The sequence below is a fragment of the Pseudomonas acericola (SeqCode) genome, from assembly GCF_053456465.1.
Genome location: NZ_JBRFJB010000003.1, coordinates 827460 through 884102, shown reverse-complemented (window position 1 = coordinate 884102; position 56643 = coordinate 827460). Strand labels below are relative to the sequence as shown.

The 56643-nt window shown below is 62.6% G+C and carries 54 protein-coding genes and 2 pseudogenes (2 of these 56 running past the window's edge); 40 read left to right on the top strand and 16 right to left on the bottom strand.

All coding sequences use genetic code 11. The features are described 5' to 3' along the window. Window positions 1-812, bottom strand: partial view of a carboxynorspermidine decarboxylase gene (locus tag ACU688_RS16050; protein WP_257783592.1) — the 5' portion only. 286 nt of this gene lie to the left of the window's left edge; the window shows 812 of its 1098 coding nt (coding positions 1-812); its start codon is at window positions 810-812; the stop codon falls past the left edge of the window. 278 nt (window positions 813-1090) lie between these two features. Between ACU688_RS16050 and ACU688_RS16045 the strand changes: the two genes are divergently transcribed. The 7 genes from ACU688_RS16045 to ACU688_RS16015 are packed head-to-tail and all read left to right on the top strand — an operon-like array spanning window position 1091 to window position 7906. After that, the gene (locus ACU688_RS16045) at window positions 1091-2110 is read left to right on the top strand and encodes a LacI family DNA-binding transcriptional regulator (RefSeq protein ID WP_448185547.1); all 1020 of its coding nucleotides are present in this window, start codon (window positions 1091-1093) and stop codon (window positions 2108-2110) included. Then, window positions 2094-3098 (top strand): ABC transporter substrate-binding protein, encoded by a 1005-nt coding sequence (locus ACU688_RS16040; protein WP_448185546.1) that lies wholly within the window; start codon window positions 2094-2096, stop codon window positions 3096-3098. Before ACU688_RS16045 ends, ACU688_RS16040 begins: the two co-directional genes overlap by 17 nt. Continuing rightward, window positions 3099-3917 (top strand): ABC transporter permease, encoded by an 819-nt coding sequence (locus ACU688_RS16035; protein WP_448185545.1) that lies wholly within the window; start codon window positions 3099-3101, stop codon window positions 3915-3917. It abuts the gene before it with no gap. After that, window positions 3914-4708, top strand: a complete 795-nt coding sequence (locus tag ACU688_RS16030) for an ABC transporter permease (RefSeq protein ID WP_124528403.1) — start codon at window positions 3914-3916, stop codon at window positions 4706-4708. Before ACU688_RS16035 ends, ACU688_RS16030 begins: the two co-directional genes overlap by 4 nt. Then, a complete protein-coding gene (locus tag ACU688_RS16025) occupies window positions 4705-5736 on the top strand; it encodes an ABC transporter ATP-binding protein (protein ID WP_448185544.1) in 1032 nt (343 codons plus the stop codon). The genes ACU688_RS16030 and ACU688_RS16025 overlap by 4 nt, the downstream gene beginning before the upstream one ends. A gap of 9 nt (window positions 5737-5745) precedes the next feature. Further along, on the top strand, window positions 5746-6579 hold the full coding sequence (locus tag ACU688_RS16020; protein WP_448185595.1) for a phosphodiesterase: 834 nt from the start codon (window positions 5746-5748) through the stop codon (window positions 6577-6579). Between the two features lie 7 nt (window positions 6580-6586). Next, complete coding sequence (locus ACU688_RS16015; RefSeq protein WP_448185543.1) at window positions 6587-7906, top strand: OprD family porin; 1320 nt, start codon at window positions 6587-6589, stop codon at window positions 7904-7906. 243 nt (window positions 7907-8149) lie between these two features. On the opposite strand, the gene ACU688_RS16010 is transcribed toward ACU688_RS16015, so the two are convergent. Then, entirely contained in the window at window positions 8150-8524 is a 375-nt protein-coding gene (locus ACU688_RS16010) for a GFA family protein (RefSeq protein ID WP_448185542.1), read from the bottom strand. 166 nt (window positions 8525-8690) lie between these two features. On the opposite strand from ACU688_RS16010, the gene ACU688_RS16005 reads away from it, so the two are divergent. Continuing rightward, window positions 8691-9299 carry a LysE family translocator gene (locus ACU688_RS16005; RefSeq protein ID WP_448185541.1) on the top strand — a complete coding sequence of 203 codons (609 nt, stop codon included), beginning with the start codon at window positions 8691-8693 and terminating at the stop codon, window positions 9297-9299. A 97-nt stretch (window positions 9300-9396) separates the two neighbouring features. Then, on the top strand, window positions 9397-11685 hold the full coding sequence (gene metE, locus ACU688_RS16000; protein WP_448185540.1) for a 5-methyltetrahydropteroyltriglutamate--homocysteine S-methyltransferase: 2289 nt from the start codon (window positions 9397-9399) through the stop codon (window positions 11683-11685). 133 nt (window positions 11686-11818) lie between these two features. Here metE and ACU688_RS15995 read toward each other — a convergent pair whose 3' ends face one another. Further along, window positions 11819-12973, bottom strand: a complete 1155-nt coding sequence (locus ACU688_RS15995; protein WP_448185539.1) for an acetyltransferase domain-containing protein — start codon at window positions 12971-12973, stop codon at window positions 11819-11821. 205 nt (window positions 12974-13178) lie between these two features. Between ACU688_RS15995 and ACU688_RS15990 the strand changes: the two genes are divergently transcribed. Next, window positions 13179-13715: a DUF924 family protein gene (locus ACU688_RS15990; RefSeq protein ID WP_448185538.1), complete on the top strand. Its 537-nt coding sequence runs from the start codon at window positions 13179-13181 to the stop codon at window positions 13713-13715. Between the two features lies 1 nt (window position 13716). On the opposite strand, the gene ACU688_RS15985 is transcribed toward ACU688_RS15990, so the two are convergent. Then, window positions 13717-14433 (bottom strand): hypothetical protein, encoded by a 717-nt coding sequence (locus ACU688_RS15985; protein ID WP_448185537.1) that lies wholly within the window; start codon window positions 14431-14433, stop codon window positions 13717-13719. Between the two features lie 168 nt (window positions 14434-14601). On the opposite strand from ACU688_RS15985, the gene yfcF reads away from it, so the two are divergent. Beyond that, window positions 14602-15234: a glutathione transferase gene (gene yfcF / locus ACU688_RS15980; protein WP_448185536.1), complete on the top strand. Its 633-nt coding sequence runs from the start codon at window positions 14602-14604 to the stop codon at window positions 15232-15234. Between the two features lie 4 nt (window positions 15235-15238). Here yfcF and ACU688_RS15975 read toward each other — a convergent pair whose 3' ends face one another. Next, window positions 15239-15484, bottom strand: a complete 246-nt coding sequence (locus ACU688_RS15975; protein ID WP_448185535.1) for a hypothetical protein — start codon at window positions 15482-15484, stop codon at window positions 15239-15241. Between the two features lie 132 nt (window positions 15485-15616). Here ACU688_RS15975 and ACU688_RS15970 point away from each other — a divergent pair, with 132 nt between their 5' ends. Both ACU688_RS15970 and ACU688_RS15965 read left to right on the top strand, forming a co-directional pair. After that, on the top strand, window positions 15617-16261 hold the full coding sequence (locus ACU688_RS15970) for an ATPase (RefSeq protein WP_448185534.1): 645 nt from the start codon (window positions 15617-15619) through the stop codon (window positions 16259-16261). Window positions 16262-16294: 33 nt separating this feature from the next. Continuing rightward, the gene (locus ACU688_RS15965; protein ID WP_448185533.1) at window positions 16295-16636 is read left to right on the top strand and encodes a hypothetical protein; all 342 of its coding nucleotides are present in this window, start codon (window positions 16295-16297) and stop codon (window positions 16634-16636) included. A 153-nt stretch (window positions 16637-16789) separates the two neighbouring features. On the opposite strand, the gene ACU688_RS15960 is transcribed toward ACU688_RS15965, so the two are convergent. Together ACU688_RS15960 and ACU688_RS15955 are read right to left on the bottom strand one after the other, a co-directional pair. Continuing rightward, the gene (locus ACU688_RS15960) at window positions 16790-17536 is read right to left on the bottom strand and encodes a creatininase family protein (protein ID WP_448185532.1); all 747 of its coding nucleotides are present in this window, start codon (window positions 17534-17536) and stop codon (window positions 16790-16792) included. A gap of 30 nt (window positions 17537-17566) precedes the next feature. After that, on the bottom strand, window positions 17567-18280 hold the full coding sequence (locus ACU688_RS15955; RefSeq protein ID WP_448185531.1) for a murein L,D-transpeptidase catalytic domain family protein: 714 nt from the start codon (window positions 18278-18280) through the stop codon (window positions 17567-17569). Between the two features lie 39 nt (window positions 18281-18319). On the opposite strand from ACU688_RS15955, the gene ACU688_RS15950 reads away from it, so the two are divergent. Both ACU688_RS15950 and dapF read left to right on the top strand, forming a co-directional pair. Then, window positions 18320-19897 carry a L,D-transpeptidase family protein gene (locus ACU688_RS15950; protein ID WP_448185530.1) on the top strand — a complete coding sequence of 526 codons (1578 nt, stop codon included), beginning with the start codon at window positions 18320-18322 and terminating at the stop codon, window positions 19895-19897. A 38-nt stretch (window positions 19898-19935) separates the two neighbouring features. Continuing rightward, a complete protein-coding gene (dapF, locus tag ACU688_RS15945; protein WP_448185529.1) occupies window positions 19936-20742 on the top strand; it encodes a diaminopimelate epimerase in 807 nt (268 codons plus the stop codon). A 240-nt stretch (window positions 20743-20982) separates the two neighbouring features. Here dapF and ACU688_RS15940 read toward each other — a convergent pair whose 3' ends face one another. Together ACU688_RS15940 and ACU688_RS15935 are read right to left on the bottom strand one after the other, a co-directional pair. After that, window positions 20983-22131 carry a PAS domain-containing sensor histidine kinase gene (locus tag ACU688_RS15940; protein WP_448185528.1) on the bottom strand — a complete coding sequence of 383 codons (1149 nt, stop codon included), beginning with the start codon at window positions 22129-22131 and terminating at the stop codon, window positions 20983-20985. After that, the gene (locus ACU688_RS15935; RefSeq protein WP_448185527.1) at window positions 22121-22936 is read right to left on the bottom strand and encodes an alpha/beta fold hydrolase; all 816 of its coding nucleotides are present in this window, start codon (window positions 22934-22936) and stop codon (window positions 22121-22123) included. Before ACU688_RS15935 ends, ACU688_RS15940 begins: the two co-directional genes overlap by 11 nt. 127 nt (window positions 22937-23063) lie before the next feature. On the opposite strand from ACU688_RS15935, the gene ACU688_RS15930 reads away from it, so the two are divergent. From ACU688_RS15930 to ACU688_RS15920, 3 genes are all read left to right on the top strand, one after another. Further along, on the top strand, window positions 23064-24263 hold the full coding sequence (locus tag ACU688_RS15930) for a TPM domain-containing protein (RefSeq protein ID WP_448185526.1): 1200 nt from the start codon (window positions 23064-23066) through the stop codon (window positions 24261-24263). Between the two features lie 18 nt (window positions 24264-24281). Beyond that, window positions 24282-24803 (top strand): GNAT family N-acetyltransferase, encoded by a 522-nt coding sequence (locus ACU688_RS15925; RefSeq protein ID WP_448185525.1) that lies wholly within the window; start codon window positions 24282-24284, stop codon window positions 24801-24803. Between the two features lie 81 nt (window positions 24804-24884). Beyond that, window positions 24885-25865, top strand: a complete 981-nt coding sequence (locus ACU688_RS15920; protein ID WP_448185524.1) for an NAD-dependent epimerase/dehydratase family protein — start codon at window positions 24885-24887, stop codon at window positions 25863-25865. Here ACU688_RS15920 and ACU688_RS15915 read toward each other — a convergent pair. The 3 genes from ACU688_RS15915 to ACU688_RS15905 form a co-directional block, all read right to left on the bottom strand. Continuing rightward, a complete protein-coding gene (locus ACU688_RS15915) occupies window positions 25783-26211 on the bottom strand; it encodes a MerR family transcriptional regulator (protein WP_448185523.1) in 429 nt (142 codons plus the stop codon). The two genes, ACU688_RS15920 and ACU688_RS15915, sit on opposite strands and share 83 nt — an antisense overlap. Window positions 26212-26238: 27 nt before the next feature. After that, the gene (locus ACU688_RS15910) at window positions 26239-26730 is read right to left on the bottom strand and encodes a GNAT family N-acetyltransferase (protein ID WP_448185522.1); all 492 of its coding nucleotides are present in this window, start codon (window positions 26728-26730) and stop codon (window positions 26239-26241) included. A gap of 83 nt (window positions 26731-26813) precedes the next feature. Then, window positions 26814-27194, bottom strand: a complete 381-nt coding sequence (locus ACU688_RS15905) for a hypothetical protein (protein ID WP_448185521.1) — start codon at window positions 27192-27194, stop codon at window positions 26814-26816. 119 nt (window positions 27195-27313) lie between these two features. Here ACU688_RS15905 and ACU688_RS15900 point away from each other — a divergent pair, with 119 nt between their 5' ends. Both ACU688_RS15900 and ACU688_RS15895 read left to right on the top strand, forming a co-directional pair. After that, on the top strand, window positions 27314-27784 hold the full coding sequence (locus ACU688_RS15900) for a GNAT family N-acetyltransferase (protein ID WP_448185520.1): 471 nt from the start codon (window positions 27314-27316) through the stop codon (window positions 27782-27784). 467 nt (window positions 27785-28251) lie between these two features. Then, window positions 28252-28581, top strand: coding sequence for a DHCW motif cupin fold protein (locus ACU688_RS15895; protein WP_448185519.1), 330 nt, complete (start codon window positions 28252-28254; stop codon window positions 28579-28581). A gap of 3 nt (window positions 28582-28584) precedes the next feature. Here ACU688_RS15895 and ACU688_RS15890 read toward each other — a convergent pair whose 3' ends face one another. Continuing rightward, window positions 28585-29067: a copper chaperone PCu(A)C gene (locus ACU688_RS15890; protein WP_448185518.1), complete on the bottom strand. Its 483-nt coding sequence runs from the start codon at window positions 29065-29067 to the stop codon at window positions 28585-28587. Continuing rightward, a complete protein-coding gene (locus ACU688_RS15885; RefSeq protein WP_016976099.1) occupies window positions 29067-29675 on the bottom strand; it encodes an SCO family protein in 609 nt (202 codons plus the stop codon). Before ACU688_RS15885 ends, ACU688_RS15890 begins: the two co-directional genes overlap by 1 nt. 181 nt (window positions 29676-29856) lie before the next feature. Here ACU688_RS15885 and ACU688_RS15880 point away from each other — a divergent pair, with 181 nt between their 5' ends. The 10 genes from ACU688_RS15880 (at window position 29857) to ubiT (ending at window position 38903) form a co-directional block, all read left to right on the top strand. Beyond that, on the top strand, window positions 29857-30237 hold the full coding sequence (locus tag ACU688_RS15880) for a DUF2946 domain-containing protein (protein WP_448185517.1): 381 nt from the start codon (window positions 29857-29859) through the stop codon (window positions 30235-30237). Between the two features lie 62 nt (window positions 30238-30299). Further along, window positions 30300-30845, top strand: coding sequence for a putative natural product biosynthesis protein (locus ACU688_RS15875; protein ID WP_448185516.1), 546 nt, complete (start codon window positions 30300-30302; stop codon window positions 30843-30845). 162 nt (window positions 30846-31007) lie between these two features. After that, complete coding sequence (locus ACU688_RS15870) at window positions 31008-32324, top strand: OprD family porin (protein ID WP_448185515.1); 1317 nt, start codon at window positions 31008-31010, stop codon at window positions 32322-32324. 90 nt (window positions 32325-32414) lie between these two features. Continuing rightward, on the top strand, window positions 32415-32858 hold the full coding sequence (locus ACU688_RS15865) for a CopD family copper resistance protein (protein ID WP_448185514.1): 444 nt from the start codon (window positions 32415-32417) through the stop codon (window positions 32856-32858). Between the two features lie 40 nt (window positions 32859-32898). Continuing rightward, window positions 32899-34074, top strand: a complete 1176-nt coding sequence (locus ACU688_RS15860; RefSeq protein ID WP_448185513.1) for an NnrS family protein — start codon at window positions 32899-32901, stop codon at window positions 34072-34074. A 684-nt stretch (window positions 34075-34758) separates the two neighbouring features. Next, the gene (gene moaB, locus ACU688_RS15855; protein WP_124529835.1) at window positions 34759-35313 is read left to right on the top strand and encodes a molybdenum cofactor biosynthesis protein B; all 555 of its coding nucleotides are present in this window, start codon (window positions 34759-34761) and stop codon (window positions 35311-35313) included. After that, window positions 35310-36536, top strand: a complete 1227-nt coding sequence (locus ACU688_RS15850) for a molybdopterin molybdotransferase MoeA (RefSeq protein ID WP_448185512.1) — start codon at window positions 35310-35312, stop codon at window positions 36534-36536. The genes moaB and ACU688_RS15850 overlap by 4 nt, the downstream gene beginning before the upstream one ends. A 9-nt stretch (window positions 36537-36545) precedes the next feature. Continuing rightward, a complete protein-coding gene (gene ubiU / locus ACU688_RS15845) occupies window positions 36546-37541 on the top strand; it encodes a ubiquinone anaerobic biosynthesis protein UbiU (protein WP_448185511.1) in 996 nt (331 codons plus the stop codon). 10 nt (window positions 37542-37551) lie between these two features. Continuing rightward, window positions 37552-38442: a U32 family peptidase gene (locus tag ACU688_RS15840; RefSeq protein WP_448185510.1), complete on the top strand. Its 891-nt coding sequence runs from the start codon at window positions 37552-37554 to the stop codon at window positions 38440-38442. Then, complete coding sequence (ubiT, locus tag ACU688_RS15835; RefSeq protein WP_448185509.1) at window positions 38436-38903, top strand: ubiquinone anaerobic biosynthesis accessory factor UbiT; 468 nt, start codon at window positions 38436-38438, stop codon at window positions 38901-38903. The genes ACU688_RS15840 and ubiT overlap by 7 nt, the downstream gene beginning before the upstream one ends. A 764-nt stretch (window positions 38904-39667) precedes the next feature. On the opposite strand, the gene narL is transcribed toward ubiT, so the two are convergent. Both narL and ACU688_RS15825 read right to left on the bottom strand, forming a co-directional pair. After that, window positions 39668-40315, bottom strand: coding sequence for a two-component system response regulator NarL (gene narL, locus ACU688_RS15830; protein ID WP_448185508.1), 648 nt, complete (start codon window positions 40313-40315; stop codon window positions 39668-39670). Then, window positions 40312-42104 (bottom strand): annotated as a pseudogene (locus ACU688_RS15825) (HAMP domain-containing protein). The gene narL and the pseudogene ACU688_RS15825 overlap by 4 nt, the downstream one beginning before the upstream one ends. Before the next feature lie 310 nt (window positions 42105-42414). Here ACU688_RS15825 and ACU688_RS15820 point away from each other — a divergent pair. From ACU688_RS15820 to nrdD, 10 genes and pseudogenes are all read left to right on the top strand, one after another. Then, on the top strand, window positions 42415-43665 hold the full coding sequence (locus ACU688_RS15820) for an MFS transporter (RefSeq protein ID WP_448185507.1): 1251 nt from the start codon (window positions 42415-42417) through the stop codon (window positions 43663-43665). 2 nt (window positions 43666-43667) lie between these two features. Further along, window positions 43668-45065 (top strand): NarK family nitrate/nitrite MFS transporter, encoded by a 1398-nt coding sequence (locus tag ACU688_RS15815; protein ID WP_448185506.1) that lies wholly within the window; start codon window positions 43668-43670, stop codon window positions 45063-45065. A gap of 57 nt (window positions 45066-45122) precedes the next feature. Beyond that, a complete protein-coding gene (locus tag ACU688_RS15810; protein ID WP_448185505.1) occupies window positions 45123-48896 on the top strand; it encodes a nitrate reductase subunit alpha in 3774 nt (1257 codons plus the stop codon). A 1-nt stretch (window position 48897) separates the two neighbouring features. Beyond that, entirely contained in the window at window positions 48898-50436 is a 1539-nt protein-coding gene (gene narH / locus ACU688_RS15805; protein WP_017735786.1) for a nitrate reductase subunit beta, read from the top strand. 3 nt (window positions 50437-50439) lie between these two features. Then, entirely contained in the window at window positions 50440-51195 is a 756-nt protein-coding gene (narJ, locus tag ACU688_RS15800; protein WP_448185504.1) for a nitrate reductase molybdenum cofactor assembly chaperone, read from the top strand. Beyond that, window positions 51188-51868 (top strand): respiratory nitrate reductase subunit gamma, encoded by a 681-nt coding sequence (gene narI / locus ACU688_RS15795; RefSeq protein WP_448185503.1) that lies wholly within the window; start codon window positions 51188-51190, stop codon window positions 51866-51868. The genes narJ and narI overlap by 8 nt, the downstream gene beginning before the upstream one ends. Before the next feature lie 10 nt (window positions 51869-51878). Next, window positions 51879-52694 (top strand): peptidylprolyl isomerase, encoded by an 816-nt coding sequence (locus ACU688_RS15790; RefSeq protein WP_448185502.1) that lies wholly within the window; start codon window positions 51879-51881, stop codon window positions 52692-52694. Between the two features lies 1 nt (window position 52695). Further along, a complete protein-coding gene (gene moaA / locus ACU688_RS15785) occupies window positions 52696-53682 on the top strand; it encodes a GTP 3',8-cyclase MoaA (protein WP_448185501.1) in 987 nt (328 codons plus the stop codon). Between the two features lie 846 nt (window positions 53683-54528). Continuing rightward, window positions 54529-56546, top strand: a pseudogene (locus ACU688_RS15780) (ribonucleoside triphosphate reductase). A gap of 26 nt (window positions 56547-56572) precedes the next feature. Next, window positions 56573-56643, top strand: the beginning of a protein-coding gene (nrdD, locus tag ACU688_RS15775) for an anaerobic ribonucleoside-triphosphate reductase (RefSeq protein ID WP_448185500.1). The gene runs 85 nt beyond the window's last position; only the first 71 of its 156 coding nucleotides appear in the window; it begins with the start codon at window positions 56573-56575; the stop codon falls past the right edge of the window.

The following is a 56643-nucleotide window of genomic DNA, read 5'->3' as shown; positions in this document are numbered from 1 at the left end:
AGCAGGTCCAGCAGGTGGGCTTCGATGGAGCTGTCTACCACGGCGAGGTTCTTGCCGTTGTAGAGGGTGTCGAGCACGGTGACTTCCAGGGAGGCGCTGTTGGTGATCGCCGCTTCGCCGGGTTCCAGGTAGACCTGCACGCCGTACTGTTCGGAGAACGCTTTCAAGCGCGCGCAGAACGCGTCCACTGCATAGTCTTCACCGGTGAAGTGGATGCCGCCGCCGAGGCTGACCCACTCGACTTTATGCAGCAGCGCGCCGAAGCGTTCTTCGATGGTGCCGAGCATCTTGTCGAACAGGCTGAAGTCGCCGTTCTCGCAGTTGTTGTGGAACATGAAGCCGGAGATCTGATCAATGACGCCTTCGATCTTCACCGGGTCCCATTCGCCCAGGCGGCTGAATGGACGCGCCGGGTCGGCCAGCAGGTAATCGGAGCTGCTCACCTGCGGGTTCACACGCAGGCCACGGGTCTTGCCTTCGGAACGCTCGGCAAAACGCTGCAATTGGCTGATGGAGTTGAAGATGATCTTGTCGCAGTTCTCCAGCATCTCTTCGATTTCATCGTCGGCCCAGGCCACGCTGTAGGCGTGCGCTTCACCGGCGAACTTCTGGCGGCCCAGCTTCAGCTCGTACAGCGACGACGAGGTGGTGCCGTCCATGTATTGCTGCATCAGGTCGAACACCGACCAGGTGGCAAAGCACTTGAGCGCCAGCAGGGCCTTGGCGCCGGACTGTTCGCGCACGTAAGCAATCTTCTGCATGTTGACCAGAAGCTTCTGTTTATCGATGAGGTAGTACGGCGTTTTGATCATTTTTGAGAGCCTGCGGCGGTGCCTGCCAAAAAAGGACACGCATTGTGCCCGCACTTGGGGCGAATCGGAAGGTTAGTGGGCGGAATTTGCTGCGCCAGGTTTTCAACTCTACCCGCTGAGTATGACTATCCATAGGTACACCCCGGATCAATGTGGGAGCTGGCTTGGCGGGAGAGGGGGGATCTGCACTGCCATGAAAGCGTCATCTGTTCAGCACCGAACTGCCACATTCCCCCGCTACTGTCCTCGCCAATGAGATCGATCTCAAGCGAGTGACAATGACTGACCTGAAAGACGTTGCCCGACTGGCCGGTGTATCCCGAGCCACCGCCGCCCGGGCCTTTGCTTCGCCGGACCAGGTGCGCCCGACGACCCGCGAGCAGGTGTTCGCCGCCGCCCGTGAGTTGGGCTTTCGCCCCAATCTGCTGGGCCGTCAACTGCGCCTGCAAACCACCCAGCTGATCGGCGTGGTGGTGCCCAACCTGCTCAACCCGGTGTTCGCCGAGCAGTTCCAGGCCATGGAACGCGCCGCGCGTGCACGGGGCTACAGCCTGGTGCTGGCCACCACCGACTACAACAGCGAACGCGAAAGCATCGTGGTGGAAGAGCTGCTGCGCCAACGCGTCGATGGCTTGGTGCTGACGGTCACCGACGCCGAAAGCAACGCGGTGCTCAGCAGCCTGAACACCGAGCAAACGCCGTTCGTGCTGGCCTATCACCAACCGGGCAACCCCAACTACAGCGCCGTGTCGGTGGATAACCGCGCCGGCATGGCCTTGGCCACTCGTTATCTGCTGGACGCCGGCCACCGGCGCATCAGCATGGTCGCCGGGCCCGCGTTGCAATCGGATCGCGCTCGCCTGCGCTACGCCGGCTATTGCGATGCGATGCACGAGTACGGGCTTGACGCGCGCCCGGTGATCGAAATGCCGGCCCACACCCAGGCCGAATTCGCCGCCATCGCACCGGCTCTGCAAGGCCCCGACGCGCCCACCGCGCTGGTGTGTTCCAACGATTTCCTGGCCATCAGCCTGATCGCCGAGTTGCGCCGCAACGCCTGGAATGTCCCCGAGCAACTCTCGGTGATGGGCTTCGACGGCATCAGCCTCGGCACCCAGATGCACCCGACGCTGTGCAGCGTGGTGCAACCCATCGCGCTGCTCGCCAGCACGGTGATTGACCAACTGCTGGCGCAGATCGCCGGTAACGAACCGATTTCCCATTGCCTGCCTTGCCACATCCGGCCAGGCGAAAGTACTCAACCCCGTGAGGAGACCCCCGATGCGCGCATTCAGTAAAACCCTGGCCGCCGTGCTGCTGTGCGGTGCGGCCAGCCTGGCCCAGGCCGCCGAGACAGCGATTTGCTACAACTGCCCGCCGGACTGGGCCGACTGGGGCACCCAGCTCAAGGCCATCGCCGCCAGCACCGGCGTGCAGGTGCCGCTGGACAACAAGAACTCCGGCCAATCCTTGGCGCAACTGGTCGCCGAGAAGGCCGCGCCGGTGGCCGACGTCGTCTACTACGGCGTGACCTTCGGCCTGCAAGCGCAAAAAGCCGAGGTGGTCGGCACCTACAAGCCCAAGGGTTTCGAACAGATCCCTGCGGGCTTGAAAGACCCGGCCGGCCACTGGTTCGCGATCCACTCCGGGACCTTGGGCATCATGGTCAACGTCGATGCCCTCGGTGGCCTGCCGGTGCCGCAAAGCTGGGCCGACCTGCTCAAGCCTGAGTACAAAGGCATGGTCGGCTACCTCGACCCGTCCAGCGCCTTCGTTGGCTACGTCTCGGCCGTGGCGATCAACCGCGCCCTGGGCGGCGACCTGGACAACTTCGCCCCGGCCATCGACTACTTCCAGAAGCTGGCGAAAAACGCCCCCATCGTGCCCAAGCAAACCGCCTATGCGCGGGTGCTGTCCGGTGAGTTGCCGATCCTCGTGGACTACGACTTCAACGCCTACCGCGCACGCTACAAGGACAACGCCAACGTCGCCTTCGTGATCCCCAAGGAAGGCAGCATCAGCGTGCCCTATGTGATGAGCGCAGTGGCCAACGCGCCGCACCGCGCCAACGCGGAAAAAGTCCTCGACTTCGTCTTGTCGGACCAGGGCCAGGCACTGTGGGCCAAGGCTTACCTGCGCCCGGTGCGCCCGGTAGAGATGCCGGCCGAGGTCGCCGCGCAGTTCCTCCCCGAGAGTGACTACGCCCGTGCCGGTGTGGTGGATTACGAAAAAATGGCCGCTGTGCAGGAAGCGTTCGCCGCCCGTTACCTTAACGAGGTCAAGTAAGTGGCTGCATCGGCAAAACAGGCGGCCTGGGCGCTGGCCCCGGCCTTTGCGGTGCTGCTCGCGTTCTGGCTGCTGCCGCTGGCGCATCTGGTGCTGCTCGGTGCCGAGAGCCGCGACAGCAATGGCAGTGGCTACTGGCAAGTGCTCAGCAGCGCGCAGTATCTGGGCAGCCTCGCGCAAACCTGCGCGCTGGCGGTGTTTGTCACGCTCGCCGCGTTGTTGGTCGGGGGCATCAGCGGTGTGTTCCTCGCGCGCCAGCAGTTCTTCGGGCGCTCGGCGTTGGTGGCGCTGCTGACGTTTCCCCTGGCGTTTCCCGGTGTGGTGGTGGGCTTCCTGGTGATTCTTTTGGCGGGGCGCCAGGGCTTGTTCGCGTCACTGGGGCTGCAATTGGCCGGTGAACGTTGGATCTTCGCCTACTCGCTGGCGGGGCTGTTTATCGGCTACCTGTACTTCTCGATCCCCCGGGTGATCCTCACCGTGATGGCGGCCTGTGAAAGCCTCGATCGCAGCCTGGAAGAAGCCGCGCACTCCCTCGGTGCCGGGCATTGGCGCGTGGTGTGCGACGTGATCGTACCGGGCCTGGCGCCGGCGCTGGCCTCCTGCGGGGCGATCTGTTTTGCCACGTCCATGGGCGCCTTTGGCACGGCGTTCACCTTGGGCACGCGACTCAACGTCACCCCGGTGGCGATCTACAACGTGTTCACCAACTACGCCAACTTCGCCGTCGCCGCCGCACTGTCGGTGGTGCTCGGCGCGCTGACCTGGGCGGTGTTGCTGCTCACTCGGCGTTTGGTGAAAAACGCGGGGACCGTCCTGTGAAGCGCTCATCGTTGTTCGTGCTGCAACTGCTGTTCACCTTGCTAGTGTGCGCATTCATGTTGGTGCCGGTGCTCATGTCACTGCTGGCCGGGCTGACCCGCAACTTTTTCGTCGGCGTGTCCAGTGGCCTGACCTTCGACTGGTTGATTCAGGTGTGGCAGGCCTACTCGCCGACGGTGTGGCTGTCGCTGCAACTGGCCCTGGCCTGCGCGGTGTGCGTCTGCGTGATTGGCGTGCCGGCGGCTTACGCCCTGGTGCGCATGAACAATCGCTTCAGCCGCGCCTTTGAAGAGTTGATGGTGCTGCCGGTGGCCATGCCGGGCCTGGCCAGTGCGTTGGCGCTGTTGCTGACCTACGGCCAGTTCGGTGGCTTTCGCAGCAGCTGGTTGTTCATCCTCGTTGGCCATGTGCTGTTCACCTTGCCGTTCCTGGTGCGCCCGGTCATGGCGGTGATGCAACGCCAGCAACTGCCGGTGTTGGAAGAAGCAGCGGCCAGCCTCGGCGCGGGTCCGATCAAGCGGTTCTTTAGCGTGGTGGTACCCAACTGCCGCGCGGGGATTCTCGCCGGCGTGCTGATGGTGGTGACCCTGTCCCTGGGTGAATTCAACCTGACCTGGATGCTCCACACGCCAATGACCAAGACCTTGCCCGTGGGCCTGGCCGACAGCTACGCCTCGGCGCGCCTGGAAATCGCCAGCGCCTACACCCTTATCTTTTTGCTGATGATCGTGCCGCTGCTGATTGCGTTGCAGGCCATCAGTGCTCGTTTGTCCCGTGGAGAGCGTCGATGACCGCTATCACTATCCGCCTGCAAGGCTGCCGCAAGGCATTCGCCGACGGCACCGTGGCCGTGCATGATTTGAACCTCACCGTCGAAGGCGGCGAAACCCTGGCGATTCTCGGCCCGTCCGGTTGTGGCAAGACCACCACCTTGCGCCTGATTGCCGGCCTGGAACGCCCGGATGTGGGCCAGGTGTTTTTCGGCGATCAGGACGTGACCCGCCTGCCCATCGAGCGCCGCGATGTGGGCATGGTGTTCCAGAACTACGCGCTGTTTCCCAACCTGGATGTGGCGGGGAATATCGTTTACGGCTTGAAGATTCGCGGCGTGCCCGTGCAGGAGCGCAAGCAGCGCTGCGAGGAATTGTTGGAACTGGTGGGCTTGCAGGATCACGGCCGGCGCAGCATCCATGAATTGTCCGGTGGCCAGCGCCAACGCGTGGCACTGGCCCGCGCCCTGGCGCCGCGCCCCAAGGTGTTGCTGCTGGATGAACCGCTGGCCGCCCTTGATGCGCAACTGCGTGAACGCCTGCGCAGTGAGCTCAACGAGTTGCTGCGTGGGCTGGGCATCACCTCGGTGTTCGTCACCCACGACCAGGGCGAAGCCATGGCCCTCGGTGATCGCATCCTGGTGATGGAGCAAGGCCGGGTGGCGCAGTTGGCGAGCCCGCGCGACATCTACCAGAAACCGGCCAACGCCTTCGTCGCAGGCTTCGTCGGCAACCTCAATGCCTTCGCGGTGATCGCGCCGTCAGCCCATGGCTTGAAAGTCTGCGGCGGCGAGTTGCCGTGGCACGAAGCGAGCCTGCCCAACACCCTGTACTGCCGCCCGGAACACCTGCGGGTGATGGAGAGCGAAGGGCACCTGCACGGGCATCTCGTCGCGCAGTTTTTCCAGGGCGCGCAAAGCCGCCTGCTGGTGGATGTGGGCGGCCCGCAACCGCTGCTGGTGGACAGCAGCGACAACCAGCTTTACGCCGTCGGCGCGCCGATTGCCCTGGCGATTGCGCCGCACATGTTGTTCACCCTGAATGCTTGAGAATCTATGTTGAATCGTCCGTTCCTCGTTGCGCAGATCAGCGACCTGCACCTTAAAGCCGGCCAGCGCCTCACCTACGGTGTGGTCGACACCCTGGGCGCCTTGCGCCGTGCCGTCGACCATCTCAACGCCAGCCAACCACGCCCCGATATCGTGGTGATCAGCGGCGACCTGGTGGACTTCGGCCGCGCCGATGAATACGCCGTGCTCCACCCCGAACTCGCGCGCCTGCACATGCCGTGCTACCTGGTGCCGGGCAACCACGACACGCGCGGGCCGTTGCTCGACGCGTTCCGTGACCACCCCTACTTGCCGGCCTCGGCAGACGGCCCGCTGGATTGGGTGGTGAACGACCATCCACTGCGCCTGATCGGCCTGGATTCCACCATCCCCGGTGGCCACGGCGGGCAGTTGCTGGACAGCCAATTGCAATGGCTGGATGAGCAATTGGCGCTGCGGCCTGACGCGCCGACCTTGCTGATCCTGCATCACCCGCCGTTCATCAGTGGCATCGGCCATATGGACCGCGAGCCGTTCATCAACGCGGCTGCGCTGGAGCACGTGGTCGCCCGCCATCCGCAAGTCGAGCGCCTGCTGTGCGGGCATTTGCACCGGCCGATGCAGCGGCGTTTTGGCGGCAGCCTGAGTTGCGTGTGCCCCGGTACCTCGCACCAGATCGTCCTGGATTTACAAGAAGCGGCGCCCGCGCATTTCAATTTGGAGCCGGCGGGCTATCTGTTGCATCGCTGGCAGGCGCAGCAGGGTTTGATCAGCCACAACGGCGTGTTCGGGGACTACCCGGGGCCGTACCCGTTTTATGACGCCCATGGATTAATTGACTGAGGTTGTGATGAAAGCCACTTTGAATGTGTTAAGCGTATTGACCGGCGGCCTGGGCATTGCCCTGAGCCCCTTGGCTTCGGCGGATTTCTTGAGCGACAGCAAAGCCAACCTGAGCATGCGCAACTTCTACTTCAACAACGACAACCGTGACGGCACCGCCGCGCCGTCGAAGACTGAAGAGTGGGGCCAGGCCTTTATCCTCAACTACCAATCGGGCTTTACCGACGGCACCGTCGGCTTTGGCCTGGACGCGGTGGGCATGCTCGGCATTACCCTCGACAGCGGCGCCGGGCGCCACGTCGGCAGCTCGATGATCCCCAACGAAGACGGCAAGGCTACCGACAACTGGGCCCGTGGCGGCGCAACCGCCAAGGCGCGTTTTGCCAAGAGCGAATTGCGCTACGGCTACCTGCGCCCGAACTTGCCGATCCTCGTCAGCAACGACGGCCGCCTGTTGCCGCAATCCTTTGAAGGCGGGCAAATCACCAGCAAAGACATCGACAACCTGACCCTGATCGGCGGCCAGCTGCAACACACCACCGGCCGTGGCTCCAGCGACCGCAGCGGCCTGGCAGCGGCGGGCGGGACCCAGGAAAGCAACAAGTTCAACTACGCCGGTGCCGATTACCAGGTGAACAAGGACCTGCTGGTCCAGTACTACTACGCCAACCTTGAAGACTACTACCAGCAGCACTTTGCCGGGCTGATCCACGTATTGCCGCTGGGTGACTATGGCTCGTTGAAGACCGACCTGCGCTACTTCAAGACCACCTCCGACGGTAAAAACAGCACGGCCGCCGGGCGTGCCGAGGGTTACAAGCTCGGTGGCTATACCAAGAATGGCAACGGTGAAATCGACAACAACACCTGGAGCGCGGCGTTCATCTACTCCCTGGGCCCGCACGCGATTACCGCCGGTTACCAGCAGGTGTCGGACGACAGCAACTTCGCCCAGCTCAACCAGGGTGGCCTGGTGAACAAAGGGGAGGGCGGCTCCAGCCTGTACCTCTACACCGACCGTACCGTGCAGACCTTCATCCAGGCCGGTGAACGCACGGCCTTCGCCCAATACGCCTACGACTTCGCCGCACTCGGCGTGCCGGGGCTGAAGGCGTCGATGATGTACCTCAAGGGCGACAACATTCGTACTGCCAGTGGCAATGATGCCAGCGAGTGGGAGCGGGACATTTCCCTGGACTACGTGGTGCAGAGCGGCACGTTCAAGAACGTCGGGTTTGGCTGGCGTAATGGCGTATCACGCAGCGAAGTGGCGCGGGACCAGGATCAGAATCGGGTGTTTGTGAATTACTCGATCCCGTTGATGTAACCAGGTCGCCACAGGCGGTGTTGATCCTTGTGGGAGCTGGCTTGCCTGCGTTAGCGGTGGATCAGTCAAAGCAATATCGACTGGCAGTCCTTCATCGCAGGCAAGCCAGCTCCCACATTTTGAATTGTGTTCACCTGAAAAAAACCTGCAAATCCAATCCCCTGTGGGAGCTGTCGAGCTTTAGCGAGGCTGCGAAGGCGGCGGCACTGCTGGTAGAAATGTTGCCTGACCCACCGTTGATCTTCATTCAGCCCATGCGGCCTTCGACTCAATGCAGCTGTGCGCCTGTTTCAGCGGGACAAGCGGCGTGTCGAGCGTACCCAGCGCAATCGAAATCCACTCTGGATAAAGCCCCTTGGCATCCTGCCAGAACAGCGATGATCCGCACGCCAGGCAAAACTGGCGAGTGACACCCGGTGAGGATTCATAGCTTTTCAGCGCATCTGCAACAGCCCGGATGCTGACGGCTGAACGTGGCGCACTGGCGTAACTGGCAAACGCAGCGCCATGGCTTTTCTGGCATTTGCGGCAATGGCAGTGGGTGACGGCCTTGAGCGGTGCAGTGACTTGATACGTGACTGCGCCACAGAGGCAACTGCCTTGGGTAACGGCATCCATGTTGGTTTCGATCCTGAAAGAGTCAGGCAAACACTATACCCGTGGCGAGGGAGCTTGCTCCCGCCGGGATGCGCAGCATCCCCAAACAAGGCGTACCACAAACGTACAAGAATCCCCCCAACCCTCCTCAGTAGACTCGCCACACTTCTTCTACTGCAGGTTTTCCATGGACATCTTCCTCTACGCCTTCAGCGTCATGTACAGCCCCGGCCCGGTGAATTTCATGGGCCTCAACGCCGGGCTTACCGGACAATTCCGCCGCTCCACCGGGTTTTTCATCGGTGTGGGCTGCGCGATGCTGTTGTTGTTTGTGCTGTTTGGCTACACCGGCGAGGCGATCATTTCCCAGGCGGCGTTGCCGTACATCTCACTGATTGGCGGCGTGTACACCTTGTACCTCGCCTATCAGGTGTTTACTGCACGCACGGTGGTGGATGAAACCACTTCAATCGCGCCCATCAAAACCCTCACGTTCTGGAATGGCCTGGTGATCCAGTTGCTCAACCCCAAGGGCATCATGGCGGTGTTGCCGATCACCAGCGTGATGCTGCCAGCGGCGCATATCACCGGGGTGTCCATTGCCCTGGTTTCGGCGGTGCTGGCCTTTGGCGCGTTCGGTGCGCCGTGGCTTTACGCGTTGCTCGGGGCGCTGCTGGGGCGGCGGATCAATGGCACGTCGGCGTTTACGCTGTTCAACCGTTGCATGGGTGTGGCGCTGGCGGTGTGTGCGTATTTCATGTTTCACGCCTTCTATGTCCATTGGCTCTCAACATGAATGGATCTTGTGATGATCTAGAATAATATGAGTTTGTCTCACTATCGCTGTGTGCCGACAATAGCTGCCATACATAACGACATCGGAGTTGTAAGTCATGGCAGTCGCTCATTCCCTGGGATTTCCGCGCATTGGACGCGATCGTGAACTGAAAAAAGCGCAGGAAGCGTTTTGGAAGGGCGAGCTCGACGAAGCCGGCTTGCGGGCCGTTGGCCGTGACCTGCGCAAGACCCATTGGGACCTGCAAAAACAGGCCGGCATCGAGTTGCTGCCCGCCGGGGATTTTGCCTGGTACGACCAGGTGCTGACCCACTCGCTGATGTTTGGCGTGATCCCCGAGCGTTTCCGCCCGGCCGATGGCCAAGCCACCCTGCAAACGCTGTTCGGCATGGCCCGTGGCGTCAGCGACAGCTGCTGCGGCGGCGCCCACGCCCAGGAAATGACCAAGTGGTTCGACACCAACTATCACTACCTCGTGCCTGAATTCAGCGCCGACCAGCAGTTCCACCTCGGCTGGGACCAGCTGTTCGAAGAGGTGCAGGAAGCCCGCGAACTGGGGCACAACGTCAAGCCGGTGGTGATCGGCCCGCTGACCTACCTGTGGCTGGGCAAGGCCAAGGGCGCTGATTTCGACAAGCTCGACCTGCTCGATCGCCTGCTGCCGCTGTACGGGCAGATCTTCCAGCGCCTCGCCGACCTGGGCGTGGAGTGGGTGCAGATCGACGAGCCGATCCTCGTGCTGGACCTGCCGCAAGACTGGAAAAACGCGTTTGAGCGTGCCTACAACCTGATCCAGCGCGACCCGCTGAAAAAGCTCGTGGCCACTTATTTTGGTGGGCTGGAAGAGAACCTCGGCCTGGCCGCCAACCTGCCCGTCGATGGTTTGCATATCGACCTGGTGCGCGCCCCGGAACAGTATCCGACCATTCTCGACCGCCTGCCGGCTTACAAAGTGTTGTCCCTCGGCGTGGTCAACGGCCGTAACGTCTGGCGCTGCGACCTGGAAAAAGCCCTGGCTACCTTGCAGCACGCCCATGACAAGTTGGGTGACCGCCTGTGGGTTGCGCCGTCCTGCTCGTTGCTGCACAGCCCGGTCGACCTGGCCCGCGAAGACAAGCTGGATGCCGAGCTGAAAAGCTGGCTGGCGTTCGCCGTGCAGAAGTGCGCCGAAGTGGCGGTGCTGGCGCAAGCGGTCAACGAGCCGGAAGCCTCCAACGTGTTGGCCGCTTTGGCGCAAAGCCGTGCGGTGCAAGCTGCCCGTGCCGCTTCGCCGCGCATCCACAAACCTGCGGTGCAAGCCCGTGTCGCCGCGATCACGGCCAAGGACAGCCAGCGCCAGTCGCTGTTCGCCCAGCGCATCGAGAAACAGCGCGCCGGCCTCAACCTGCCGCTGTTCCCGACCACCACCATCGGTTCGTTCCCGCAAACCGCGTCGATTCGCCTGGCGCGCCAGTCGTACAAGGCTGGCAAGTTGAGTGAAGCCGAATACGTCGAAGCGATGCACAGCGAGATCAAGCACGCCGTCGAGGTGCAGGAAAACCTCGGCCTGGATGTGCTGGTACACGGTGAAGCTGAACGCAACGACATGGTCGAGTATTTCGCCGAGCAGTTGGACGGCTATGTGTTCACCCGCTTTGGCTGGGTCCAGAGCTACGGCTCGCGCTGCGTGAAACCGGCGCTGATCTTCGGCGACCTGAGCCGCCCGAAGGCCATGACGGTGGAGTGGATTCGCTACGCCCAAGGCCTCACCCACAAGGTGATGAAGGGCATGCTGACCGGCCCGGTGACCATGCTGATGTGGTCTTTCCCACGCGAAGATGTGAGCCGCGAAGAACAGGCGCGGCAACTGGCCCTGGCGATCCGCGACGAAGTAGTGGACCTGGAAGCCGCCGGGATCAAGATCGTGCAGATCGACGAAGCAGCGTTCCGCGAAGGCTTGCCGTTGCGCCAGGCGCAGTGGCAGGACTACCTGGAGTGGGCCACCGAAGTGTTCCGCCTGTGCGCCTCGGGCGTGCGCGATGAAACCCAGATCCACACGCACATGTGCTACAGCGAGTTCAACGATGTGATCGAAAGCATCGCGGCGATGGATGCCGACGTGATCACCATCGAGACCTCACGCTCGGACATGGAGTTGCTGGACGCGTTTGAAGCCTTCGCCTACCCGAACGAAATCGGCCCGGGGGTGTATGACATCCACTCGCCACGGGTGCCAGATGCGTCGGAAATGGCCAACCTGTTGCGCAAGGCAGCCAAGCGGATTCCAGCGGAGCGCTTGTGGGTGAACCCGGATTGCGGCTTGAAAACCCGTGGCTGGCCGGAGACGGAGGCGGCGCTGATTCATATGGTGACGGCGGCCCGTCAACTGCGTGCGGAACTGGCCTGACACCGCCTAAGCATGTGGGCACCGGCTTCTGTGGGAGCTGGCTTGCCTGCGATAGCATCACCTTGATCTTTCTGATAGACCGAGGTGCCCGCATCGCAGGCAAGCCAGCTCCCACAGAAGAGCAACCGAGTGTTTAGAGGTATTTAAGCCAGGCCAGGTCGCGGCGCCGTGCTTTAAGCCCTGCAAACCAACGCACGGGCGGATACAGCACCAACGGCAACAACAGCGCGACCAGCCAAATTGCGCCCATACTGTCTGCGCCAAAATAGCTGCCATGATTGAGGCCAAACAGCGCAACGCAAGCAACGTATAGAACCTTCAACACATACAGATGCAGCAGATAAAAGAACATCGGCGCCGCCCCAAACGTAGCCAACATGCCAATCCAGCGCTTTTGCCCCGCACGCTCAAACGCCAGCAACAGCAATAAGCCAATCCCCAGCGTCAACGCCAGGAACAACAGCGAAGGCGGATACTTGGTCACGTTGAAAAAGCTCATCAGCGTCTGCACACCACTGTCATAAGCCTGCCAAGGCTTCTCGCCGTAGCCATTGAGCGCACGCAACAGCACAAACCCAACCAACGCCCCCACGCCCGCCAGCGCCAAGTATCGCTGACGCAACGCCGGCTGCACGTCATTGGCAAACCACGGGCCCAGGCCGTAGCCCAAGGCAATCACGCCAATCCACGGCAACACCGGGTAGGTGATGCGCAGTCGCAGGTTGTCGCCTACCTCGATCCAACTGCGTTCATGCAGGATCGCCCAAGCATTTTGCAGCAGCGAACCTGGCGCGAAGTGCAGGCCGTCCAGCAGGTTGTGCCCGGCAATCAGCGTAATCGCCACGGCGATCAGCAGCGGGCGTGGCAGCCACACCAGTGCGGCAAGGGCGAGCATGCTTACGCCAATCGCCCAGATCACTTGCAGGTAGATAACGCTGGGGGGCAGTTGGAAGGTCCAGGCAAAGTTGACCAGGGTGAATTCCAGCACCACCAGGAACAAACCGCGCTTGAACAGGAACGCCGATACGTCGCGACGGCCTTGGTATTTCTGGCCGTAGAGCCATGCCGACAAGCCGGTGAGCAAGACAAACACCGGGGCGCACAGGTGGGCGAGGGTACGGCTGATAAACAGCGCAGGTTCGGTGCTGTCGATATTCATCGGGTCACTGACCTGGCGGTGCAGCAGGAAGGTTTCGCGCACGTGGTCCAACAGCATGAACAGGATCACCAGGCCGCGCAGGGCGTCGATGGAAAGCAGGCGTTGGCGTAGGGGGACAGCGTCGGGCATGGGTGAAGTCACAGGGCAGGGGAGAAGTGGGTTGTTATTCTATAACATTAAGCTGTGGGAGCGGGCTTGCCCGCGATAGCGGAGTGCCGGTCACAGGTATTTAGCCTGTTGCACCGCTATCGCAGGCAAGCCAGCTCCCACATTGAGCCGCGTCGTCTGGTTGGTTCTGCTAACGTCTGCCAAATCGCTTTCGCAGGAATTCACCATGACCACCCCACAATCCGTCATCGACTTCTGGCAAAACGCCGGCCCCCAGCGCTGGTTCGCCAAGGATGAGGCCTTCGACGCCACCTTCCGCGACACCTTCCACAGCGCCCACCTGCAAGCCGCCCGCCGCGAGCTGGAAAGCTGGCTGGACTCGGCAGAAGGCGCCCTGGCCCTGCTGATCCTGCTCGACCAATATCCGCGCAATGCCTTTCGCGGCACGGCCCATATGTTCGCCACCGACCCGTTGGCCCGCCTGTATGCCGGGCGCATGGTCGAGGCTGGGTGGGATCAGTTGATCAAGCCCGCCTTGCGTGCGTTCTGCTACCTGCCGTTCGAGCATTCGGAAGACCCGGCGGACCAGCAGCGTTCCCTGGCCCTCAACCAGACGCTGGACGCCAACACCTACCACTGGGCCAAGGAACACGCGGCGATTATCCAGCGCTTTGGGCGGTTTCCTCATCGCAACCAGGTGTTGGCTCGCGCCAGCACTGAGGAGGAGCAGGCTTTTTTGGACAAGGGCGGGTTTGCCGGATAGGTCACTGCGTGTTCTGGTATATCTCGAGACGTTCACGCGCATGCGGGCAGCCGTTGGTTGCCACGGCTTTTTCCAGATAGTCGATACGCACTGCCATGGCGGTTCTGCGATCTGCCTGGCTGGCGAGCAATTTGTACAGCTCCGCGCGAAAGTCCTTAGCGCTGCCCAGTTGCATGGCGGTGCCTGTAGGTGGCGCCCCACACGTCAGCCATACGGCCGGCTGCGGGTAATAGCGCGCATAGTCGTCGAACTTGGCGAGTGCACCTTGCAGCGCCGGTGTATACCGCGGGCCCTGGGTGTAGCTCAGGCAGGCATTTTGCAGATACAGCGCGGCAGGGGCGAAGCCTGCCTCCAGGCTTAACGCCGAGAGGTCGCACATCATTTTTTCTGCGCCGGGAGTCATATACGCCTGATAGAGCAACGCCAAGCGATATTGCGCGATGGGGTGGCCGGCGGTTGCGGAGTCACTCAACAACTGTTCAGTGACGCGAAATTGCTCGCCTAGCCGGGCCATCTTTTCGTTGAAGTCCGCCGGCTTTTGATTGAGGTGCACACGCCACATCAGATCAGCCAGCTGTGGATCGGTTGTCTTCAATAGTGCCACCGCCTGCTGGTATTGCGCTTCGCCAGGGGGTGACGCCGCTTCGCTGGCCAAGACCGGCGACGTTGCAGCAAACAGAGACAACGCTGCTACAAGAGATAAACGCAAGACGAACATCCTTTTCCGTTCGTGCGGGTTGCACGCGAGGGGGCGAGTCTACCTCGACAGCCCGTGGCATCACAGTTGGGGCCTCGCATTCCCGCCAGGAATGCCCCTATAAAAACCTACCATTGTCTTTCCCGCCGCAGATCTCGTAGCGTGAGATTTCACCCAAGGAGCCCTGCCATGCACCCACGTTCGCTGCGCCTGTACGTCGACAATCTGTTCACCAGCCCCTATGCAATGTCTGTGTTTGTGGCCCTGCGGGAAAAAGGCCTGGCTTTCGATACCGTGACCCTGGACCTGGACGCCGCGCAAAACCAGACGGCCGATTTTGCCAAGCTATCCTTGACCCAGCGCGTGCCGACCCTGGAGGAGGGCGATTTTGCACTGTCGGAATCGTCGGCGATCACTGAATACCTGGACGAGGCCTATCCCGAGCCAGCGCTTTACCCCGCCGACCCTAAACAGCGCGCGCGAGCGCGGCAGGTGCAGGCGTGGCTGCGCAGCGATTTGCTGCCGATTCGCCAGGAGCGTTCGACGCTGGTGGTGTTCTGCGGGCAGAAGATGCCGCCGTTATCGTCTGCGGGCCAAGCCGCTGCGCACAAGTTGATCAGTGCGGCGCAAGTGCTGCTGGCGGGTAACCCAGACTACCTGTTCGGCACCTGGTCGATTGCCGACGTGGACCTGGCCGTGATGCTCAATCGCCTGATCCTCAACGGCGACAGCGTGCCCGCCGAGTTGGTGGCGTATGCGCAACGCCAGTGGCAACGACCGTCGGTGCAGGCTTGGGTCAACCTGGCTCGGCCTGCGCTCTAGGGGGTTACAGCCATTCCTGGGCGACGCGGCGGTCCAGGTCTTCCCAGTCGGCCATGCCCAGCACGCGCGTGGTGTTCAAGCCGCGCAGGTAGCCGCGCAATTGCTGGGCACTGGCGCAACGCTGATCGGCGTCGGCCGTGTCGTCCTGCAATACGCTTTCATAATCGACCAGGTAATCGGCGACCCGCTCGCGAAACTCCGGTAAAACGGCCTCGCGGATGCGGTCGAAGGTTTTCTGGTGGGGCTTCATGGTCGGGTCCTTATCTATTTTTATGTAGGCACTATCGGTTCAGATAATAGTCACCATCACCGATTGCAAGTTCTGTTTTTTGCGCAAAAGCGCAAAATCGCCCCATCGAAACGCTGTTCAAGGAAATGCGCGATGAGGACGATTATCCAGCTGGCATTGATGGCCCTGATGCTGGGCACTGTGGCCGTAAACAACGCTGCCATTGCCGATGAACTGCGAACAGGCCATTTGCTACCCATCGACGCTAGCGTAGACTCCCTGCAGCACGCGCAATCGGTCGGTGTGTTGTTGAGCGATAGCACCCGCGACAACCTCAGTTATCTTGAACGCTACCACGACATGGCCTTGAACGGCGCCAAGGATGCCCTCGACGAGCGTATCCGCCAGGCGTTCGTCAACAGCTCCGATCCGGAACTGGCCATTGATTGGCTGATGGGCTCGCTGCAAGGTGCCTTTGTTTCAGTGACGGTGTACGACACGCTGGATGCCTTGGTGCAGGCGCACCCGGATGTGGTGGTGATGCTCGATACCCATAACCAACTGCTGACCCAGCGTAACGACCGGGTCGAGGCACGGTTTATTGCGCGGTTCTATAACGCGAACCTGCAATACATCGCCAAGGCCGAAGGCTCGGTGTACCAGCAAGTGCCGTCGGTGTGGGTGCATGACAAGGCGGCGCCCGAGATTGCCGCGCAGATCGAGCAACAGCGGGATGTACAGCAAGCGGCCTTGCGCCAGTTTGACGCATCGCTCAAGGCGTTGGTCCAAGCCGGTTGATGTGAATTTTTTGATTATTTTCCAGGAATTTTTATGCGCTCTTTTTTCGTCCCGGCCCTGGCCTTTGCTTCGTTGTGGCTGGCCGGTTGTGTGTCCGCTCCCAATGCTCCGACGCTGACCCTGCAAACCGCCAAGACGCCTGAAGGCTATACCCAATGCGTGCTGCCCAAGCTGGAAAAGCACGGCATCACCTCCACCGTCACGCAGAACTCGCGTCACGCCAAGGTGGTGTTGACCAGCAAGATTGCGGCAGATGATGTACTGGAGGCGTACAAGACCCAGGATGGCACCAAGGTGTTCCTGTATGAGCGCAAGCCGTTGGCTTCCGCGCTGACGCCGTCGCGGTTGGAGTTGGTGGCGCAGGAGTGCAAGTAACCCCAGGCAACACAAAGCGAATGTGGGGAGCTTGCTGTGGCGAGGGAGATTGCTCCCGTTCGACAGCGAAGCTGGAGCCCGCTTTTTTGGGGGCGCTTCGCACCCCAGCGGGAGCAAGCTCCCTCGCCACAGAAGCCCACCTCTATTTTTGATTTAAGGCTTGGCTTCGTGACTGAAATTGCTGACCGTCGCGATCAACCCCTTGGCCGCCAACGCCACCAACTCCCCCCCTTTCTCCACCGTCGCCAGCGCCGGGTCTGAACCCATGCGCCCGTCGGGGAAGCGTGCGCGGAAGTCCAGCGCTTCGCGGATAGGCCCGGTATTGGCAATCTGCGGCGAGTACTCGGCCGATTTGATCGACTCCGGGTAGGCCCACTGCGTCACCGCAATCTCCGACGGCGTGGCGTGGCTGCCGTGGCCCACCGGGAATTGTTTGTGGGCGAGGTCGTTGACGCCTTCCAGGTCCCACCAGTTCACCAGCTTCAAGGCAAACCCGGCCGGGCGACGGGCGAAGCTCGCTTCGGCGTACAGCTCGGAGAACGCCGCTTCAATCGTGGCGATGTTGCCGCCGTGGCCGTTCAGGAACAGGATCTTGTCGAAACCATGCCCGGCCAGCGAGCGCACCCAATCGCCAATCGCGGCAATAAAGGTGGAAGGGCGCAGCGAAATGGTGCCGGGGAAGCCCAGGTGATGTTGGGCCATGCCGATATTGAAGGTCGGGCCGATCAGGATGTCGGCGTTCTTCTGCGCCTCATGGGCGATAATCTCCGGGCACATCCAGTCGGTGCCCAGCAGGCCGGTCGGGCCGTGTTGTTCGTTGGAGCCGATGGGGATCACCACCGTACGGCTGCGCTCCAGGAACTGCCCGATTTCGATCCAGGTGGATTGGTGTAGAAGCATGCGTTGCTCTCTTTTATCGGTGGGGACAGGCTATCCGCCACGGATTGTACGACTACTCGCCACCTGTTGGGGTTTGCAGTTGAGGTACGTCGAGGACTTCAACCAATGCTGGTCCGGGTACCAGGAAAACATGAACTGCCCGTCCTTGAGTTTATCCACCACCTGGCGCGCCACCTGCGGGCGCACCGCTGGGCAACCCTGGCTGCGGCCGATACGGCCTTCGCGCTTGCTCCACAACGGGCTGACGTAGTCGGCGGCGTGGATCACGATGGCGCGGTCGCGGGCCTGGTCATTGAAACCCGGCTCCAGGCCGTCCATGCGCAACGAATAACCGTGGGTGCCCAGGTAACTCTCCTGGGTGCGGAACAAGCCCAGGCTGGACTGGTGGCTGCCCTCGCGATTGGAGAACTGGGTGGCGAAGTTTTCCCCGGACTTGGCGCCATGGGCCACCAGGTCGCGCAGCACCAGGGTCTTTTTATGCAGGTCGAAGATCCACAGCCGACGGGCGGTCGAAGGCTGGGAATAGTCAATGACGGCCAGGCGCTCGGAGCGTTCCTCGCCATTATTGACCGCACACTGCACAGCGTTCAGGGCGCTTTTCAATACAGTGGGATTGAGTTCTGGAGCCGAGCGCGCCAGGCTGCTATACAAGGTAGGAGGGTTGCCATTGGCGGCGAGGGCATTGCTGCCCAACGCGGCCAGGCTCACGGTGATCAAGCCGAGGCGGCACAAAAAAGTCAGCATCTACAGTACATCCCCCCGCTGTGGATTGGAGCAAAGCCATTGTTCAAAAAACACGCATGTTACTTGAGCATTTGCCTGCTCGTTGCACCATTGGTCGCGACAGCCGACGAGCTGCCGGTGGAACCTGTGCCAATTGTTTCCGCCAGTCCGCTGCAACAAGCGCTGGCGGCACTGCCGGCGGTGTGCCCCCATTTGGCGCCGCATATCGATGCCGCTAGCCAATCGCGACTGCAAGCGTTCTACCAGCAGCAGGGCGATGTCGCGCTGTGGTCTGCCGAGCGCCGGCAGGCATTGCAGGCCCAGCTGCTGCTGCTCGCCGATGACGGCCTGGACCCCACCCACTATAGCCTGCCTGTGCCGGACGCCACGGCCAACGTGCTGTGCAGCGATATCGACAGCAGTCGCCAGTACCTGCAAGCCCTGCAGGATCTGCACTACGGCCGCCTGCAACAATCGCGCTTCGAACCGCTGTGGCACTCCCAGCCACCGACCCGTGACCCGAACACCGAAGTGCTGGCTTTCGCCGCCACTGGCCTGCAAGACATGACCCAAGGGTTTGACCAGGCCCGCCCCAGTGCCGATTTGTACCGCAGCCTGCGCAACACCTATGCCACCGTGCGCCTGCAACCGTTGCCGCACTGGGACCCGATCGCCAGCGGCCCTTTGCTGCGCCCCGGCAAGGAGGACCCGCGCGTGCCGGACCTGGCGCGGCGTCTGGTCAGCGGCGGCTACCTGGCCAGTGCGCCGGGCGGCAAGCTCTATCGCGATGAGCTGGTCAAGGCGGTCAAGGCCTTCCAGCTCAGCCACTCCTTGCAAGCCGATGGCGTGATCGGCGCCGGCACGGTAACCGAGTTGAATATCAGCCCGGCGATCCGCCGCGAGCAACTGCGCATCAACCTCGAACGTTTCCGCTGGCTGGCCCAGGACTTGGAGCCCGAGGGCGTGCTGGTCAATGTCGCCGCCGCGCAACTGAGCGTGTACCAGAGCGGCATCCCGGTGTGGCAAACCCGCCTGCAAGTCGGCCGCGCCGAACGCCAGACGCCGCTGCTCAAGTCGCGCATCACCCGGCTGACCCTCAACCCCACCTGGACCATTCCGCCGACCATCATGCGCGAGGACAAACTCCCGGCGATCCGCCTCAACCCCGAATACCTGCGCCAGCAGAACCTGCAAGTGCTCGACCCCGAAGGCCGCCCGCTGGCGCCCGAGCAGATCGACTGGGCACGCCCCGGCAACATCCTCCTGCGCCAGGAAGCAGGCCCGCGCAACCCGTTGGGCAAGATCGTGATGCGTTTTCCCAACCCGTATTCGGTGTACCTGCACGATACCCCCAGCCAACCCCTGTTCAGCAAGGGCCCGCGTGCATTCAGCTCGGGCTGCGTGCGGGTCGAACAGCCGTTGATGCTGCGCGACTTGCTGGTGACCCCGGCCGAGCGTGCACGCACCGATGAACTGCTGGCCACCGGCGTGACCCATGAATTCCGGCTGGCCACGCCGGTGCCGGTGTTGCTGGGCTACTGGACCGTGGAGGTCGATCGCCAGGGTAGCTTGGTGTACGCGCCGGATATCTACTCGCGGGATTTGGCGCTGATGAAGGCGATGGGCGCCACTCTCTAGCTTTTTGCTTTCCTTACCGGCCAACCACAGGACAAACCATGCCCTTGCCGTTCGTAAAGATGCACGCCCACGGCGACGATTTCATCATCATCGACCGCCGTGGCCAGAACGATCCGATTACCGCGCAAGTCGCGCGCCGCCTGGGTAACCGCCATACCGGTATCGGCTTCAACCAACTCGCCGTGGTGCTCGATTGCGACGATGCAGCGGCGCGGATCAAATTCTGGAACCCCAACGGCACGCCACTGCAAACTTGCGGCAGTGCCACCCGTGGCGTGGCGGATCGCTTGATGCAGGAAGCCGGCAGCGACTCGATTGTGCTGCGCACCGACCGCGGCTTGCTGACCTGCGTGCGTGCGCCGGGGCGCCAGGTGTCAGTCAACATGGGCGAGCCGTCGCTGGACTGGGCCGCCGTGCCGCTGGCCGAGGCCATGGATACCCGCAGTTTGCCGCTCGCAGGTGAGCCTGCTGCGTGCAGCATGGGCAATCCGCATTGCACGTTTTTTGTCGATGACATAACGGCTATCGACGTGGCGGCCGTGGGCCCGGCGCTGGAGCTGCATCCGTTGTTTCCGGTCAAGACCAATGTGCATTTCGTGCAGGTGCTGGACCGTGGGCACATCCGGCTGCGTATCTGGGAGCGCGGCGGGGGTGTGCCGCTGGGGTCGGGGTCGTGTTGCTGCGGGGCGGTGGTCAATGGCATCCGCCGTGGCTTGCTGGATGCCAGGGTTGAGGTGCAGTGCGATGGCGGTACGGTGACGGTGGAGTGGGCGGGCGAGGGCGGAGTGGTGTTGACGGGGAGTGTGGAGCCGGTGATGCAGGGCAATGTGTTTGGTATCGGTTGAAGCTAGGTAGTTGAAGCTGTGGTGACTGGGCGGCCGCCATCGCAGGCAAGCCAGCTCCCAGAGGGGATTGGGTTTGCAGGCTGGGGCAGGTGTACAAAGCTCCCAGAGGGGATTGGGTTTGCAGGCTGGGGCAGGTGTACAAAGCTCCCAGAGGGGATTGGGCTTGCAGGTTGGGGCAGGTGTACACCGTTCAAAATGTGGGAGCTGGCTTGCCTGCGATAGCGGTGGCACAGGCGACCGCTAAACCTCGCCAGGCACAAAACGCACGCTGAACAACGTGCCATCCTGCACAGTGGACCTCACCGCCACATCGCCGCCATGCACCCTCGCCAACTCCCGCACGATGTACAGCCCCAGGCCCACGCTGCGCACGTCGCTGCCTTGTTCGGTGCCGCGGGTCATTGGCTCGAACAGCCCATCCAGCAGCGTCTCGGGAATCACCGCGCCGTGGTTGTGCACGCAGACCGTGCAACCACCATCGCTCAACTGCGACGTAATGGTGATGGGGCGTTGCAGGTCGCCATAGGCCACGCTGTTGGCCACCAGGTTGCCGATGATCTGTTGCACGCGGTCGGCGTCCAGGCTGGCGTCGCCACTGCCCACGGCGTGATGTTCCAAAGTGGCTTTGGGGAAGGCCACGCGCAATTCATCCACGGCCTGCTGGGTCACCGCGTGCAGGTCGAGTGGCGCCACCTTGATGCTGATGCCGTGGCCGACGCGGGCCTGGGTGAAGTCCAGCAGGTCGGCGATCATGCGTTGGGCGCGTTCGGAGGACTGGGCGATATGCCCCAGCAACTGGCGCTCCTTGGCGCTGCGTTCGCCTCGGCTGAGGAAGTCCGAGGCCATGCGGATCGCCGTGAGCGGGTTCTTCAAGTCATGGCTGACGATCGCCACCATCTGCTCGGCAAACAGCGCACGGCGCTGGGCGATGGCATAGGCCTCGCTCAATTCAGCCTGAGCGTGCTTGAGGGCGAGTTCGGTGGCGGTCTTTTCCTGCAACAGCGCTTCGGCCAGGTTGCGGGCGTTGAGCAGTTCGCGCTCGTACTTGTCGCGGTCGGTGGTGCCGAACAGGGCCAGGTCGTAGACCACGCCATCTGCCTGCTCGCGCTTGAGGCCATTGAGCAGCACGGTCACCTTGTGTCCGTCGCGGTGCAGCATGTCCAGCTTCACCTCGGTCACGCTGCCGCGCAGGCGCAGCATCGGTGCCAGGTGGGTTTGGTGGAAGATCCTTCCGCCCATGGTCAGCAGGTCCTGGAAGCGCCGGCCGCACAGTTCGGCGGCACTGAACCCCAGCCATTCACAGAACCGCGCGTTGGCTTGCAGGATCGTGCCGTCTTGCGCGGTGACGGCGAGGGCGCAGGCGGCGCTGTCGAACAGCTTAGCCGGCATGGGGGGCGGACCAAGGCGCAAGGAAGGTGTCCATTGCGGCGGCACAGGCTTGTGGTGCGCTCATGTGCGGGCAATGGCCGACGTTGTCGATCAGGCAATAGATGCTGTTGGGCAGCACGCGGTGCAGGTATTCACCGACGACAACCGGGGCGATCAGGTCGTCGCTGGATTGCAGGATCAGTACGGGTGTGGCCAGGCCTGCGACGTCCTGGCGGTTATCCGAGGTAAACGTCACACGCGCAAATTGCTTGGCGATCTCCGGTTCGGTGCGGCAGAAACTGTCGGCGAGTTCTTCGCTCAACGCCGGTTGCCCGGGCGCGCCCATGATCACCGGCGCCATGGCGCTGGACCAGCCGAGGTAGTTGCTGTCGAGGGTGTCGAGCAGGTCGTCGATATCGCTGCGCTTGAAGCCGCCGACGTAACCGTCGGCATCGATGTAACGCGGCGACGGGCCGATCATCACGTGGGCGGCGATGCGCCCGGGGGCCTGGCGGTCGGCGAGGGTGGCGATCATCGCGCTGACCGAATGGCTGACCAGAATCACCGGGCCTACCGCAAAGGCCTGGATGATCTCGTTCAAGTCGCGGGCGTATCCGTCCAGCGTGCTGTACTTGGCCTTGTCGAACGCATTGAGGTCCGACAGACCGGCGCCGACCAAGTCGTACATCACCACGCGAAAATGCGCGGAAAATAGCGGTGCCAGGTTGCTCCACATAGCCTGGTTGCAACCGAAACCGTGGGAGAACACCAAGGTCGAGGCGCCACTGCCCATCACGCTGACGTTGTTGCGGTGTCGTAGGTCCATGGGCTTCCCGGTTATGGCGTTTTGCTATGCATGGGCGGAGTTTAGATAGTCAACGGCGTGGGGTCACGCGTTATAGCGCGGATAGGGTAAAGTCGGCGCCTTCAGGAAGAAACTTCAGGTAACAAGTATGTGGGTGATTGTGCGGCAATCCGTTTTCAGCCTGCTGGCGCTGGTCTGCATTGGCCTGTCGGGCGCCGCCCAGGCTGACCCGTCGCCGATTGGCGTGGCCCTCGACCAGCGTGTGATCGACCTCACCAACACCCTGGACGCCGGCACCACCACCCGTCTGAAAGACCAGCTCGCCGCCCTCGAACAGCGCAAGGGCGCGCAGGTTGCCGTGCTGCTGGTGCCCAGCATCGGCGACGCCAGCCTCGAAGACTATGCCAACCAACTGTTCCGCGCCTGGAAGCTGGGGCGCAAGGACATCAACGACGGCATCCTGCTGTTGGTGGCCAAGGATGACCGCAAGGTGCGCATCGAAGTGGGCTACGGCCTGGAGGGCACCGTTACCGACTTGCTCAGCCATCGCATCATCGAAGAACACATCACCCCAGCGTTTCGCCAAGGCGACTACGCGGGCGGTGTGAGCCTGGCCGTCAACGACTTGATCGTGCTGGTGGACGGCGGTGATTTGCCAGAAGTGGCGGCGCCGGCGACCGGCCCTCGGGCGCTAGCGGTGTTGCTGGCGTTTGTGTTGGGCGCCCTCGGTGGCGTGCTGCTCGCCGCTGGCAAGCTGCATTGGCGTCGTGCGTTGCTTGGCGTTGTTGCGGTCACGGTGCTGCTGACGATTTTCAGCGGTGGCCAGGACTGGCCGTTGTCCCTGCTGCTCATGCCGCTGACGATGCTGATCGGCGGCGCCACCTTTGGTGCGTTGTGGCTGGCGCGCACGGTGTTCTACTGCGTGCTGGGGTTGCTGGCCTACATCCTCGGGCTGGTGGTGGTTGACCAGCACTATGCCGACGTCAACTTCATCCACTGGCTGGCGTATCCGCTGGCGGCGCTGGCAGTGCTGGGGTTGTACCTGATCCTGTTGGTGCTCATGAAAGACGCCTGGAAACACAGCCGCGCAGGTTTCGTCGCGCGGTTGCTGGCGGCCGTGGCGGTGTATGGCGCGGCGGTGTATGTGCTGGACATGGGACGCAACGGCTGGCTGTTCGCGTTCCCCATCGCCTCGTTTGCCGCGCTGTGTATCTTTGGCAAGGTCGGCATGGGGTCGGGTTCGGGTGGTGGGTCAAGCTCGGGTTCCAGCAGCTCCAGCAGTTCCAGCGGCAGCTCATCGGGCGGCGGTGGGTCGAGTGGTGGCGGTGGCGCTTCGGGGAGTTGGTAAACCATGTGCAGAGACATCATGATTCGTCCCGCAACGGCTGAGGACGCGCTGTGTATTGGCGTGCTGGGCATGCAGGTCTTTCTCGATACCTACGCCACCGAAGGCATCCGCAGTTCGATCGCCAATGAGGCGCTGCAAGCGTTCGCGCCGCAGGCCATCACGCGGCTGCTGGCTGAGCCTGGCATTGCGTTGCTGGTTGCCGAGTGCAACCAGCACCTCGTCGGCTTCGCCCAGGTCAAATTCGATACCCCTCACGCGATGATTGAGGCGGCGAACGTTGCCGAGTTGCAACGCCTGTATATCCAGGAGCGGTTCACCGGGCTGGGCATTGGCTACCGCCTGCTGCAAGCCGCCGAACAACGCGCTGCGCTGGAGGGCGCCTCGTTGCTGTGGGCGACCGTGTGGGACGGCAATGAGCGCGCGTTGGCGTTCTACCCTCGGCGCGGCTACGCGCTGTTGGGCGCGCCGACCTATACCTTCCAGGGCGAGACCCACGGCAATCGGCTGTTTGGCAAAGCCCTGGGCCTGACGCCCGCTTGACTCTGCCCCACGGGACAGACTTTATGCTTTTTTTCGCTGCGCATACCGCAGGGTTTTCTACGCGAAAAAAGGACGATAGACATGCTGTGTCTGGTGACGGGGGCCAATGGGCACCTGGGCAATACGCTGGTCAGGGAATTGCTCAGGCAAGGCCACACCGTGCGTGCCGGTGTGCGCGATATACATCAGCAGGCTGCGTTCGCGGGGCTCGCGTGTGAGGTGGTCTACGCCGAGCTGCTGGATGGTGCCGCACTGCTCAAGGCCCTCGATGGCGTGGAGGTGTTGTTTCAGGTGGCGGCGGTGTTCAAGCACTGGGCGAAGAACCCCGAGGCCGAGATCGTCCAGCCCAATGTGCAGGGCACGCGGTGTGTGTTGCAGGCCGCGAGCCGTGCGGGGGTGAAGCGCGTGGTGTACGTCAGCTCCGTGGCGGCAGTGGGGCATGACGGCAGTGCGCTGGATGAAAGCCATTGGTGCGAGGAATCTGAAAATGCCTACTACCGTTCGAAACTCCTCAGCGAACGGCTCGCTTGGCACACCGCGAATGCCTTGGGCTTGTGGATGGTCGCGGTATTGCCCTCGGCGATGATCGGCCCCAATGCCGCGCGCTTGACCGACACCCTGGGCTTTTTGCAGGCGGTGAAGGAGCGCAAGGTGCCGCTGGACCCAGGGTTTCACTTCAATTTTGTCGATGTGCGCGATGTCGCCAAAGGCATGCTGCTCGCCGCGCAGAAGGGCCGTGCAGGCCAGCGCTATATCCTCGCCAATGAGCGCTCGTCATCGCTGGCTGAACTGGCCGACGTATTGGGTGTGCGAGCACCGCCACGGGCGCCGCGCCGCTTGCTGCTGGCCATCGCCTGGCTGCAAGAGCGCTGGGCCCGGCTGACTGGCCAGCCTGCCCAACTGATGTGCAGCCAGGTGCGGCTGTTCCATGGCGTGCGTCAGGAATACAACATCGATAAAGCCAAGGCCGAGCTGGGCTTTAATCCGCGCCCGCCGCAACAGGCATTGCGCGAGGCGTTTGCGTATCTGGACAGGCGAGGGGGTCAGCCGTACGAGACGTGAACAGCTCATTCATCTGGCATTTGAGCCCGGCGAGGTGGACGTCCAACGCTTGCAACTCGCGGATTCTGGCTTGCACATCCAGGCGTTTGGCATCGACGGCAGCGTTGGCCAAGTCCAATGGAAAGGCACGTAGCGCATTTTTCGCGGCGATCAACGGGCCCATCTCGGCGAGCTTGAAACCCGCCATCTGTGCCTTGCGGATCAGCTGCACCATTTGCACATGGTGCGGGTTGTACACGCGGTAGCGGCCGCTGCGCTGGGGTTCGTTGATCAACCCCATTTGCTCGTATAGCCGGATAGCTTTAGGCGTGCAGCCGGTGAGTTGGGCGAGGCGTCCGATGAACATCGAGGTAGTCCTTTACCGGGTGGTAGATCAGAGGTCCATGACCATCTCATGCCACGCCATCCCGCCGTGATCCGAGGCTGACGGCTGCACGTAGCGATAGCCCATGCGTGTGTACAGCTCCACGTGGCGGTCTTTGCACATCAAGTGAATGGTCTGCTTGCCCATGTCGCGCATGCGCTGCACAAACGCGTTCATCAGCGTTGTGGAATACCCCTTGCCCTGGTGCGCCGGGTCAACCACCACCGACATGATCACCACATTCGGCGCCTCGGCCGAATGCCCCACCAGTTCCTTGAACGCCTCGTCCGACATCACCACTTCGTGGGCGCAGCCGCAGTTGATGAAGCCCACCACCTCGCCATCGGCTTCCAGGATCAGAAAACCTTCTGGGTACAGCCGGATGCGCGTGGCGATCTTTTCCAGGGTCGCGGCTTCGTCGCCTTCGTAGGCGCTGGTTTCGATGGCAAAGCAGCGGGCGGCGTCAGAGGGCAGGGCGTTGCGCAAGGTGAGGGTGGGCATGGGCGTTCCTGGGGACAAAGCGAAAGGCGACATCATAGATAAATATCGCCCCCAGCTCCATTGCAGTGCCCTTGAAGGGGGGCTTACTCCTCTGGCGCGTAGTTCCTGACGCCGGCCTTACGCAGTTGTTCCTGGAACTCTCGGTGAAAATCGCTGATCCTCATCTGCAACGCTGGGCTGTAGGTGCCATCTTTGTTGTTGGGTTTAAAGCTGAACTGGATCGTGTTGTACAGTCCATCGCCACCGCCGTAATCGTTGTAGTCGTACACGTCAGACTCTTGCTTGACCTCGATGTTTTTTGACCTGGCGAGGTCGTTGAAAATCTGCATCGTTTGAGGGTAGTCCTCAATTTTCACCGTGAATTGAATGCCTGTGTCGTGGCGGTTGGCGCCGATGCTCCGACTCGACGCTTCCGGTGCGGCCTGAAGCGTCTGCGGTGCGTAGGAAGATTGAATGCCTTGCATAGTAAATACCCTCGGTTTGACGTCCGTATTGGATGCTTCACGTTGTGGTGAGCACCCAGTAAGGGGTTCCCGCCGAAAGAGGGTCGTGTGTGTCCAACTGTTAAGCCATGGAGGCTGAAATGCTGCAAATAAAACCCGCAACCCCGGAGGACGCCCAGGCGGCGTTCGATATTCGCCTGTTGGCCATTCGCAGCCAGTGCATCGGTGCTTACACGCGTGAGCAGATGATGGCCTGGACACGTGGCACCGCCGCAGATGGTTACAGCGCGCTGATGGCCAAGCCGTTTTATTTGGGGTGGGTACAGGGCGAACCGGTCGTCACTGGAATGCTTGATCTCGACAACAATGAAGTCGGGGCGCTGTTTGTGCTGCCTGAGTTCACCGGGCGCGGGTATGCCAAGGCCATGCTCGATCACCTGGAAAACCTGGCGCGGCAACGGGCGATTGAAACGGTGGTGCTGGATGCGACGTTGAATGCCGCGAGTTTCTATCGGGCGTGTGGATACGTGGGGGATGAGCAGGCGGTTTACCATTCGCCGTCGGGATTGGTGCTGGCGTGTATCCCCATGACCAAGCGGTTGGTGTGTTGAGCGTACAGTTTATGGGCTGTCGAGCTTTAGCGAGGCTGCGAAGGCGGCGGCACTGCTGGCAGAGATGTTGCCTGACCCAGCGCTTTCGCAGGCAAGCCAGCTCCCACATTTTGAGCAGTGTTGATAGGGCAGGCAGTGCTCAGCTCACAGATCTCACTGACACCGCTACCCCCTGTGGGAGCTGTCGAGCTTTAGCGAGGCTGCGAAGGCGGCGGCACTGCTGGCAGAGATGTTGCCTGAGCCAGCGCTTTCGCAGGCAAGCCAGCTCCCACATTTTTACGGTGTTCACAGATCAAAATGTGTGGCGCTGGCTTGTGTGGGAGCTGGCTTGCCTGCGATGCAGGCGCCGCGGTCTGTCAGTTGAACCGCAGTAGTTCTGTATCCCCCAAAAGCCCAGGATCTGTGTCTATCGACCGAGCCTTGTGCTCGTTAGCCTTGCGTCACGTTAACTGACGACCGAGCTTCCCATGGACCTTACCGCCGTACCCTTTGGCACCACCGACTGGTCAACCATCGAGCCTGTTACCTATCCCGGCGAAACCGGCAGCGCTGTGTGGCGCACCTGCCATTTCGGCACCACCCGTGTGCGCAGGGTGGAGTACACCGCAGGCTACCTGGCGGATCACTGGTGCAAGCGCGGGCATGTTCTGCTGTGCCTGGAAGGCGAGCTGCACACGGAGTTGGAAGACGGCCGCCAGTTCACACTGACGGCCGGGATGAGTTATCAGGTAGGCAACGACATGGAGGCGCACCGTTCATTCACTGCCGGCGGGGCGAAGCTGTTTATCGTCGACTAACCCTTAGTGCATCTTGCTGTGGTCCATCTTGCTGTGGTCCATGCCATCCAGGCCACGGGCCGGGGCCTTGACTTCGATCGTCTGTTTCTCGCCCTTGGCGTTCTCGACGGTCAGGGTCAGCGGCACGTGGTCGCCTTCCTTGATCTGCCCGGTCAGGCCCATCAGCATCACGTGGTAACCGTTGGGGTCGAGGGTGACGGCCTTGCCGGCCGGCAGCGCCACCGAGTCCACTGGGCCCATGTGCATCACGTCGTCCTTCATGCTCATCTCATGGATCTGCACGTCCTTGGCCGCAGGCGAGGCCACGCTCAGCAGCTTGCTGTCGCTGTCGGCGGTGACGGTCATGAACGCGCCGCTCGATGGCTGGCCCGGTACGGTGGCGCGCACCCAGGCGTCGGTCACTTGCACCTGGGCGCTGGCGTGGGCGGCGAGGGTCAGCAGGGTGAGGCCGAATGTCAGGCGCTTGAGGTGTTGAACGGCAGTCATTAGCAGACCTCCATGACGGTGAGCAGGTCTTCTGCGCACTCTTTAGCGGTAAGGGATGCCTGCAGCCCCAGGCGCAGGTTGCCACGGGTGTCGAAGACAAAACTGGTGGCGGTGTGGGATAGGGTGTAGGTGTCGCCGGCGGGGATTTTTTCATAAAAGATCCCGAACTCCTTGGCGGCCACGGCGATTTCTTCCGGGGTGCCGTACAGCGCTTCGAAGCTGGGATCGAAGGCCTTGACGTACTTGTCGAGAATCTCGGGGGTGTCGCGCTCGGGGTCGAGGGTGATGAACACCACTTGCATGATCTCGCCGTCGCGGCCCATCAGCTTCTTGGCCTGGGCCGCGCGGGCCAGGGTGGTCGGGCACACGGCCGGGCACTGGGTGAAACCGAAGAACACCACCGGCATCAGGCCACGGAACGAGCTCAGGGTGACGGTCTCACCGTCGGTGTTCTTGAGCTTGAAGGTGCGGCCCATGATCTTGTCACTGAGGTCCTTGCCGTACTTGAAGTTCAGCTTGGGGCTGTAGTCACAGCCGCCCAGCAGGCTGCCCAGGCCCAACAGGCCCATGCCGGTCAGCACTTTGCGGCGGGTGAATAACGTACTCATCAACTGCGCATCCTGTGAAACGCCTGCATTGCTCTGGATCTACACATCAGGCTTTGAAAAGGAGTAAAGGAGGAGGGCGCCAAGTCTACCAACCCAGGCCCGCCCGCGTAATGTGCGACGTTCTGCCACAGGGGCGCGCCGTGCTTCATCTCGGTGCGCCTGTGGTGGTAGAGTCGCCGCCATGAAATTGCGCCCTCCCGACCGCTCGCTGATCGCCTGGACCCTGTACTTCTGCGTGCTGATGAACCTGTTCGTGTGCGGTTTGGGCCATGGGCAGATGATGGGCCTGGAGCTCAACGGCGTCGGCGGGCAGTTCTGTTCGGTGGAAGGCAACCAGCCGATTTCCGACAAAGGGTTGGGTAGCCCGGCTTCCAGCAACATCTCGAACTACTTTGCTTGCCCGGTGTGCAACGCGCTGACCGTCGCCCTGGTGTTTCTGATCGGTTTGGCCTGGCTGTTGGGCCTGGGGCAAACCCCGCGCCCGGGCCATGAACGGCGCAACAAGGCTCCGCCGCGCTATTCCTGGCCCTCGGCCAACCCCCGCGCTTCCCCCGCAATCTGACGTGTGCCTTGGGCCGCCTGTGAGCAGGCGGCGTTCTATCGTCACGACTGTGAGTGCGTTTCATGAACCCTCTATTGCCTGCCGGCACCAGCCGCCTGGTCAGCAAGGCGTCCCGGCGCCTGCGCCTGGAGCCGGCGCTGCCCGACTACCCGAGCAATTCCCGTTGCTTCGTGCACCTCGATGCACGCCTGTTGCCCCATTGGCACACCTTGTTCGACATCTGCCCAGCGCTGCTCAAACTCGACCCGCCCGAGGGCTTGAACCTGTTCCGCAGCTTCATGACCTGGGCCTATCGCCACCGGCCACCGTTGGACTGGACCTACCACGTCAACGTCTGCCGTTGGCTGCTGGGCTCGCCGTATCGCACGCAGATTGACGATGAGCCGATCGAAGCCTTCATGGCGGCTGCGGCGGCGTGCTGGATCAATGCCGACACCAGCCAGGCCAGTGGCGTGGTCCTGATTTGGCAAGGCACAACTGTGTTCGACTGGAAGGACGCGCCCCGCTCGGACGTCGAACACCAGGCCTTGCCAGGCACCGAATGGGACTTCGCCTGGTGCCCGCTCAACGCGCAGGGAGCGTTCAGCCGTTGGCATTCAATGCCCTGAGATTGTTACGCAACCGGTAAAAGTGAATGACGGTTTCCCCGGCTGTTTCCCGCGCGGCCGAGGCTATACCGTGCGCGCTCCCGTTAAATGCAGCACCACCCGACTGGTAAAGAACAGGGCTGGGCTGCGACGGGATCGCCTCATTTATTTTACGGAGCCTTCATGAATCACAAGACTTGCCTGGCCCTCGCCGTTTCCCTGGGGGCCGCGCAACACGTTGCTGCGTCCGGTTTTATCGACGACAGCAAAGCCAGCCTCGACCTGCGCAACTTCTACTACAACCAGGACACCCGCAACGCCCGGGCCGCGTCGGACAAGGAGTGGGGCCAGGCGTTCATGTTCAACTACCAGTCCGGCTTCACCGAAGGCCCCGTCGGTTTCGGCCTGGACTTGCAGCAAATGGTCGGCGTGCGCCTGGACGCCTCCGGCCGCGCCGGCAAGGCCGGTGCCGACAACACCCCCGGCAGCGTCTTCCCGCTGGACGACGGCAAGGCCGCCCACGACTTCAGCAAGACCGGCGTCACCGGCAAGATGCGCATCGCGCAGACCCAACTGAAAGTCGGCAACCTGCAACCCAAGCTGCCGGTGCTGACCACCGAAGACGGCCGCCTGCTGCCCCAGACCTTTCGCGGTTACCAACTCGACTCCAAAGACTTCAAGGACTTCAACCTGATCGCCGGCAAGCTGGAGCAGGTCGTCGACCGCAACTCCAGCAACGGCCAGGGGATGTCGATTGCCGGCGCCAACGACCCGATCAAGGGCAAGGCGAGCAACCAGTTCTACTACGGCGGCGTGGACTATACGGTCAGCAAGCAACTGCAAGTGCAGTACTACTACGCCAACCTGGAGAACTTCTACCAGCAGCACTTCCTCGGCCTGGTGCACAACTGGCAGCTGCCGGTGGGCCAGTTCAAAAGTGACCTGCGCTACTTCTACAGCACCGCCGATGGCAAGAACGCCAGCGCTGCCGGGCGCGATGAAGGCTACGTCAGCGCGGGTTACTACGGCCCCGGCGTCAATACTGGCAAGGTCGATAACCGCCTGTGGAGCGCGCTGTTTACCTATGCCTTGAGCGGGCATTCGGTCAGCCTCGGCTACCAGAAAACGACAGGCGAAAGCGATTTCCCCCATATCAACCAAGGCCAGGGTCGCTCGCTGTACCTGATCACCAACTCGCAGTCGCTGAAATTCGTCAATGCCGGCGAACAGGCCACCGTCGGCAGCTATGCCTATGACTTTGCCGGCCTCGGCGTACCGGGCCTGCGCTCCAGCGTCACCTATATCCATGGCAGCCACATCCGCACGGCAAGCCGTGACAACAGTGAATGGGAGCGTGACCTGCGCGTGGATTACGTGATCCCCACCGGCACCTTCAAAGGCCTGGGCCTGACCTGGCGCAGCGCGGTATTGCGCGGCAACGACACGGCGGACAAGGACGAAACGCGGCTGATCGTCAGCTACAGCATCCCGTTGCTGTAACGCCTGGAGGTGCGCCCGGCTTGACCGGCATCAAGGTCTGGACGCGCCCACCGCGCCACACTGCAGGCCCGGCGCACCTGCGAGGCCACCATGCTCTATCTGCTGTTTCTCCTGGCCCATTTGTTCGCCGCCCTGATCTTTATCGGCACGGTGTTTTTCGAGGTGCTGATCCTCAGTGACCTGCATCGGCGATTGCCAGCGCGGGTGATGGTGCGTGTCGAGCAAGGCATCGGCCAACGCGCGCGGGTGCTGATGCCGTGGGTGTTGCTGGTGCTGTTCGGGGCCGGCATCGGCATGGTCTGGTTGCGTTATCGGCCGGTGCTTGCAGCGCCATTCGCCACCTCTTTCGGCACCTTGCTGACCTTCAAGTTGATCCTCGCCGCCAGCGTGTTGCTGCACTTTCTGCTGACGGTGCTGCGCATGCGTCGGGGGCGTGCCAGCGCGCGTTACCTGCGGGGTGTTCACTTGAGTCTGTTCGGGCATATGGTCGTGATCGTGTTGTTGGCCAAGGGCATGTTTTACCTCACCTGGTAACGCCCTTGATCGCCGCAAAAATGAGTTGAGGAGCCGCAACATGCAAGTACTGGATCGGCGCAAGGCCTTGTCGATTTCTCCGTTGTTTCGCCTGGCCTTCCGGCCATTTTTCCTCGGTGCGTGCCTGTTCGCGGCGCTGGCGATTCCCTTATGGCTGTTGGCGCTGGGCGGCATGACCGGCGCTTGGCAACCGGCCGGCGGCTGGCTGGCTTGGCATCGGCATGAGCTGCTGTTTGGTTTTGGCTTGGCGGTCATTGCCGGCTTCCTGCTGACGGCGGTGCAGACGTGGACCGGGCGACCCGGGCTCAGCGGTGCGCCCTTGGCCGCGCTGGTGGCGTTGTGGTTGGCGGCGCGCTTGGGCTGGTTGCTGAACGTGCCGTGGCCGTTGCTGGCGTTGGTGGAACTGAGCTTTCCTTTGGCCGTGGCCGGGGTGATGGGCTGGACGCTGTGGAAGGTCCGGCAGACGCGCAACTACCCGATTGTGCTGGTGTTGGTGCTGTTGGCGGTGGTGGATGGGGTGTCGTTGGCGGATGCGAGCCTGCAACGCCAGGCGGTGCTGGCGGGGTTGTGGCTGGTGGCGGCGATGATGGGGCTGATTGGTGGGCGGGTGATTCCGTTTTTTACCCAGCGGGGTTTGGGGCGGGTCGAGGCGGTCAAGCCTTGGCCGTGGTTGGATTATCTGTTGCTGGGTGGGTCGGTCCTGGTTGCGCTGGGTTACGTCAGTGGAGTGGCACTGCTTCCTGGCCTGTGGCTTGGTGCGTTGTTCGCCGTGCTGGGGTTGGGGCACTTGTTGCGATTGGTGCGCTGGCATGATCGTGGGCTGTGGCGGGTGCCGCTTTTGTGGTCATTGCACTTGGCCTATGCCTGGCTGGCGCTGGCGTGCCTGGGGATGGCGCTGTGGCATTTTGGGGTGTCGTTGAATCCCAGTTTGGCGGTGCATGCGTTGACTGTGGGGGGGATGGGGGGGCTGATTTTGGCGATGGTTGCGCGGGTGAGCCTTGGGCATACGGGGCGGCCGTTGCAGTTGCCGCGGGGGATGGGGGTGGGTTTTGTCTTGCTGAATTTGGCGTGTGTGTGTCGGGTGTTTTTGGTGGTGGTTTGGCCCGTGGTGGGGTTGTGGGTGGCGGGGGTGTGTTGGTGTGTTGGGTTGGGGGTGTACCTATGGCGGTACGGGCCGATGTTGTGGCGGGCGCGGGTGGATGGGCATCCGGGGTAAGTGTGGGAGCTGGCTTGCCTGCGATGGCGGTCTGTCTGTGTACATATCCGTTATTTAGGTAACGGCCACTTATGGTTCCGCTCTTACAGCGGGTCACTTTGGAAAAGCCCCAAAGTAACCAAAGGGCTCTTGCCCCAACACTCGGTGCCTCGCTTAGGCTCGGCATGCCCACTCCGGCTTGAATCCGTGGGCCGCCGCCATGCGCCATCCATGGCGCAGGGCGGCTAACCCGGCGTCCTGCCGGGTTGCCCACGGATTCAAGCCTGCGTTCGGCCAGCGTGTTTGACGGGGCAAGCAAGATCAAAAGCCAGAGCGCGGCGGCCTTAGAGCCGACCGGTATTTGTCCTGTCGTTCACCATTTAGCTGTGGGAACCGGCAACTGTGGGAGCTGGCTTGCCTGCGATGCAGACACCTCGGTACATCAGGCAAACCCAGTTGATGCCATCGCAGGCAAGCCAGCTCCCACAGAAAAGCATCTCCCTGGGCAGCCCCGACCATTCCATGCGACCCCATGCCACACCCAACCCTTGACCACGATCAACAGCCCCCACCCAACCAGTTCCCACACTGTGCCAACCGCCCTGAAGGACCACGCCCCCAACGGCATACCTCCTCCGAGGAATAGGCCCTACGCCCAATGCGGCGCAGGCTGCCCCCATCTTTCCAACGCTTGGAGCCCGGACCATGGCCCACCTGACCCAACAAAACTTCGTCTCCCTGAACATCGCCGTCCTGACCATCAGCGACACCCGCACCTACGACACCGACACCTCCGGCGACACCCTGGTGGACCGCCTGCAAACCGCCGGCCATATGCTCATCGACCGCGGCATCGTGATGGACGACATCTACCAGATCCGCGCCCGGGTTTCGCAGTGGATCGCCGACCCCCAGGTGCAAGTGGTGCTGATGACCGGCGGCACCGGCTTCACCGCGCGCGACAACACCCCCCAAGCCGTACTGCCGCTGCTGGACAAGCAAGTGGACGGCTTCGGCGAGTTGTTCCGTCAGGTGTCCCTGGCCGAAATCGGCATGTCGACCCTGCAATCCCGTGCCCTGGCCGGCTTCAGCAACGGTGTGCTGGTGTGCTGCATGCCCGGTTCGCCAGGGGCGTGCCGCACGGCCTGGGACAAGATTCTCTGCGGCCAACTGGACAGCCGCACCGGCCCGTGCAATTTCGCGCCGCACCTCAAGCCGCAGCTCGATCAAGCGCTCAGTGCCTGTGAGTCACGCTCATGAACGTGTGTGACAGCGGCGACCTGCTGCCGGTGGAGGACGCCATCGAGCAATTGCTCGCGCAGGCGCCGCCACCACCGCCCACCGAGGTGATTGCCTTGGCCCAGGCCCTCGGGCGGGTGGTCGCCGAAGAGGTGTTTTCGCCCCTCGACTTGCCGGGCTGGGACAACAGCGCCATGGACGGCTACGCCCTGCGCGCGTTTGACGTGCCGGAGCAGGGCGGTTACCTGGAAGTCGCCGGGCGCGTCGCCGCCGGGCACAGCAGTGATGTGCCGTTGCAGGCCGGGCAAGCGGTGCGCATTTTTACCGGTGCGCCGTTGCCACCGGGCGCCGACAGCGTGGTCGCCCAGGAACGTTGCCGCGTGTATGGCCAGCGCATCTGGTGCCCGCCGATACGCCTGGGGGACCACGTGCGCAAGCGCGGCGAAGAGCTGCAACGTGGGCAACAAGTGTTGAGCGCCGGCAAGCGCCTGCGCGCCCAGGAAATCGGCCTGTTGGCGGCGGCGGGCATCCCCCGGGTCAAGGTCTATCGGCCGCTGCGGGTGTGCCTGCTCAGCAGTGGTGATGAATTGCGCGAACCCGGTGAGTCGCTGGCACCGGGGCAGATCTACAACAGCAACCGTTACCTAATCGCGGCGCTGCTGCGCGGCTGGGGCGTGGAGGTGCACGACTACGGCGTGATGGCCGACGCCCTCACGGCGAGTCGCGATGCGTTGGCGCTGGCGTCTTCGGAATGCGACCTGCTGCTGACCACCGGCGGCGTGTCGGTGGGGGAGGAGGACCACCTCAAACAAGCGATCCGCGAACTGGGCAAGGTCGAGTTCTGGCGCTTGGCGATCCAGCCTGGCAAGCCCCTGGCGTTTGGTCAGGTGGCGGGCAAACCGTGGATTGGCCTGCCGGGTAATCCGACGGCCGCGCTGGTCACGGCGCTGGTGGTGGTGCGCCCATTCCTGCTGCGCGCCCAGGGCGCGGAGCGGGTGTTGCCGGTGCCGGCCAGCGTGCCGGCGGCGTTTGAATGGCTCAAGCCCAACCCGCGCCGCCAATACCTGCGTGCGCGCTTGAGCCCCGGCAGCGATGGGCAACTGCGCGCGATCCTGCACCCGCAGCAAAGCTCGGCGATGTTGGTCGCCGCCTGTTGGGCCGACGGCCTGGTGATCGTCGAGCGCGGGCAGCAGGTGCTCAAGGGCGCGGCGGTGCCGTTCCTGTCTTTTGCCGATTTTCAATAAGGAGCCACCATGCAACTGGTCTGCCCGGCAGGTAACTTGCCTGCGCTGAAAGCCGCTGTGCGCCAAGGCGCCGACGCGGTGTACGTGGGGTTTCGCGATGACACCAACGCCCGGCACTTCGCCGGGCTGAACATGGATGACAAGCAGTTCGACGCCGCCGTCGCCCATATCCGCCAGCACCAGCGCAAGCTCTACGTGGCGGTCAACACCTACCCGCAACCGAAGATCTGGCCGCGCTGGCAACGCGCCGTCGATCGCGCCGCCGACCATGGCGTGGACGCACTCATCGCCGGCGACCCCGGCGTACTCGGCTACGCCGCCGCGCGCCATCCGCAGATGGCCTTGCACTTGTCGGTGCAGGGCTCGGCCACCCACGCGGCGGCGTTGAAGTTCTACGTCGAACGCTACGGCATCCGCCGCGCGGTGTTGCCCCGGGTGTTGTCCCTGGCCCAGGTCAAGCAGGTGGCGGCCAGCGCCACGGTGCCCATCGAAGTGTTCGGCTTTGGCAGCCTGTGCATCATGGCCGAAGGGCGCTGCCACTTGTCCTCCTACATCACCGGCGAATCGCCCAACCTGTGCGGCGTGTGCTCGCCGGCCAAGGCGGTGCGCTGGAGCGACGACGCCGACGGCCTCAGCGCGCGCTTGAGCGAAGTGCTGATCGACCGCTACACCCCGGACGAACCCGCCGGCTACCCGACCCTGTGCAAGGGCCGCTTCCTGGTGGGCGGCAAGCGCTTCCATGCGCTGGAGGAACCCACCAGCCTCGACACCCTCGACCTGCTGCCGGAACTGGCGGCCATCGGTGTCGAAGCGGTGAAGATCGAAGGTCGCCAACGCAGCCCGGCCTACGTGGAGCAAGTCACCCGCGTCTGGCGCGCCGCCCTCGACGTCCACCGCAGCAGCCCGGCCAACTTTGTCGTCAAGGAGCAATGGCGCCAGGTGCTGGTCGGGCTTTCCGAAGGCAGCCAGACCACCCTGGGTGCTTACCATCGTGCATGGCAGTGAGGACACACAGATGAAACTCAGCCTCGGACCGGTGCTGTTTTATTGGGACAAGGAACACCTCGGGCGCTTCTACGCGGACATGGCCGACTTGCCCCTGGACGTTATCTACCTGGGCGAAACCGTGTGCTCGAAACGCCGCGTGTTCAACCTCGATCAGTGGCTGGGCCTGGGCCGCGAGTTGCAGACGTGCAGTTCGGCGCAGATCGTGTTGTCGAGCCTCACGCTCATCGAGGCGGCCTCCGAACTGTCCCGCCTGCGCCGCCTGTGCGACAACGGCGAGTTGCTGGTGGAAGCCAATGACATGGGCGCAGTGCAGTTGCTGGTGGAGCGCAAGTTGCCCTTTGTCGGCGGCCCGGCGCTAAACCTCTACAACGGCCACGCCCTGGTGCAATTGCTCGACTTGGGTATGCAACGCTGGGTGCCGCCGGTGGAATGCTCCCAAGGCTTGATCGCCGATGTGCTGGAACAGGTGCGCGAATTGGGCAGGCCGGTGCCGGAAGTGGAGATCTTCGCCTACGGGCATTTGCCCCTGGCCTACTCGGCGCGCTGCTTCACCGCCCGCGCCGAAAACCGGCCCAAGGACGACTGCCAGTTCTGCTGCATCAACTACCCGGACGGCATGGCCTTGACCAGCCAGGAAGGGCAGGCGTTGTTTACCTTGAATGGGATTCAGACGATGTCGGCGGATGTGACCAACTTGCTGGCCGACTATCCCGGGTTGGTGGCTTGTGGCGCCGATGTGTTGCGCCTGAGCCCGCGCGCGGAAGGCATGGCTGATGTGGTGCGTGCGTACGACCAGGTGCGGCAGGGCGCGATGCCGCCGTTGTTTGTCGAGGGTTGCAACGGCTACTGGCATGGTCAGGCGGGTATGTTGCGGGTTGAGGAGGTGGGGCTGTGTTGAGTCGCAAGCAATGGTTGCTCAAGGGGGCCGACCGGTTGTTGCCGCTGGTTCGGCGGGTGCCGTTTGCGGTGCAGCGTGTGGCCTTGGAGCAGGGGCTTAATCGTTGTCTGGCTGAGCCTTTGCGCGAGGGGGGCTTCGATTTGCTGCGCGGGCGTTGGATGTGTTTGCGGATTCCTGATTTGGGGTTGTGTTGGTACCTGACGTTGGCGCGGGATGGGTTGCGTATTGCTGACAGGGCTGAGGCGCAGGTGACGATTAGTGGAAATTGGCGGGAGTTTTTGTTGTTGGCCAGTCGGCAGGAGGATCCGGATACGTTGTTCTTTCGGCGGCGGTTGGTGATTGAGGGGGATACGGAGTTGGGGTTGGGGCTTAAGAATTTGATTGATAGTTTGGATTCGGATGTGTTGCCGGGGTGGTTGTGGCGGGGGTTGGAGGCTGCGGGGCGGGGGGTTGGTGTTTGACCGTGTACATATCCGTTATTTAGGTAACGGCGGCTTATGGTTCCGCTCTTACAGCGGGTCACTTTGGAAAAGCCCCAAAGTAACCAAAGGGCTCTTGCCCCAACACTCGGTGCCTCGCCTAGGCTCGGCATGCCCGGCTTGAATCCGTGGGCCGCCGTCATGGGCCATCCTTGGCCCAGGACGGCTAACCCGGCGCCCTGCCGGGTTACCCACGGATTCAAGCCTGCGTTCGGCCAGCGTGTTTGACGGGGCAAGTAAGATCAAAAGCCAAAGCGCGGCGGCCTTAAAGCCGACCGGTTTTTGTCCAGTCGCTCACCATTCAACTGTGGGAACCGGCAACTGTGGGAGCTGGCTTGCCTGCGATGCAGACAACTCGGTACATCAGGCATACCTAGTTGATGCCATCGCAGGCAAGCCAGCTCCCACAGGGAAACGCGCACGCTTCACCTATCAGGTCGGCTACTAGGCCGCCTCGCTTTTGTTTTTGATCTTAGGCGCCCCGTTAAACACGCTGGCCGGAATTCGGCATGGATTTGGGGGGTAAACCGGCAGGGATGCCGGTTTAGCCGCCCCGCGCCATGGATGGCGCGTGGCGGCGGCCCCCCAAATCCATGTCGGATTACGGGCACACCGAGCCTAGGCGAGGTGCCGAGTGTTGGGGCAAGAGCGTTTTGCTTACTTTTGCGCTCTTCAAAAGTGAGCCGCCGTAAGGGCGGAACCCTAAGTGGCCGTTACCGAAGAAACGGATATGTACACAAGGCTAATCACCCCACCTGCCGCAGGTGTTCCATAGCCCAAACCGCCGCCTCCACCCGCGACCTCAACCCCAGCTTATGCAGCAAATTCTTCACATGCACCTTCACCGTCCCCTCCGTAATCCCCAACTTATGCCCAATCACCTTATTGCTATACCCACTGGCAATCGTACGCAGCACCTGCCGCTCCCGCTCGGTCAATTCCACCGCCGCATGCGGCTGCGGCGAGCGCAACGCCTGGGCCAACACCCGGGTCAACCCGGGACTGATCACCAGCGCGCCATGCAACGCATCACGAATAAACTCCACCACCAGTTCCGGCTCCATGTCCTTGAGCAAATACCCATTGGCATCCAGCCGCAGCGCATCGCGCACGTCGTCTTCAGCGTCGGACACGGTAAACAGCAGCACCTTGCCCGCATAGTCCATGGCCCGCAGGCGGCGCAGGGTTTCCAGGCCGTTCATGTGCGGCATGTTGTTGTCCAGCAGCACCAGGTCCGGTTGCAGACTGGCGATCTGATCGAGGGCTTCCTGGCCGTTGCCAGCCTCGCCGACCACGTGCAGGTCGTCTTCCAGTTCGAGAATCTGGCGCATGCCGTGGCGCATCATCGGGTGATCGTCAACCAGCAGGATACGGTGGCGCGTGGCGGTGTTCATGGGGCGGTGCCTTGTAGGGAATGGCCGAGGAATTCCGGCTGGAAACGCAGCTGCACGCGGGTGCCCTGGGGCTCGCGGGGGCTGATGTCGAGGTGGCCGTGTAGGCTGCGCGCGCGTTCGTCCATGATGGTCAGGCCGTGGTGTTCGCGTTGGTCCACGTCGCCGCAAAAACCACGGCCGTCGTCGTCGATGCTCAGGCTGACGGTCTCGCCGACCTGGCGCAGTTGCAGCCAGGCATTCTGCGCATGGGCGTGGCGCAGGCAGTTGGACAGGGCTTCGCGGGTGATCTGCAACAGGTGGATCTGTTCGCTGGCCGACAGCTGGAACGCCAGCGCGTCCACATGCAGGTGCACCTGGAACTCGCCGCGCTCGGAGAATTCGGCGGCGGTGTCTTGCAGTTCTTGCACCAGACCGGCGTCGTGGATCTGCAAGCGAAAGGTGGTGAGCAATTCACGCAGTTGGCGGTAGGCGTTGTTCAACCCTTCGCGCAGTTCGGCGGTGACGCTGGCCAGGCTTTCCACCGGTTCGCCACGGCGGATCAGGGTTTGCATGCGGCTCACTTGCAGCTTCATGTACGACAGCGCCTGGGCCAGGGAGTCGTGCAGTTCGCGGGCGATGATGGTGCGCTCATCCAACAGCAGCAGGCGGTGGTCCTGCTCGCGCTGGCGTTTGAGGGACAGCGAGGTGCCGATCAGATTGGCCAGGGCCTGGATCAATTGTTGCTCCCAGTCCTGGGGCGCATGGCCGTCGAGGAAGTGCGCCTTGAGTTCACCCAACTCGGCGCCCTGGTTGCTGATGCTGAACACCTGCGGCGGCGCGACATGGGCGCGCTCGCAGGTGGCGCAATCGCCAATCGCGCAGACGTTGCGGCTGTGCTCGCCGTGCAGGGCGAGCATCTGCTGGGCTGGGGCCAGGAAGTGGCCTTGCAGGCACAGCGACAAGCGCAGCCCCGGCAAGCGTTTCTGGAAGCGCCGGATCAGTTCGTCGAGGCCCTCGGCATTGGCCAGGCGTGTGGCCAGGCTGCTGCTGCTTTGGTACAGCAGTTCGAGGGCGGCGTTGGCTTGTTGCAGGTTGAGGGTCTTGAGTTGCACCTGGCTTTCGAGGGTGCGATGGGACGCTTCGATGGTCGCGGCCATGGCGTTGAAGCTCAGGGCCAGTTGGCCAAGCTCGTCGTCGGAACGGTGGTTGACCCGGGTCTGGTAGTCCCCGTCACGAAAGCGTCGGGTGGCGTGCACCAGTTCTTGCAGCGGGGTGACTACGCCGTACTGCAACTCATACAAACCCAGCAGCAGGATGATCAAGGTGCTGAACAGCGCCAGGCCCTGGATCGCCTGTTGCCAGCCTTGCTTGTGCTCGCTCTGTTGCTGCAACAGGCTGACGAAGCGGTTCAGTTGCTCGACAAACGCCGGTGCCTGGGCCTGGAACAGCCGCGTAGCACCGCTGGGCGCAGTTCGGCGTTCCAGCGTTGCTGGATCTGCTGGTAACTCTGCAACAGCGCACTGTGCGGGCCGTCTTCGAGCACGGCTTTCAGGGACTGGCTGTCGAGGCGCCGTTGCAGGCTTTGGCTGACTTCGGCGATTTCATCCGGGCGCGCGCCGGCGGCAAGTTTCCAGCTGAGGTGGTAGGTCTCCATGCGCACGGAACCGGCGGTGTTGATCGCGGCGGCGTCGCCCTGGCTGAACCAGGCGATCAGCCCGGCACTGAGGGAACTGGCCAGGGCGAGGATGGCGATCAGGATCACCGCCAGGCCGGCGCGGGCGGGCAGGGAGCTGCGCAGCCAGTCAAGCATGACGGCGCAATCGAACGGAGTGGGGGAGCAGCATGCTTGCACTTGGAACGGGAAAGGGCGGTGAACGTGGCCTTCCCTGGCGCACTACCTCTAAAGAATTGCCGGCGAACCCTCCCACGGATAAAAGCCGGCACAAGAGAGCAATCCATTGATAAATAAAGGTTTTCTCTTGATTTTTTGACTACCTCCTTGGAGGTAGACGGGGCCAGCATAGCCCCATACCCACCCGGCCCACGTTGATCTGGGTCAAGTTCTGCGGGGGTGTCGCCCCTAACCTGCGCTCATGGAATCACTTTCTGGAGCGCATACCGTGACTCAACCCCGTCTGCGACAAGGCCTGGTGCTGGGCATGAGCACCTTGGCCTTCACCGTCTGCTTTATGGTGTGGATGATGTTCGCCGTGCTCGGCGTGCCGATCAAAGACCTGCTGCAACTCAACGAAACCCAGTTCGGCCTGCTGGCCGCCACGCCGGTGTTGACCGGTTCCCTGGTGCGCCTGCCGCTGGGCCTGCTGACGGATCGCTTCGGCGGGCGCATCGTGTTTTTTCTGCTGATGTTGGTCTGCGTATTGCCGCTGTACCTGATCACCTACGCCACCGCTTACTGGCAGTTCCTGGTACTCGGCCTGTTTGTCGGCTTGGCGGGCGGTTCGTTTTCGGTGGGCATCGCCTACGTCGCCAAATGGTTCGACAAGGACAACCAGGGTTTCGCCATGGGCGTGTTCGGTGCCGGCAATGCCGGGGCGGCGGTGACCAAGTTTCTCGCCCCGGCGCTGATCGCCCTCGGCACCTGGCACCTGGTGCCCAAGGTGTTCAGCGCGATCCTGTTTATCACCGCGCTGCTGTTCTGGTTTCTCACCAGCGAAAACAAGGCGCACCGCAGTGCCGGTGGCGCCACCTTGCGTGAGCAGTTGGCGTGCCTGAAAGACCCGGCCGTGTGGCGCTACTGCCAGTACTACTCGATTGTCTTCGGCGGCTACGTCGCGCTAGCCCTATGGGTGACCAAGTACTACGTGCAGGAATACGGTTTCAGCCTGCAAAGCGCCGCGCTGTTGGCCGCGTGTTTCTCCCTGCCCGGCGGTGTGCTGCGCGCGGTGGGCGGTTGGATGTCGGACCGCTGGGGCGCGCAAAGCGTGACCTGGTGGGTGCTGTGGGTGAGCTGGATCTGCCTGTTCCTGCTCAGCTACCCACAGACCCAACTGCAAGTGATGACCGTCAACGGTCCGCTGGATTTCCATATCGGCCTCAACCCCACGCTGTTCACCGTGCTGCTGTTTGTGATGGGCATCGCCTTCGCGTTCGGCAAGGCCTCGGTCTTCAAGTACATCGCCAATGACTACCCGCACAACATGGGCGCGGTGTCCGGCATCGTCGGTCTGGCCGGTGGCCTGGGCGGCTTTGTGCTGCCGATTATGTTCGGTGCCCTGGTGGACCTCACCGGCGTGCGCTCTTCCTGCTTCATGTTGATGTACGGCGTGGTCTGGGTGTCCCTGACCTGGATGTACCTCAGCGAAATCCGCAAACAGCCGTTGCTCGGCAAACGAGCTGGCCAAGGAGAATGATCATGTCTATCGCGCAAAAGCCCGACTCGGGCCCGGTGATCCACGACTGGCGCCCAGAAGACCCGGCGTTCTGGGGCGCCAGCGGCAAGAAGACGGCGACCCGCAACCTGTGGATCTCGATCCCCGCGCTATTGCTGGCGTTTGCTGTGTGGATGGTGTGGAGCACGGTGATCGTGCGCCTCAACGCCATCGGCTTCAGCTTTACCACTGACCAGCTGTTCTGGCTGGCCGCCTTGCCGGGCCTGTCGGGTGCGACGTTGCGGGTGTTCTATTCGTTCATGGTGCCGATCTTCGGCGGGCGCCGCTGGACCGCCCTGAGCACCGCCTCCTTGCTGCTGCCGTCGCTGTGGATGGGCTTCGCGGTGCAAGACCCGAGCACCCCGTACAGCGTGTTTGTGCTGATCGCCTTGCTCTGCGGTTTTGGCGGCGGCAACTTCGCCTCCAGCATGTCCAATATCAGCTTTTTCTACCCCAAGTCCCAGCAGGGCACCGCCCTCGGTTTGAACGCCGGCCTCGGCAACCTGGGGGTGTCGGTGATGCAGTTCTGCGTGCCGCTGGTGATCACCTTTGCGGCCTTCGGCGCCCTCGGTGGTCAGCCGCAAACCCTGGCGGACGGCAGCCACTTGTGGTTGCAGAACGCTGGATTCATCTGGGTGCCGTTCATCCTGATCGTCACCGTGGCGGCGTGGTTCGGCATGAATGACCTGTCCAGCGCCCGCGCCTCGTTCAGCGACCAGGCGGTGATCTTCAAGCGCAAGCACAACTGGCTGATGTGCTGGTTGTACCTGGCGACCTTTGGCTCGTTCATCGGCTTCTCGGCGGCGTTCCCATTGCTCATCAAGACCTCGTTTCCCGAAGTGGTGGCGCTGAAGTTCGCCTTCCTCGGCCCGCTGGTGGGTGCCTTGGTACGCCCGTTGGGCGGCTGGCTGGCGGACAAACTGGGCGGTGCGCGAGTGACCCTGTGGAACTTCGTGCTGATGATCGTGATGGTGTTCGGTGTGCTGCACTTTTTGCCGCAGCAGGGCGAGGCGGGCAACTTCTACGGTTTCCTGGGCCTGTTCATGTTGCTGTTCATCACCACCGGCATTGGCAACGGCTCCACCTTCCGCATGATCCCGGTGATCTTCCGCACCGTTCACGAGAAAGCCAGCGCCGGCCAACCGCCGGCCGTGCGTGAACAAGCCTTGAAGGACGCCGGCAAGGAGTCCGCCGCGGTGCTGGGCTTCAGCTCGGCCATGGGCGCGTTCGGCGCGTTCTTCATCCCTAAGACCTTTGGCACTTCCATGGCCGCCACCGGCAGTCCGGCCATGGCCTTCTACCTGTTTGTCGGTTTCTACCTGAGCTGCATCGTCGTGACCTGGTGGTGGTACGCCCGCAAAGGCTGCGCCACACCCTGCTGATCGACCACGAATTCGCGGGGCAACGCACCCCACGGCACGCCTGATGAGGAAAGCATCATGAGTCACTTATTGGATCAACTGCGGTTCTTCAACCGCAAGCAAGACGAGTTCTCCGACGGCCACGGCGAGACCCGCAAGGAGTCCCGCGACTGGGAAAACGTCTACCGTTCGCGCTGGCAGTACGACAAGATCGTGCGCTCCACCCACGGGGTAAATTGCACCGGTTCCTGCTCGTGGAAGATCTACGTGAAGAACGGCCTGATTACCTGGGAAACCCAGCAGACCGACTACCCGCGCACCCGCAACGACCTGCCCAACCACGAACCCCGTGGCTGCCCGCGCGGCGCCAGTTACAGCTGGTACATCTACAGCGCCAACCGGCTCAAGTACCCGAAGATCCGCAAGCCGTTGCTCAAGCTGTGGCGTGAAGCGCGCCTGACCCTGGCGCCGGTGGAGGCCTGGGCGAGCATTGTCGAGGACAAGGCCAAGGCCGAGTCGTACAAGAGCAAGCGTGGCATGGGCGGGTTCATCCGTTCCAACTGGGAGGAGGTGAATGAGATCATCGCCGCCTCCAACGTCTACACCATCAAGCAATACGGGCCGGACCGCATTGTCGGCTTCTCGCCGATCCCGGCCATGTCCATGGTCAGCTACGCCGCCGGTTCCCGTTACCTGTCGCTGCTCGGCGGCGTGTGCCTGAGCTTCTACGACTGGTACTGCGACCTGCCACCGGCCTCGCCGATGGTGTGGGGCGAGCAGACCGACGTGCCGGAATCGGCCGACTGGTACAACTCCAACTACATCATTGCCTGGGGCTCCAACGTCCCGCAGACCCGCACCCCCGACGCGCACTTCTTCACCGAGGTGCGCTACAAGGGCACCAAGACCGTGGCCATCACCCCCGACTATTCGGAAGTGGCCAAGCTCACCGACCTGTGGCTCAACCCCAAGCAGGGCACCGACGCGGCGTTGGCCCAGGCCTTCAACCATGTGATCTTCAAGGAATTTCACCTGGACCACCCGAGCCCGTATTTCACCGACTACGCCAAGCGCTACACCGACTTGCCGGTGCTGGTGATGCTCAAGCCCGTGACCGGTTTTGCCCCGGGCGCAGGCTTCCAGCCCGACCGCTTCCTGCGCGCCTCGGACCTGATCGACAACCTCGGCCAGGACAACAACCCGGAATGGAAAACCATCGCCCTCGACGAAAGCGGCGCGCTGGTCTCGCCACAGGGCGCCATCGGCTACCGCTGGGGCGAGAAGGGCAAGTGGAACATCCTCGCCAAAGAGGGCGGTGAAGGCCGCGCCATCGACCTGAAACTCAGCCTGATCGGCGACGACGTTGCCGAAGTGGCCTTCCCGTATTTTGCCGGCGAAGCCCACGAACACTTCCAGCACGTGGCCGGTGAAGCCGTGCAGTTCCGCCGCGTGCCGGTGCACAGCGTGGTGCTGGCGGATGGCAGTGTGGCCAAGGTCGCCACGGTGTTCGACCTGTCGGCGGCCAACCTGGCCATCGACCGTGGCCTGGGCGGCAGCAATGTGGCCAGGGACTACGACGACGCGAGCGTGCCGGGCACTCCGGCGTGGCAGGAAGCGATCACCGGCGTCAGCCGCGAGAAGGCGATCCAGATCGCCCGCGAGTTTGCCGACAACGCCGACAAGACCCGTGGCCGCTCGATGATCATCGTCGGCGCGGCGATGAACCACTGGTACCACATGGACATGAACTACCGTGGCCTGATCAACATGCTCATGCTCTGCGGTTGTGTCGGCCAGACCGGCGGCGGCTGGGCCCACTACGTCGGCCAGGAAAAACTGCGCCCACAATGCGGCTGGCTGCCCCTGGCCTTTGGCCTGGACTGGAACCGCCCACCACGGCAGATGAACGGCACCAGCTTCTTCTACGGCCACAGCTCGCAGTGGCGCCACGAAAAAATGAACATGCACGACGTGCTCTCGCCCCTGGCGGACAAGTCCCAGTTCCCCACCCACGCCCTGGACTACAACATCCGCGCCGAACGCGCCGGCTGGCTGCCCAGCGCGCCGCAACTCAACCGCAACCCGCTGCATATCTGCCGTGAAGCGGCCGCAGCGGGCATGGACCCCAAAGACTACGTGGTCAAGTCCTGGCAGGACGGCTCCTTACGTTTTGCCTGCGAACAACCGGACAGCCCGGTGAACTTCCCGCGCAACATGTTTATCTGGCGCTCCAACCTGCTCGGCTCGTCGGGCAAGGGCCATGAGTACATGCTCAAGTACCTGCTGGGCACCAAGAACGGCGTGATGAACGAAGACATCGGCTTTGGCGGCGAAAGCAAGCCCACCGAAGCCGAATGGGTCGACGACGGCGCCATTGGCAAGCTCGACCTGGTGACCACCCTGGACTTCCGCATGTCGTCCACCTGCGTGTATTCCGACATCGTCTTGCCGACCGCCACCTGGTACGAAAAAGACGACATGAACACCTCGGACATGCACCCGTTTATCCACCCGTTGTCGGCGGCCATCGACCCGGCGTGGGAGTCGCGTTCCGACTGGGAAATCTACAAGGGCATCGCCAAGGCGTTCTCGGCCATGGCGGTCGGGCACCTCGGTGTGGAAAAAGACCTGGTCACCGTACCGCTGATGCATGACAGCATCGGCGAACTGGCCCAGCCCTTTGGCGGCACCGACTGGAAAAGCGCCGGCGTGGCACCGGTACCCGGCAAGAACGCGCCAAACATGGCGGTGGTGGAGCGCGACTACCCGAACATCTACAAAAAATTCACCTCCCTCGGCCCGTTGCTGGAAAAGCTCGGCAACGGCGGCAAGGGCATCAACTGGAACACCGAGGAAGAAGTCGAATTCCTCGGCGAGCTGAATCATCACGAAGGCGATGTGGGCATCAGCCACGGCCGGCCGAAGATCGACACGGCCATCGACGCGGCCGAGGTGATCCTGTCCCTGGCCCCGGAAACCAACGGCAAGGTCGCCTTGAAAGCCTGGGCCGCGCTGTCGGAATTCACCGGCATCGACCACAGCCACCTGGCGATTTCCAAGGCCCACGAAGCCATCCGTTTCCGCGATATCCAGGCGCAGCCACGCAAGATCATTTCCAGCCCCACCTGGTCGGGCCTCGAAGACGAGCACGTGAGCTACAACGCTGGCTACACCAACGTCCATGAAAACATCCCATGGCGCACCATCACCGGCCGCCAGCAGTTCTACCAGGACCACCCGTGGATGCAGGCCTTCGGCGAGCAGCTGATGAGTTATCGGCCGCCGGTCAACACCCGCACCATCGAAGGCGTGAAGGGCAAGCGCAGCAATGGCGAGCCGGAGATCGTGCTGAACTGGATCACCCCGCACCAGAAGTGGGGTATCCACAGCACCTACAGCGACAACCTGCTGATGCTCACCCTCAGCCGTGGCGGGCCGATCGTGTGGCTCTCGGAAATCGACGCCAAGCGCGCCGGCATCGAGGACAACGACTGGATCGAATGCTTCAACGTCAACGGCGCGCTGACCGCGCGCGCGGTGGTCAGCCAGCGCGTCAAGGAAGGCATGGTGATGATGTACCACGCCCAGGAACGCATCGTGAACGTGCCCGGTTCGGAAACCACCAAGACCCGTGGCGGCCACCACAACTCGGTGACCCGCGTGGTGCTCAAGCCGACCCACATGATCGGCGGCTACGCCCAGCAGGCCTACGGTTTCAACTATTACGGCACGGTCGGTTGCAACCGCGACGAGTTTGTCGTGGTGCGCAAGATGGCCAAGGTCGACTGGCTCGATGGCTCCCACGGCGATGACCTGCCACGCCCATTGCCGACTGATATCGAGGAGAACTGAGATGAAGATCCGCTCACAAATCGGCATGGTCCTCAACCTGGACAAATGCATCGGCTGCCACACCTGCTCGATCACCTGCAAAAACGTGTGGACCAGCCGTGAAGGCATGGAATACGCCTGGTTCAACAACGTCGAATCGAAACCCGGCATCGGCTACCCCAAGGAGTGGGAGAACCAGGACAAGTGGAAGGGCGGCTGGGTGCGCAACGCCAACGGCAGCATCAACCCGCGCATCGGCGGCAAGTTCCGTGTGCTCGCCAACCTGTTCGCCAACCCCGACCTGCCGGGCCTGGACGACTACTACGAGCCGTTCGACTTCGACTACCAGCACCTGCATACCGCGCCATTGGGCGAGCACCAACCCACCGCCCGCCCGCGTTCGGTGGTGTCGGGCAAACGCATGCAGAAAATCGAGTGGGGCCCCAACTGGGAAGAAATCCTCGGCACCGAGTTTGCCAAGCGCCGCAAGGACAAGAACTTCGACCAGATCCAGGCCGACATCTACGGCGAGTACGAAAACACGTTCATGATGTACTTGCCGCGCCTGTGCGAACACTGCCTCAACCCGGCGTGCGCGGCGTCGTGCCCCAGCGGTGCGATCTACAAGCGTGAAGAAGACGGCATCGTGCTGATCGACCAGGAGAAGTGCCGTGGCTGGCGCATGTGCATCAGCGGCTGCCCATACAAGAAGATCTACTTCAACTGGAAGAGCGGCAAATCCGAGAAGTGCATCTTCTGCTACCCGCGCATCGAAGCCGGCATGCCTACCGTGTGCGCTGAAACCTGCGTCGGCCGCATCCGCTACCTCGGCGTGTTGCTCTACGACGCCGACCGCATCAGCGAAGTGGCGAGCACCGCCAGCGAGCAGGACCTGTACGAGAAGCAGCTGGAGATCTTCCTCGACCCCAACGACCCCGCAGTGATCCGCCAGGCCCTGGCCGATGGCGTGCCGCAGTCGGTGATCGACTCGGCGCAGCGTTCGCCGGTGTACAAAATGGCCGTGGACTGGAAGCTCGCCCTGCCGTTGCACCCCGAATACCGCACTTTGCCGATGGTCTGGTACGTGCCGCCACTCTCACCGATCCAGAACGCCGCCGCTGCCGGCACCGTGGGCATGAACGGCGTGATCCCGGATGTCGACAGCCTGCGCATCCCTCTGCGTTACCTGGCCAACATGCTCACGGCGGGCGATGAAAAGCCGGTCAAGCGTGCCCTGAAACGCCTGTTGGCCATGCGTGCCTTCAAGCGTTCCCAGCAAGTGGACGGCGTGCAGGACCTGCAAGTGCTCGAAGACGTCGGCCTGAGCGTGCCCCAGGTGGAAGAGATGTACCGCTACCTGGCCATCGCCAATTACGAAGACCGTTTTGTCGTCCCTAGCGCCCACCGTGAAGACGCCATGAGCGACGCGTTCGCCGAGCGTTCCGGTTGTGGCTTCAGCTTTGGCAGCGGCTGCAGCGGCAGTTCCGACACCAATATGTTCGGCGCGAAGAAGGCCAACCGCCGCGACGTGTTGAAAACCGTACAGATCTGGGAGGACTGAGCCATGCGCATTCTTAACGTGATTTCGCTGCTGCTGGACTACCCCACCGAACGCCTGGTGAACGGCCGCGATGAGTTGGAGCAGGCGATTATTGAGTCGCGGGAAATCAGCCCCAAGCAACGCGGCGCGCTGTTCGAATTGCTGGAGCTGATCTGCGCCAATGACCTGATGGACGGCCAGGAACACTACGGCGCGCTGTTTGGCCGTGGGCGTTCGTTGTCGCTGCTGTTGTTTGAGCACGTGCACGGCGAATCCCGCGACCGTGGCCAGGCCATGGTGGACATGATGGCCCAGTACGAGGCGGCCGGGTTTGCCATTGGCGTCAAGGAGCTGCCGGACTACATCCCGCTGTACCTGGAGTTCTTGTCCACCCGCGAAGACATCGAGGCCCGTGAAGGGCTGGCGGATGTGGCGCACCTGCTGGCCTTGCTCGGCGCGCGTCTGGAAGAGCGCGAGAGCGCCTACGCCAGTTGCTTCCGTGCGCTGTTGCAGATCGCCGGCGCGGAGCCGCACCAGGCCGTGGCCGAGGTGCGTGCGCAGGTGGCGGCCGAGCCGCGTGACGACTCCCTCGAAGCCCTCGACAAGGTCTGGGAAGAGGAGGCCGTGGACTTTATGCAGGCCGAACAGCAGGACCGTTGCAGCGCACTGCCGAGCACTCCGGGCAAGGCCCGCGAAGAAAGCGCCGTGCCGTTGCACTGGGTGGATTTTCAGCAGCAAGGGCCGGCCGCCGTGCCGGCCGGGGAGGTGGGTAATGTCTAAGTGGAATTTGCTCGTATTCGGGGTTTATCCCTATGTCGCCCTGGCGATCTGCCTGTTGGGCAGCTGGGCGCGATTCGACCTGGCGCAGTACACCTGGAAGGCCGGCTCCAGCCAGATGCTCAACAACCGTGGCATGCGCGTGGCGAGCAACTTGTTCCATATCGGCGTGCTGTTTGTATTGGCCGGGCATTTTGTCGGCCTGCTCACGCCGGCGTCGGTGTACCACCACGTCATCAGCACTGAGAACAAGCAGTTGCTGGCGATGGTCTCCGGTGGCTTTTTCGGCCTGCTGTGCCTGGTGGGTTTGTTGATGCTGGTCAAGCGCCGCCTCAGCGATCCACGGGTGCGGGCGACGTCGAGTGCGTCGGACATTCTCATCCTGTTGGTGCTGCTCGCGCAGTTGCTGCTGGGCTTGCTGACCATCGTCGCGTCCACCGGCCATATGGACGGCTCGGTGATGGTGATGCTCGCCGACTGGGCGCAGAACGTGGTGCTGTTGCGGCCGGTGGAAGCGGCGGCGGCGATTGCGCCGGTGTCGTTGATCTACAAGGCTCATGTGGCGCTGGGCCTGACCTTGTTTGTGCTGTTCCCGTTTACCCGTTTGGTGCACGTGGTCAGCGCGCCGATCTGGTACCTGGGGCGGCGTTATCAAATCGTGCGGCAGAAGGGTTGAGGAGAGCGAGATGAACCAGCCTGAATTGATCGCCAGCAGTGCCCAGGAATGGCCCATCGTCAGCGTCAACGGTGTGCTGATCACACCCGAGGCGATGGCCCTGGAGTTGCAATATCACCCGGCCGAAAGCCGCGAGTCGGCGGTGTACCTGGCCGCCCGCGCATTGGTGATCCGCGAGCTGTTGCAGCAGCGTATCAGCGCACTCGGCCTGGCGGTGGACATCGCCCCCGGCGAGAACGAAGAAGAAGCGGCCACCCGCTTGCTGCTGGAGCGTGAAATCAGCGTGCCGCAGTGCGACGAGGCGACATGCCTGCACTACTTCGACAGCAATCACGGGCGCTTCCACAGCGCGCCGTTGCTGGCGGTGCGGCACATCCTCCTCGAATGCGCGCCGGACGACGCCGAGGCGCGGCAGATGGCCCATGTGCAGGCCGAAATCCTGCTGCTGAGCCTGGCCCAGGAACCTGGCAGCTTTGCCGAACTGGCCCTCAAATACTCGGCGTGCCCGTCCAAGGCCCAGGGCGGTTCGCTGGGCCAGATCAGCAAGGGCCAGACCGTGCCGGAACTGGAGCGGCAGCTGTTCACCCTGGCGCCGGGCCTGGCCGACAAACCTCTGGAAAGCCGCTACGGCTGGCACGTGATCAGCATCGACCAGCGCGTCGAAGGCCAACCGTTGCCCTACGAAGCAGTGGCCGGCGCGATCCGAACCCAGTTGCAGCAAGGCGTGTGGCAGAAGGCGCTGGTGCAATACCTGCACACCCTGATTGGCGCGGCAGACATCCGTGGCCTCGCCTTGCCGGGCGCCGACTCGCCGTTGGTGCAGTGACATGAGCCTGGTGGATGGGCTTGGCCGTTCGATTGACTACCTGCGCTTGTCGGTGACCGACCGCTGTGATTTTCGCTGTGTGTATTGCATGGCGAAAACCATGACCTTCCTGCCGCGCCAACAGGTGCTGAACCTGGAAGAACTGGAGCGCCTGGCTGCGCTGTTTGTGGGGCAGGGCGTGCGCAAGATCCGCCTCACCGGCGGCGAACCGCTGATCCGCCCGGGGATTGTCGGCTTGTGCCGCAACATTGCGGCATTGCCGGGCTTGCGGGAGCTGGTGATGACCAGCAATGGCTCGCAGCTGGCGCGGTTGGCGCGGCCGTTGGTGGAGGCGGGGGTCAAGCGCATGAATATCAGCCTCGACAGTCTTGATCCCGAGCGGTTTCGGGCGATCACCCGCAACGGTGATTTGCGCCAGGTGCTGGAGGGGATCGACGCGGCCAGTGGTGCGGGGTTTGAGCGGGTCAAGCTCAACTGCGTGGTGATGAAGGGGCGCAATTTTGATGAGGTGCCGGGGTTGGTTCGGTACGCCATTGAGCGGGGGATCGATATCAGTTTTATCGAGGAAATGCCCCTGGGGGATGTGGGGCGGTCGCGGGGGGAGACGTTTTGTGCCAGTGATGAAGTGCGTGCGGTGATCGCCCGGGAATATGAGTTGCTCGACAGTGCTGAGACGAGTGGGGGGCCGGCGCGGTATGTGCGGTTGGTGCGGCATCCTCGGACGCGCATTGGGTTTATTTCGCCGAATTCGCATAATTTTTGTGGCAGTTGTAATCGGGTGCGGGTGACGGTGGAGGGAAGGTTGTTGTTGTGTTTGGGGCAGGAGGAATCGGTGGATTTGCGGGGGTTGCTCAGGGGGGCTCCGTTGGATGATAGGCCGGTGGTCGAAGCGTTGATGGGGGCGTTGAAGGGGAAGCCGTTGCGGCATGAATTTACTGGGGCGGGGGAGGTGCAGGTGGTGCGGTTTATGAGTGTGAGTGGGGGGTGACCGTGTACATATCCGTTGGTTAGGTAACGGCGGCTTATGGTTCCGCCCTTACGGCGGGTCACTTTGGAAAAGCCCCAAAGTAACCAAAGGGCTCTTGCCCCAACACTCGGCACCTCGCCTAGGCTCGGTGTGCCCGAACGCAGGCTTGAATCCGTGGGCCGCCGCCACGCGCCATCCATGGCGCGGGGCGGCTAACCCGGCGTCCTTCCGGGTTGCCCACGGATTCAAGCCTGCGTTCGGCCAGCGTGTTTGACGGGGCAAGTAAGATCAAAAGCAAGAGCGCGGCGGCCTGAAAGCCGACCGATTTTTTGTGTCGATCTCGGTTTGAAATGTGGGAGCTGGCTTGCCTGCGATGCAGACACCTCGGTACATCAGGCACACCCAGTTGATGCCATCGCAGGCAAGCCAGCTCCCACAGGGAAACGTGCACGCTTCATCGATCAGGCCGGCTGTCAGGCCGCCTCGCTTTGCTTTTGATTTTGATCTTGGGCGCCCCGTTAAACACGCTGGCCGGAATTCGACATGGATTTGGGGGGTAAACCGGCAGGGATGCCGGTTTAGCCGCCCCGCGCCATGGATGGCGCGTGGCGGCGGCCCCCCAAATCCATGTCGGATTACGGGCATGCCGAGCCTAGGCGAGGCACCGAGTGTTGGGGCAAGAGCCCTTTTGGTTACTTTTGGGGCTCTTTTCCAAAAGTGACCCGCCGTAAGGGCGGAACCATAGGTAGCCGTTACCGAAGAAATGGATATGCCCCCGATCTAAAAAAACTTGACCCCGATCAATGCCCCCCCAACCCAACCTCCATACCATCACTGCATCTTGTGTCCGCGCAGAAAAAAACATCTATATGTAGTGCTAGGAGCCCCCAATGCAAACCGCTCTCACCCCGCTGGCCAGCACCCACCTCCACAAACGCGACGGCACCCTGGCCCCCTTCGACGCCGAAAAAATCCGCCAAGCCCTGATCGCCGCCGGCAACGCCACCACCGAATACCAACCCACCGAAGCCGACCTGCTGCTAAGCGCCGTGCTAGAACGCCTAAAGGGCATCCAACCATTGGACGTCGAGCAAATCCAGGACAGCGTCGAGCGCGTCTTGATGGACGCCGGCCACTTCCGCTCAATGCGCGCCTACATCGTCTACCGCGAACAACACGTCCGCCTGCGCCGCGACCGCAAGACCCTGGTGGAAGTCGCCACCTCGATGAACGAATACCTCGACCGCGAAGACTGGCGCGTGCAAGCCAACGCCAACCAGGGCTACTCCCTCGGCGGCCTGGTACTCAATGTCGCGGGCAAAGTCACCGCCAATTACTGGCTAGACGAGGTCTACAGCGAACACATCGGCCGCGCCCACCGTGAGGCCGACCTGCATATCCATGACCTGGACATGCTCGCCGGCTACTGCGCCGGTTGGTCGCTACGCTCGTTGCTGCACGAAGGCCTCAACGGTGTACCAGGGCGGGTCGAGGCGGGGCCGCCCAAGCACTTGAGCAGCGCGCTGGGGCAGATGGTCAACTTCCTCGGCACCCTGCAAAACGAATGGGCCGGCGCCCAGGCATTCAGCTCGTTCGACACCTACCTGGCGCCCTATGTGCGCAAGGATCAACTGAGCTACCCCGAAGTGCGCCAGGCGGTGCAGGAGTTCATCTACAACCTCAACGTGCCGTCGCGCTGGGGCACCCAGACGCCGTTCACCAACCTCACGTTCGACTGGGTGTGCCCCGAGGATCTGCGCGAGCAAATCCCGGTGATCGGCGGTGAAGAAATGCCGTTTGCCTATGGCGAGCTGCAAGCCGAAATGGAGCTGATCAACCGCGCCTACATCGAAGTGATGCAGGCCGGGGACGCCAAGGGCCGGGTGTTCACCTTCCCGATTCCGACCTACAACATCACCCACGATTTCCCCTGGGACAGCGCCAACGCCGATCGCCTGTTCGAGATGACGGCGCGCTATGGCTTGCCGTATTTCCAGAACTTCCTCAATTCCGATATGCAGCCCAACCAGGTGCGCTCGATGTGCTGCCGCCTGCAATTGGACGTGCGCGAGCTGCTCAAGCGCGGCGGTGGTTTGTTCGGTTCGGCGGAGCAGACCGGCAGCCTGGGCGTGGTGACGATCAACTGCGCGCGCCTGGGTTATTTGTTCAAGGGCGACACCTCGGGCCTGCTGCAACGCCTCGATCAGCTGATGCAACTGGCGATGGAAAGCCTGGAGGTCAAGCGCAAGGTGATCCAGCACCATATGGACGCCGGCCTCTACCCGTACACCAAGCGCTACCTGGGCACGCTGCGCAATCACTTCTCCACCATCGGCCTCAATGGCATGCACGAGATGCTGCGCAATTTCAGCGGCGACGAGCAGGGCATGCATACCGCCCAGGGCCGTGAGTTCGCCCTCAAGCTGCTCGACCATGTGCGCGCCACCTTGCTGCGTTTCCAGGAAGACACCGGCCACCTCTACAACCTCGAAGCGACGCCGGCGGAAGGCACCACTTACCGTTTTGCCAAGGAAGATCGCAAGCGCTACCCGCACATCCTGCAAGCCGGCAGTGACGTCGCGCCGTACTACACCAATTCATCGCAATTGCCAGTGGGTTTTACCCAGGACCCGTTCGAGGCCCTGGAGCTGCAAGACGAACTGCAATGCAAGTACACCGGCGGCACCGTGTTGCACCTTTATATGGCCGAACAGATTTCTTCGACCCAGGCCTGCAAACAATTGGTGCGCAAGGCGCTGGGACGTTTCCGCCTGCCGTACCTCACGGTCACGCCAACGTTCTCGATCTGCCCGGTGCACGGCTATCTCGCGGGCGAACACGAGTTTTGCCCGAAGTGCGATGAGGTCTTGGCCGCGGCCCACTAAGTTTTTCAACCCCAAGGAGATTCACCATGCAAGCAACCCAGCCACAACGTCAGCGCTGCGAAGTCTGGACCCGGGTGATGGGTTATCACCGGCCAGT

Bases quoted from the DNA above. Each gene is read 5' to 3' on its own strand.
- ACU688_RS16005 (WP_448185541.1), top strand. From the start codon at position 8,691: ATGGACATCTTCCTCTACGCCTTCAGCGTCATGTACAGCCCCGGCCCG.
- ACU688_RS15990 (WP_448185538.1), top strand. From the start codon at position 13,179: ATGACCACCCCACAATCCGTCATCGACTTCTGGCAAAACGCCGGCCCC.
- ACU688_RS15840 (WP_448185510.1), top strand. From the start codon at position 37,552: ATGAAACTCAGCCTCGGACCGGTGCTGTTTTATTGGGACAAGGAACAC.
- narH (WP_017735786.1), top strand. From the start codon at position 48,898: ATGAAGATCCGCTCACAAATCGGCATGGTCCTCAACCTGGACAAATGC.
- ACU688_RS15885 (WP_016976099.1), bottom strand. From the start codon at position 29,675: ATGAGTACGTTATTCACCCGCCGCAAAGTGCTGACCGGCATGGGCCTG.
- narJ (WP_448185504.1), top strand. From the start codon at position 50,440: ATGCGCATTCTTAACGTGATTTCGCTGCTGCTGGACTACCCCACCGAA.
- ACU688_RS16045 (WP_448185547.1), top strand. From the start codon at position 1,091: ATGACTGACCTGAAAGACGTTGCCCGACTGGCCGGTGTATCCCGAGCC.
- ACU688_RS15815 (WP_448185506.1), top strand. From the start codon at position 43,668: ATGTCTATCGCGCAAAAGCCCGACTCGGGCCCGGTGATCCACGACTGG.
- ACU688_RS15965 (WP_448185533.1), top strand. From the start codon at position 16,295: ATGCGCTCTTTTTTCGTCCCGGCCCTGGCCTTTGCTTCGTTGTGGCTG.
- ACU688_RS15975 (WP_448185535.1), bottom strand. From the start codon at position 15,484: ATGAAGCCCCACCAGAAAACCTTCGACCGCATCCGCGAGGCCGTTTTA.
- ACU688_RS15910 (WP_448185522.1), bottom strand. From the start codon at position 26,730: ATGCCCACCCTCACCTTGCGCAACGCCCTGCCCTCTGACGCCGCCCGC.
- ACU688_RS15985 (WP_448185537.1), bottom strand. From the start codon at position 14,433: ATGTTCGTCTTGCGTTTATCTCTTGTAGCAGCGTTGTCTCTGTTTGCT.
- ACU688_RS15930 (WP_448185526.1), top strand. From the start codon at position 23,064: ATGTGGGTGATTGTGCGGCAATCCGTTTTCAGCCTGCTGGCGCTGGTC.
- ACU688_RS15920 (WP_448185524.1), top strand. From the start codon at position 24,885: ATGCTGTGTCTGGTGACGGGGGCCAATGGGCACCTGGGCAATACGCTG.
- ACU688_RS15915 (WP_448185523.1), bottom strand. From the start codon at position 26,211: ATGTTCATCGGACGCCTCGCCCAACTCACCGGCTGCACGCCTAAAGCT.
- moaB (WP_124529835.1), top strand. From the start codon at position 34,759: ATGGCCCACCTGACCCAACAAAACTTCGTCTCCCTGAACATCGCCGTC.
- ACU688_RS15900 (WP_448185520.1), top strand. From the start codon at position 27,314: ATGCTGCAAATAAAACCCGCAACCCCGGAGGACGCCCAGGCGGCGTTC.
- ACU688_RS15870 (WP_448185515.1), top strand. From the start codon at position 31,008: ATGAATCACAAGACTTGCCTGGCCCTCGCCGTTTCCCTGGGGGCCGCG.
- ACU688_RS15810 (WP_448185505.1), top strand. From the start codon at position 45,123: ATGAGTCACTTATTGGATCAACTGCGGTTCTTCAACCGCAAGCAAGAC.
- ubiU (WP_448185511.1), top strand. From the start codon at position 36,546: ATGCAACTGGTCTGCCCGGCAGGTAACTTGCCTGCGCTGAAAGCCGCT.
- ACU688_RS15925 (WP_448185525.1), top strand. From the start codon at position 24,282: ATGATTCGTCCCGCAACGGCTGAGGACGCGCTGTGTATTGGCGTGCTG.
- ACU688_RS15940 (WP_448185528.1), bottom strand. From the start codon at position 22,131: ATGCCGGCTAAGCTGTTCGACAGCGCCGCCTGCGCCCTCGCCGTCACC.
- ACU688_RS16040 (WP_448185546.1), top strand. From the start codon at position 2,094: ATGCGCGCATTCAGTAAAACCCTGGCCGCCGTGCTGCTGTGCGGTGCG.
- ACU688_RS15895 (WP_448185519.1), top strand. From the start codon at position 28,252: ATGGACCTTACCGCCGTACCCTTTGGCACCACCGACTGGTCAACCATC.
- moaA (WP_448185501.1), top strand. From the start codon at position 52,696: ATGAGCCTGGTGGATGGGCTTGGCCGTTCGATTGACTACCTGCGCTTG.
- ACU688_RS15790 (WP_448185502.1), top strand. From the start codon at position 51,879: ATGAACCAGCCTGAATTGATCGCCAGCAGTGCCCAGGAATGGCCCATC.
- ACU688_RS15970 (WP_448185534.1), top strand. From the start codon at position 15,617: ATGAGGACGATTATCCAGCTGGCATTGATGGCCCTGATGCTGGGCACT.
- ACU688_RS15995 (WP_448185539.1), bottom strand. From the start codon at position 12,973: ATGCCCGACGCTGTCCCCCTACGCCAACGCCTGCTTTCCATCGACGCC.
- narL (WP_448185508.1), bottom strand. From the start codon at position 40,315: ATGAACACCGCCACGCGCCACCGTATCCTGCTGGTTGACGATCACCCG.
- metE (WP_448185540.1), top strand. From the start codon at position 9,397: ATGGCAGTCGCTCATTCCCTGGGATTTCCGCGCATTGGACGCGATCGT.
- ACU688_RS16010 (WP_448185542.1), bottom strand. From the start codon at position 8,524: ATGGATGCCGTTACCCAAGGCAGTTGCCTCTGTGGCGCAGTCACGTAT.
- ACU688_RS16025 (WP_448185544.1), top strand. From the start codon at position 4,705: ATGACCGCTATCACTATCCGCCTGCAAGGCTGCCGCAAGGCATTCGCC.
- ACU688_RS15890 (WP_448185518.1), bottom strand. From the start codon at position 29,067: ATGACTGCCGTTCAACACCTCAAGCGCCTGACATTCGGCCTCACCCTG.
- yfcF (WP_448185536.1), top strand. From the start codon at position 14,602: ATGCACCCACGTTCGCTGCGCCTGTACGTCGACAATCTGTTCACCAGC.
- ACU688_RS15880 (WP_448185517.1), top strand. From the start codon at position 29,857: ATGAAATTGCGCCCTCCCGACCGCTCGCTGATCGCCTGGACCCTGTAC.
- ACU688_RS15860 (WP_448185513.1), top strand. From the start codon at position 32,899: ATGCAAGTACTGGATCGGCGCAAGGCCTTGTCGATTTCTCCGTTGTTT.
- narI (WP_448185503.1), top strand. From the start codon at position 51,188: ATGTCTAAGTGGAATTTGCTCGTATTCGGGGTTTATCCCTATGTCGCC.
- ACU688_RS16015 (WP_448185543.1), top strand. From the start codon at position 6,587: ATGAAAGCCACTTTGAATGTGTTAAGCGTATTGACCGGCGGCCTGGGC.
- ACU688_RS15955 (WP_448185531.1), bottom strand. From the start codon at position 18,280: ATGCTGACTTTTTTGTGCCGCCTCGGCTTGATCACCGTGAGCCTGGCC.
- ACU688_RS15850 (WP_448185512.1), top strand. From the start codon at position 35,310: ATGAACGTGTGTGACAGCGGCGACCTGCTGCCGGTGGAGGACGCCATC.
- ACU688_RS15935 (WP_448185527.1), bottom strand. From the start codon at position 22,936: ATGGACCTACGACACCGCAACAACGTCAGCGTGATGGGCAGTGGCGCC.
- dapF (WP_448185529.1), top strand. From the start codon at position 19,936: ATGCCCTTGCCGTTCGTAAAGATGCACGCCCACGGCGACGATTTCATC.
- ACU688_RS15875 (WP_448185516.1), top strand. From the start codon at position 30,300: ATGAACCCTCTATTGCCTGCCGGCACCAGCCGCCTGGTCAGCAAGGCG.
- ACU688_RS15960 (WP_448185532.1), bottom strand. From the start codon at position 17,536: ATGCTTCTACACCAATCCACCTGGATCGAAATCGGGCAGTTCCTGGAG.
- ACU688_RS15905 (WP_448185521.1), bottom strand. From the start codon at position 27,194: ATGCAAGGCATTCAATCTTCCTACGCACCGCAGACGCTTCAGGCCGCA.
- ACU688_RS15865 (WP_448185514.1), top strand. From the start codon at position 32,415: ATGCTCTATCTGCTGTTTCTCCTGGCCCATTTGTTCGCCGCCCTGATC.